This is a genomic window from Diaphorobacter sp. ED-3 (assembly GCF_027625375.1).
Lineage (GTDB): Bacteria > Pseudomonadota > Gammaproteobacteria > Burkholderiales > Burkholderiaceae_C > Diaphorobacter > Diaphorobacter nitroreducens.
Window position 1 is genome coordinate 3771632 of record NZ_CP115182.1, and the last position, 54833, is coordinate 3826464.

Consider the following 54833-nt stretch of genomic DNA (forward strand, 5'->3'; position numbering starts at 1 on the left):
CAGCTCGGCTCCGATGCCCAGCAGCGTGGTCAGCGCTGCGCCGGCGAACACGCGGTCCCAATGCCAGTCCACACTATCCTCCAGGCCGGCATAGCCGGCCGGGTCCGTGCCCACGAGGTTGTCCAACTGGAACGAGGACATGTCCGGCAGGATGACCCGGCTCCACACCACTTGCACGCGACTCTGACCGTAGCTCACCTGACTGTTGTACTTGCCCAGGATGCGCGAGCCCTGCGGGATCAGCAGGTATTTCCCCGTGGCCGTGTCGTAGACCGGCTCGGTCACGGTGGCGATCACGTCACCCGGCAGGTCCGACTTGATGCCCGTCACCAGCGCGCCCGCGATCACCGTGCCTGCCATCACCTGGTACGGTGAGGCCGGCAGTTTGAGGCTGCCGGAATTGCGGGTCTCCGTGGAGCCGGTTTTCAGGAAAGCCTCTTTCTGGTCCTGCCGGTTCTGCACCGCTGTCGGATCTGCCTGCGCGGCCGTCGAAGCCGGACCAGCCTCCAACGGGTCGAAGCCCGCGAGGCGGGAAGCTGGCGCCGCAGCGACCTGCGCCGGTACCGCAGCCGCGCGTTGGTTGCCCGACCGGAAGAACACCGACGAAGCCGCCGCCGCATCGGCCTCCTTGCGCAACGCATCGCGCTCGGCGGCAGCCGGGTCATGACCAGGCGGCGAATAGCTGGCCACCACCGGCGACTGCGACCTCACGATGGCCGGCCCCAGATCGCCCGGCAACGGTGGCCCCAGTTCGGGCACCGAGGGCGGCAGCTTCGAGTAGTCGGACGGAAGCTGGCTCAATCCATCGGAGCGCGAGACGCGATCCACGTTGTAAAGCTCGGTGTTCTCACCGGCGCCACGCTGGCGCGGCTGCAATGACCACATGGTGGCGCCCAGCACGGCCACGGCAACGCCACCGGCCAGGACCGCCAGCATGCGCCGGTTCAGGCGCATCACCGGGCGCGGCTGGGCGCGCAGCGCCACCGCCTCGGGTGCCACCTTGCCCGCCGGCGGCGCGGCAATTCCGGAAGTGTCGTCCTGGCTCATAGTCAGTCCCTTTGCACCGAAGCCGACGCAGCGGACACACCATCGGTGCGTTCAATGCGCACCACGTCGCCCTTGTCGGCACCCAGGCGCAGTTCGGCCGCGCCGAACAGCCGGTCCACGACGTAGTACGGCGAGCGGAAACGGTAGTTCACCAACTGCCCGTCGCCCTGCGCGCCAATCACGAACAGCGGCGGCAACTCGCCCTGGGCAATGCCCGCCGGGAACTGGATGTAGACCTTCTCGCCATCGTCGAAGGCGCGCAGCGGCTTCCACGACGGATTGCTGCCGCTGACCGCGTAGCGGAAACGGATCTTCTCCAGCGACAACCCGGTATCGACCGGCGCGCTCGCCTGCGCTGCGTGCGCCTGTCGCTGCAGGGCCAGCATGCGGTCCTTGGGGTAGTCCCAGGACACCGAGGCCATCCAGACCTTCTCGGTCGAGGTCAGTTCGATCAGGTAGGTGCGCCGGTTGGTCGTGATGACCAGATTGGTCTTCAAACCCGAGCGCACCGGCTTGACCAGCACGTTGACGCGCAACGCATCGCCACTGCCGCTGGACGTGTCGCCCACGATCCAGCGCACCGTGTCGCCGGCGGCCACTGTCACAAGCTCCTCGCCGGCCTGCAGCGAGACCACCGTCACGCGGCCTGGCGCCGCATAGACCTGGTACAGCGCACCGTCGCTGTACGGCCAGACCTGGATCGCATTGACGTAGCCCTCGCGCGTGGGCGCCACGCGCGCTTCCTCGTTCGCGCGCGACACCCGTATCTTCTCGTCGGCCGATTCGGGCACAGGCCTGGTTTCCGCGATCTCCGGCAAGGGCTTCAACTGCGCTGGCAGCGCCAGCGGCTGGGGCACGGCAACCACCTCCATCGGCTTGGGTGGGTCGGGCAGCGGCTGTGCCGTAACGGCCACCGGCTCATCGAGCGAGATCACCGGCGGCGGCTTGCCCTGCGTGGCGCAGCCGACGAGGAACATGAATGCGGCCAGCGGGATCCCCGGCAGTACGGATTTGTGCAAATGTGTCTTCATGGCTTTGCTCCTTGCGAGGCGTCGAGTTCACGGCTCCACGACAGCCCGTTGACGTAGATGCCCAGGGGGTTCTTGCGCAGCCGCTCCTCGGTACGAGGCGTCTGCAGCACGATGGACAGCACAGCGGTCCAGTGCTCCAGCCCGGCGGCCGCGCCGTTGACGTAGCGCCGCTCGGCCCAGCGCACCTGGAACGATGAATCGCTCGCGCGCACGACGCTGTTGACCTGCACCGTGACGGACTCCTGCCCCACGCGCGAGAACGGGTCGGCCGCGCGGGCGTAGTCGTTGAGCGTGGCCGCCCCCCGGTCGGTCGTGTAGTCGTAGGCATCGAGCCAGCTCTGCCGCACGATGATGGGATCGATGGACAGGGAGCGCACCAGCGAGATGAAGCGCGCCAGGTGGTGCGCCGTCTGCGCGTCGCTGGGCTTGTAGGGCGTAGCGGCTTCTCCCACCGCCCGCACCTGCCCGGCTGGGTCCACCTCGATGACGTACGGTGTGACGATGGACTGCGCCGAGCGCCACAGCAGGCCGCCAGCCATCAGCAACGCGAGCGACAAGGAACCGAAGGCCATGAGCCGCCAGTTCCGTGCCTGCACCCGGGCCGAGCCGATGCGCTCGTCCCACACCTGGCCGGCAGCTTGGTACGGCGTGGCAGGCACGGGGCTGTCCGAATACCGCACCAGGGGGCGTTTGAAACGCATGGAGATTCCTTTCAAGTCAAGAACTGGAGTCGTCGCGCAGGCTGGGGCCAGTCCCGCCGCCCGCGTGGTCGCCCGAGCGCAGCACGTGCGCGGTGGTCATGGCCGCATGGGTCGCCTGCTGCTTGCGGCGCATGCGCTGCGCCCAGGCGGGTTCGGAGGCAGAAGCCGGCGAGGCCTCGACCTCGGCACTGGCTGCGGAAGCGGTGGCCGGCGCCGCCGTATCGGCCACGAAGTTGACTGCGCGGTCCTTGACCGCCTTCGCACCGGAAGCGATGCGCTGTCCCACAGCTGCGGCGCCGGCCTTCGCCACATGGGCAACGCCAGCACCGGCTGCGCGAACCGCCCCCCCGCCTGATGCGGCCGCGCCGGCCTGGTAGGCGCCCTTGGCGCCGCTGGCCAACGCGGAAGCCGAACGCGCGGCCGCTGCACCGCCGCCGATGGCCGCGCGCGCAGCTCCTGGCGCCATGCGGGCTCCCGCGGCGACGGCGGAGCCCGCCCCCGCCACGGCGGCTCCGCCGGCCACAGCGAGTCCCGCTGCCGCGATGGCTGTCCCGGCTGCGGCCCCGGCGCCGAGCTGCGGTGCGCCGGACACCAGCCCGGTCGCGATCCCCGGCCCGAAGATCCCCAGGCCCAACATGGCCAGCGCCGCGAGCATGATGACCAGCGCATGATCGATGCTGGGGTCCGCACCTGGCGCCACGGTGAACTCGCTGAAAAGCCCCGTCCCGATGCCCACGATCACCGCGAGCACCAGCACCTTGATACCGGACGAGATCACATTGCCCAGGACCTTCTCGGCCAGGAACGAGGTCTTGTTCCAGAGCGCGAAGGGCACCAGCACGAAGCCCGCGAGCGTGGTCAGCTTGAACTCGATCAGTGTCACGAAAAGCTGCACCGCGAGGACGAAGAAGCACACGATCAGCACCAGCCACGCGAGGAACAGCACGGCGATCACGTCGAGGTTGGCGAACACCTCCGGGAAGCCCGTCAGATCGCTGAGCTGCGCCATGATCGGCCGGCCCGCGTCGATGCCCACCTGCGCCAGACGTCCGGGCTGCAGCAGTTGTCCCTGCGACAGGCCTGAACCCGAGGCCGTGAGGCCCAGGCTCGCGAAGGAGTTGAAGACGATGCCCGCGAGCCGGTTGAAGTTGCCCAGGATGTAGGCGAAGGCACCCACGTAGAGCACCTTCTTGATGAGCCTGGCCATCACGTCGTCACCCTGGCCCGAGGCGTGGCCCATGGCCCAGAACAGGCCCGCCAAGGTCATGTCGATCGCCACCAAGGTGGCGGTGAGAAAGGCGACCTCCCCGCCCAGCAGGCCGAAGCCCGAGTCGATGTAGCGCGAGAAGACGTCCAGGAAGCGGTCGATGACCGAGACGTCGTTCACGGCGGTCCGTCCTTCGCCGCCGGTGGCGACGCGGGCGGCGGCGGTGGCTTCACGGGGTCGTTCGCGTACGGCGAGGGCGTCGGCCGCATGAAGCGCTGGCGCGTCGCCTCGGCCACCGCGTTGCACTGCGCATCACCCGCCTTGGCGTGATCTGCCTTACAGGCGGCGCGCAGTTCCTTCAGGCGCTCGGGATTGGCGACCAGCGATTCGACCGATTCGACGGGGTCGGGCTTGCTGCACGCAGCGAGCGTGAGGGCTACGGTAAGGGCAAGAAGTCTGTTCATGGTGTCCTCACGGGTTGCCGTAGAAATTCACCGGCTGGGGCGTGTACGGCGTGCCGCTGCCCAGGAAGCGGCGCCGCACCTCCCGGGCCCGCTCGTGCACGGCCACCTGCCGTGCCTGCTCCAGCGCGACGGCCCGGTCCTGCGTGAGCTGCAGCTGCTGCGCCTGGATCGCCTGCCGGGACTGCAAGGCGAGCAACTGGTTCGTCGCCTGCATGGCCTGCAGCGCGCCCACGGCGGACTGGCTGCGGTTCACGAGCTCCGCCAGCGCCTGCTCGTCCGCCGCGAAGTTCTGCACCGCCTGGGACTGCACCTGGGTCGCGGTGCGCAGCGCTTCCAGCGAGTTGGTCCAGCGCCTGCGCGCATCGAACACCATCTGGGCACTGGTGACGGAAGCGCTGAAGGACTCGGGATACAGCTCGCTGAACTGCACCTCCATCTGCTGCACGTTGAACGCCAGGCCCTGCGCCTGCCGGATCAGCCGGTTCGTCGCCGACAGCGCCGAGCGCAGTTGCGACAAGGCGCTGAAATCCAGCCCGGTCAGGTTCCGCGCCTGGTTCATCAGCATCTGGGCCTCGTTCTGCAGTTGCTGGATCTGGTTGTTGATCTGCTCCAGCGTGTTGGCGGCGGTGAGGATGTTCTGCGCGAGGTTCGTGGGGTCGATCACAACCCACTGCGCATGCGCGGCCGGAGCCGCCGCGAAGAGCGCGGCAGCGGTGAGGGAAAGCAAAGTCTTCTTCATGGCGTGTTCTCCTGAAGTGGTGAAGGAAACGAAGGGATGAGATCGGCGGCCCAGTCCAGGCCACGATGGCGCAGCCAGGCCGATGCGAAGCCAGGCACACCGGCTGCGGAGACCACCGCATCGATGGCCCGCTGGTCCTCTGGCGTGGATGCCCCGGCGAAGGCCAGCGCCACCGGCCCCAGGCCCAGCTCGAAAACACGATTGCCCAGCCGCGACTGGTAGTAGTAGTCGCGCTTGGGCTGAGCCGTAGCGACGATGTCGATCTGCCGGCTGTTCAGCCCGAACCCTTCGTAGATCACCCGGATCTGTGGCTCGGTCGCCTGCGAGTTGGGCAGAAAAATGCGGCTCGCACAGCTTTCGATGATCGCGGGCGCGATCGCGGAATCCTTGATGTCCGCCAGGCTCTGCGTGGCGAAGATGACCGACACGTTCTTCTTGCGCAGCGTCTTGAGCCACTGGCGGATGCGCGCCGCGAACACCGGGTCATCCAGGAACAGCCAGGCCTCGTCGAGGATCAGCAGGGTGGGCGCGCCGTCGAAGCGCTCGCCGAAGCGTGCGAACAGGTAGCCCAGCACGGCCATGACCGCGGCCTTGCTGGGCATCAGTTCCTCCATCTCGAAGCCCTGCACGTCCGCCGTGCCGAACCGGTCGGCATCGGCATCGAGCAGCCGCCCATGGGCGCCGCCCAGCACGTAGGGCGCCAGCGCCTGGCGCAGCGCGTTGCTCTGCAGCAGCACCGACAGGCCGGTCATCGTGCGCTGCTCCACCGGGGCGCTGGCCAGGCTGTTCAGCGCCGACCAGACAGCATCCTTCTCGGGCGGCCCCACGGCCACGCCCTCCTGCAGCAGCCGCCCTTCGATCCACTCGGCCGCCCAGGCGCGGTAGCCCTCCCGGTCGATGCGCGCGAGCGGCTGGAAGGCGATCGCTCCACCATCCTCCGGATCCGTGCCCAGGTCGTAGTGATCGCCGCCCAGGCCCAGCACGGTGGCGCGAATGGAACGGCCCATGTCGAAGGCCAGGATGCGCGAGCCGGGATAGCGCCGGAACTGCAGCGCCAGGGTCGCCAGCAGCACCGACTTGCCCATGCCGATGGGGCCGACCAGCAGCGTGTTGCCCACGTCCCCGATGTGCGTGACCAGCCGGAACGGCGTCGCGCCGTCGGTGCGCGTCACGATCAGCGGCGGCCCGTCGAGGTGTGCATTGCGCTCCTGCCCGGCCCACACGGCCGACAGCGGCATCAGGTGCGCGAGGTTCAGCGTCGAGATGATGGGCTGGCGCACATTGGCGTAGACGTTGCCCGGAATCGAGGACAGCCAGGCCTCCACGGCGTTCAAGGTCTCGGGGATGGTGACGAAGCCCCTCCCCTGGATCGCGCGTTCGGCCTGTCGCAGCTTCTCATCGGCGGCAGCAGCATCCCGGTCCATCACCGTCACGGTGGCGGTGACGTAGCCGAAGGCCACCTGGTCGCTGCCCAGTTCCTGCAGCGCCGCGTCGGTATCGGACGCCTTGTTGCTCGCGTCAGTATCGACCAGCGGGCTCTCCTGGTTGAAGATCGTCTCGCGCAGCAGCGCGACGATGTTCTTGCGCTTGGCGAACCACTGGCGGCGCAGGCGGCCCAGTTCCTTCTCGGCTTCTGCCTTGTCCAAACAGAGGAAGCGCGTGCTCCAGCGGTAGGCGAAGCCCAGGCGATTGAGGTCGTCGAGGATCCCTGGCCAGGTCGAGGTCGGGAAGCCGCGGATCGTCAGCACGCGCAGATGGGCATCGCCCAGCATGGGCGCGAGCCCTCCCACCAGCGGACGGTCCGCCAGCAGCGCATCGAGGTGCATCGGCACCTCGGGCACGGTCACCGGATGCCGGGCCGTCGAGATGCAGCCATGCAGATAGGTCAGCGTTTGCGCATCGTCCAGCCAGCCGATCTCAGGCATCACGCCTTCCAGCAGCCCCAGGAAGCGCTCGGACTCGGCGACGAAGGCTTCGAGACGCTCCCGCCAGTCCACGCCTTCGGTCTTGCGGTTCTCGTACAGCAGCCGGCCCGCGCGCGCCCTCGATTCCTCCGGCGGCAGGTACAGCAGCGTCAGGTGGTAGTGGCTCTCGAAATGGCTCCCGGCATCCTCGAAGCCGGCGCGCCGCTCCTCGTCCACCAGCCATGACAGCGGCTCCGGGAAGGACGATTCGGGGTAGTCCGCGGCTTCGCACCGCTCGGCTTCCACGAACAGCGCCCAGCCCGAACCCAGGCGGCGCAGCACGTTGTTCAGCCGCGCCGACGTGGCAACGAGTTCACCCCGCGTCGCGCTGTCCAGGTCCGGTCCGCGAAAGCGCGCCGTGCGCTGGAACGAGCCGTCCTTGTTCAACTCGACACCCGGTGCGACCAAGCCGGCCCAGGGCAGCCAGTCGGCCAGCAGCGCCGGGCGCTGGCGGTATTCGGTGAGGTTCAGCATAGCGGCCTCTCCTTCACACGTCCAGCAAGGGACGGTGCTTGATGTGCCGCGCGAACACGGCCATGAACTGCGCATCCATGCGCGCGCCCCAGACCGCCAGCGAATGGCCGGCGATCCAGAGCACCAGGCCCGGAATCCACAGCTGCAGCCCGAGGCCCACGGCGGCGGCCAGCGTGCCGTTGGCGATCGCCACCGTGCGCGGCGCGCCGCCGAGCAGGATGGGCTCTGTCAGCGAACGGTGAAGAGGAACCTCAAAGCCCTGCACCTCGAACCCAGGAGCGATCCCCTGCGCGCTCATGCCAGCACCGCCCCGCCCGAGAACGAGAAGAACGACAGGAAGAACGAGGACGCCGCGAAGGCGATCGACAACCCGAAGACGATCTGGATCAGCTTGCGGAACCCGCCCGAGGTATCGCCGAAGGCCAGCGCCAGCCCCGTGGCGATGATGATGATCACCGCCACGATGCGGGCCACCGGCCCCTGGATGGATTCGAGGATGGACTGCAGCGGCGCCTCCCAGGGCATGCTGGAGCCGGCCGCGTGCGCGGGCAGCGCCACGACCAGAAGCAATGCGGCCAGAGCCGCTGCTGGCAGATACGGCTTTACGGATAGACGCGGAATCGTCATGTCGGTTCTCCTGTGGTGGATGACGGTGGTGTGGAAATAGAGGGGAGCGCAGGCCCCAGAGAGGCATCGAGCTGGTAGCCCTGGCTGCCGTGGCCGATCACGCGCACGATCTCGCGCACGCGGCGCGCATGGCCGCGTCCGGCGATGAAGACGATCACGTGCACGGCTTCGGCGATCAGTGCGCGCGGCACGGTCACGCTGACCTCCTGCACGAGCTGTTCGAGACGCGTGAGCGCGCCATGGGCCGAGCCCGCATGCACGGTGGCGACGCCGCCGGGGTGGCCGGTGCCCCAGGCCTTGAGCAGGTCCAGCGCTTCGGCGCCCCGCACCTCGCCCACCACGATGCGGTCCGGCCGCAGCCGCAGCGTGGCGCGTACCAGGTCGGCCATCGTGCTGACGCCCGGTTCGGTGCGCATGGCAACAAAGTCGTCGCTGCGGCATTGCAGCTCCACCGTGTCTTCGAGGATCAGCACCCTGTCGCCGGTGACCGCGATCTCATCGAGCAGCGCGTTCGCCAGCGTGGTCTTGCCGGTGCTGGTGCCGCCGGCCACGACGATGTTCTGGCGCTCCCGCACGGCCTGTCGCAGGAAGGCCGCCTGTTCACCGGTCATGACGCCATCGGCCACGTAGTCGGCCAGCGTCATGATGCGCAGCGCCCGTTTGCGGATGGCGAAGGACGGCGCACGCACGATGGGCGGCAAGGCACCCATGAAGCGCTCGCCCGTCTCGGGCAGTTCGGCCGACAGCAGCGGCGCGCCAGAATGCACCTCGGCGCGCACGTGAGCGGCAACCAGACGGATGATGCGTTCGGCCACCGGCGGCGGGATCACGTGCCCCGTGGGCGAGCGGCCGGTGCCCAGCCGGTCTACCCAGAGCGAGCCGTCCGGGTTCAGCAGCACCTCGACCACCTCAGGATCTTCGAGCGCTTCCGCGATCTCTTGCCCCATGGCAGTGCGCAGCATGCGAATGCGGCGCTGAGCGGGTTCATCGCCAGGCAAACCGTCGATGCGTTTCATGCGATACCCTCCCCATTGCCTTCGTTTCCAACTGGCGCAGCCTCCTCCGACGGGCCCATCTCCTCATGGATCTCGCGCACCAGGCTGCGCCCACGCTGGATGTGACGCGCGAGCTGTTCGATGAACTGGGCATAGCGCGCTCGCCCCTGCGCGCGCAGGGCGTCTTGCTGGTGCTCGGGCACCGGCAGTGCCAGGGTGAGGTAATGGCGCAGGTACAGCGCCAGGGTCTCGATCAGGATGGACTGGTCGCGCTCCAGTCGGTCGAACTGGCGCGAGAGCCGGTCCAAGCGCTTGGCCATGGCCGCCTCGCGCTGGTCCATGGCATCGGGCGACAGGAACGAGGCCAGCGCTGCCGCGATCACCGACGACTTCGAAACCCCGCGGTGCGCGGCGAAGTCCTCCAGGCGCTTCGCATGCTCGGGCTCAACGAAGATATTCAGGCGAGCGCGGGTCATAGGGCGATCCCGTCGTCAGGGTCCAGGGCGGCCAGACGCGCAGTGCGCACCAAGTCGCGCTCCAACTGGCGGTCGAAATCACGCGGCAGCAGCGGCGCGCCATCGTCATCGCGCTCGTCGTCGAGCAGGATCAGGTCGCCGGCATCGGGCTCATGCATGGGTTTCTCCACCACCTCCAATTCCGGCTTGAGCTGGTGGCCGCCCTCGTCGGCAAGGCCGGCAGCGTCGCCGGCCCCTGCAGCTGACTGAACCACAAGCACGGGCAGCGTGCTCCAGTCGTCCAGGCGCACCACGGGCCGATCCGCATAGACCCCACCCGCGAGGACCGGTGCTGGCGATACTCTGGCCGTGAAGTTGCGGTCCAGGTAGTAGCGCAGCTTCTTCGCACGGATTGGAGGGTGGCCCGACACCATCACCACCGCATCGTCGGGCGGTAGTTGCATCACCTCGCCGGGCGTGAGCAGCGGGCGCGCCGTCTCCTGGCGCGACACCATCAGGTGCCCCAGCCACGGTGCGAGCCGGTGCCCCGCGTAGTTGCGTTGCGCACGCAACTCGGTCGCGGTGCCCAGCGAATCCGAGATCCGTTTGGCCGTGCGCTCGTCGTTGGTGGCAAACGCGATGCGCACGTGGCAGTTGTCGAGGATGGAGTGGTTCGGGCCATAGGCCTTGTCGATCTGGTTGAGCGATTGCGCGATCAGGAAGGCCCGCAGCCCATAGCCCGCCATGAAAGCCAAAGCCGACTCAAAGAAATCCAGGCGGCCCAGCGCAGGAAACTCGTCGAGCATCAAGAGCAGCTTGTGGCGCCGCGCGATGCCGTCCGAGCCGTCCAGCGATTCGGTCAGGCGCCGGCCCACCTGGTTGAGGATCAGCCGGATCAGAGGTTTGGTGCGGCTGATGTCCGAGGGCGGCACCACCAGGTACAGCGACACCGGATGCTCGGCCGAGATCAGGTCTGCGATGCGCCAGTCGCAGCGCGAGGTGACTTCGGCCACCGTCGGATCACGGTACAGGCCCAGGAAGCTCATGGCGGTGGACAGCACGCCCGAGCGCTCGTTATCGCTCTTGTTGAGGACCTCACGCGCGGCCGAGGCCACGACGGGGTGCACCTGATCGCTCAGATGCTGCGTGGTCATCATCCGGTGCAATGTCACCTCGAACGGGCACGCGGGATCGGACAGGAAGTTGGCGACGCCGCGCAAGGTCTTGTCTTCCACGGCGTAGAGCACGTGCAGGATGGCGCCGACCAGCAGCGCGTGCGAAGTCTTCTCCCAGTGGTTGCGCCGCTCCAGCGCGCCTTCGGGATCCACCAGGATGTCCGCAATGTTCTGCACATCACGCACCTCGTGCGCGCCGCGCCGCACTTCGAGCAGGGGGTTGTACGCTGCCGACTTCGCATCGGTCGGGTTGAACAGCAGGCAGTGCGAGAAGCGCGAGCGCCAGCCGGCCGTCACCTGCCAGTTCTCGCCCTTGATGTCATGGATCACGGCCGAGCCATGCCAGGACAGCAGCGTGGGCACAACCAAACCGACGCCCTTGCCCGAGCGCGTGGGCGCGAAGGCCATCACGTGCTCCGGGCCCTCGTGGCGCAAGTAACTGCCCTCCTTCGATGGCGCACGTCCCAGAAAGACACCTGCCGGGCCGGTCAGCCCGGCCTTGGCTATCTCCTCGTGCTCGGCCCAGCGGGCCGAGCCGTAAGTGGTAACGCGCCGGGCCATGCGCGAGCGCCATACCGCCATGCTGATGGCCACGCCCGTGGCCAGCAACCCGCTAGACGCCGCGATGACACCTCCGCGCAAGAACACTTCTGGCGCATAAGCGTCGTACCAGTACCACCATTCGAAGAGCTTCCAGGGTTCGTAGACCGGCACATCCGCCGCGAAGAACCACGGCGGCCCCAAGCGCGCCTGGTAGCCCAGCGCGTGTGCGCTCCACTGCGTGGCGGCCCACACGCCGCCCAGGGCAACAGCCGTGACAGCCGCGATCTGGCCGAACAGGATGCCCGTGTGCCCGCTGGATGCGCCGTGCTCGCCGATATAGGATCGAGATGCCATGCCCGCTGGTTCCTTCGGCGCCTGCGCGCGCCATGTGCGTGCGTGCCCACAGCACGCATCGCAGGAGTTTGGAATTGATGCGTCGCACAGGCCACCCATCTGGGCGTAGCGCAGCGCAGGCTGGCGGATGCGTCAGAGAAAACGCAGGTGGCTGGCTGGAATCCTGGGAGCAGATGACATGGTGGCCCGCGGCTTCGCAGGCTATGAAGCATCTCCGCTGCGAGCCATACAGTCCAAGGCCGATGGAGAGGCGACCATGCCCTGGAGCACCGGGTTGCGTAACGTTTATGACAGAGTGCTGACGTGGGTAAGGAAACGTTGCACCGGCCCCGCGATGCCGAAGCGCTGATGCTTGTGCAGCACGTAGGTGACGATCTGCTCCTCCTCCGCGAGCGGGATCACCACGACGTCGCTGCGATGCAAGGTCTGGGCATGGCCCGCATCCGCAAGTCCCACCCCCACGCCAGCAGCGATGCGGGTGACATAGCCCTGCGCTGTAAATGCCACGTCGGCGACGGTGGTCTGCTCCGTGTGGCGGCGCACGATATCGCGCATCTGCGCAAACATGCCCGGCAGGCGGTCTTCACTGCACGACAGCAGCGGAAACGCCAGCAGTTCCCGCAGCGAGACCACCGAGCGGGAAGCCAGTTCATGGGTACAGGGCAGCATCGCCATGAGCCGGTACCTCCATGCCGGCCGCTGGGCGATCGCGTCATCTTCGGGAACGCCAAACGAGAAGCCGATATCCAGATCTTCGTGCTTCAAGGCGGCCGCCAGTTCGCGCGCCCGCATCTCGATCAACTCCAGCGGCACTTCCGGTGCAACGCTCTGCCAACGAAGGAAGCACTCCGAAAGCAAAGGCTGCGAGATCCCATCGGCCACGCCGATGCGCAGCGGTGCCTGGTAGAGGGAGTGGGTCTGGCGCACAGCGCGTTTGGTCCGCTCGAAGCGGATGAACAGCTTGCGCGCTTCCTCCAGCAGCCGCGCCCCAGCCGGGGTCAGCAGCAGCTGGCGCGGCTTACGCACGAACAGCTGCACGCCCAGTTCATCCTCCAGGTCGCGCACAGCGCGCGACAGCGGCGTCTGGTCGATGTGCACGCGCTCGGCCGCCCGAGTGAAGTTCAGTTCTTCCGCCACAGCGATGAAGTAGCGCAGGTGGCGAAGTTCGATCACGCACTTTTCCCCCTTAGATCAAAAACTCAAAAGTCCACACCCTGAACCTTCACCAATGCTTCGGGGGAACCTATTCTGCGACTACCCAATCTGCATGTTGGTGACCCCATTTCGGTCGCCTCGTGATAAGGCCTTCTCCGGCTTTCTTCTCGCGCCTTCTGTGTCAGCGGTTTACGTCCACCACAACGCGACCACGGACTTGCCCGGCGAGTAATTCGGAGGCAGTGGCAATGGCCTCGCCGAGACCAATCTCACGCGTCATCAACGCCAGCTGTGTCACATCAAGGTCGCGCGCCAATCGCTGCCAAGCCAGCAGGCGCTCTGGCAGAGGGCACATCACACTGTCAATACCCACCAGCGTCACGCCGCGCAGAATGAACGGAGCGACCGTCGCCGGAAAATCCCTGCCTCCGGCCAACCCGCAGGCGGTCACAGTGCCGCGATACTTCATCTGCGCGCAAATATTGGCCAGCGTGTGGCTACCGACAGTATCAACGGCTCCTGCCCAGCGCTCCGCTTCCAGCGGCTTTCCCTGCGCACTGAAGTCAGTCCGCGCCAGAATCTCCTTGGCTCCGAGTTGCTTCAAATAATCGGCCTCCTGTGGCCGCCCGGTTACCGCTGCTACCGCATAGCCAAGCCGGCTGAGCAAAGTCACCGCAACACTGCCGACACCACCTGCGGCGCCTGTGACCACCACAGGCCCATCTATGGGCTTGACGCCATGCCGTTCCAACGCCAGCACACACAGCATCGCGGTGTAGCCGGCAGTCCCGATCGCCATCGCCTGCGCCGGTGTGAACGCATCTGGTAGCGGGACAAGCCAATCGCCGCTCAAACGCGCACGCTGTGCCAAACCGCCCGTATGCGCTTCACCAACGCCCCAGCCATTCAGCACAACGCGGTCACCTGACTGCCAGCGCGGGTGCTGACTTTTGATCACCGTGCCAGATAGATCGATGCCTGGCACCATTGGAAAGCGCTTGACGATGGGTGCCTTGCCAGTGATGGCGAGCCCATCCTTATAGTTCAGCGTAGAGCGCTCAACCTGCACGGTCACGTCGCCTTGCGACAGTATTCCTTCGTCTATGTCACGCAAGGTGGCGCGATAGCCGGATTCGTCTTTTTCGATGAGGATGGCTTTGAACATTGCCTACTGCCCTGACAAAGTGATTGAAGAGTCGCGACGTGCACAAGAAGGATGATCAATGCTGCAAGGCGAGTAGACCGGCGCTTCGCCCCCGGCCACCTCGCGAAACAACGCAACGGTCTTTGTTGGATCCAATCCGTCATCTCTGGTGACAAAGCGAATCTTGGCCCCACGCACACCGCCCTTCGCGTTGACAGCTGAGAAATAGGCCGCCGCGCCCAACTGAGTTTCTCGTGCGTAGAACGACACAGGACCGCTGAAAGGCGCGACTTGGGCAACGACGATTTCTTTCTCTGCCGCGTACACGCTGCACACGAGAACTGCGAAGAGAAGCGCCGCACCCAAGGCTCGGATGCGCTGCCGCACGCCCCTCACGACCGGGAGGGAGGTCAAATGAGAATGGAGTCCGTCCATCTGAATGGAACCAATCAGAAGCGCCAGCTAATGCCGGCATGGACCAGCAGCGGGTTCAGGCGTATCGAGGCTTCCGCGGGTGGGCCACCGAACGCAGGAACCGTGCCCCTGGCCGTCGTCTTCACGTAGATCTTCTTGATATCGAGAAAGAGCCCCCATCCGTTGGACAGTGGCACATCGACCCCCACCTGCAGCACGCTGCCCCATGCACTCTTCACGTCCAGCTCCGCGACCGCACCGTCCTTGGACTCCAGTACGGCCGTGTAGTTGATGCCGGCTCCCACATAGGGTTTGAACGAACCGGCGTCAAAGTGATAGTGCGCGGACAGCACCGCAGGACCGTACTTCACTCGGCCCAGTTGCAAGCCATCGACTGGGCCGCCCTTTCCGATCAAGGTGGTGGTCGGCGGCAAGCCCGCGGTCAGCGACACGATGACGGACGGAGCCACTTCGTAGCCTATCTCGACGCCCAGCGAAACATTGTTCTTGGCATCGGCGTTGGCGCCATTGACAGGGGCGCCCGCGACAACCAGTCGCGTATCGGTATTGAACTGAACCCCGACCGGGCCGACGTGCGCCCAGAACTTCTTGTCGGCCGATTGCGCGTGAGCGGTCAGGGTGAGCATCATCGAGAATGCGGATGCAATGCGCATCCAGAACAGCTTTGACATAAGGTGCCTCCTTTGTGTGATATCGCTTCGAAAGAGCGATGCTGATGAACCTGTTTGAATGACGCGGACCTGCATTCCGTCTGCAAGCCGGCCTTGACTTGAAGCGTTGGCGCAGACTGTCGTAAGGCAGATCAAACGTCGATTGCGTGCACCGCCTTGATCTTTTCGCGCAGCACGGTCTTCTGGACCTTGCCGGTGGACGTCTTGGGCAATTCACCGAACTCGAATCGGCGCGGCAACTTGAATCCGGCTAGGTGAAGGCGGCAGTGATCTCGCAATTCCTCCGCCGACACCGAGGCGCCGGGAAGCAGCTCGACGAAAGCACCGGGCGTCTCGCCCCAGTGCGCGTCAGGACAGGCCACGACCGCAGCCATCAGCACTGCCGGGTGAAGGCTCAGCACATCTTCGACCTCGATGCTCGAGATGTTCTCGCCGCCGGAGATGATGATGTCCTTGCTGCGGTCTTTGACCTTCAGATAGCCGTCTGGATGCTTGACCGCCAAGTCCCCGGTGCGGAACCAGCCCCCGGCGAATGCATCCGCAGTGGCTCCGGGGTTCTTCAGATACCCCTTCATGACGATGTTGCCGCGGAAAACCACCTCGCCAATCGTTTCGCCGTCCGCCGGCACAGGCGCCATGGTCTCTGGATCGACCACATCCACGGCGTCCTGCAAGTGGTAGCGCACCCCTTGCCGGGCGTTCAGGCGCGCCAGTTCGTCCGGATCGAGACCATCCCATTCGAGTTGCGGCTCGCACACGGCGGCGGGACCATAGACCTCCGTCAGGCCGTAGACGTGCCGCAGTTCGAAGCCCATCCTCGACATCTCCGCCAGCAGTGCAGCAGGCGGCGCGGCGCCTGCCACCATGGCATGTACCCGATGACTGATGTGCGCGCGGCAGGATGCGGGAGCGCTGGCCAGCAGCTTGTGCACGATCGGTGCGCCGCAGTAGTGCGTCACGCGATGCTCTGCGATCAGTGCCAGCGCTTTCTCCGCATCCACCCTGCGCATGCAGACATTGACGCCGGCCCGCGCGGCGATGGTCCAGGGAAAGCACCAGCCGTTGCAGTGAAACAGAGGCAGCGTCCACAGGTAGACGGGATGCCTCGGCAGATCCCACTCCAGGATGTTGCTCACCGCGTTGAGGTACGCCCCGCGGTGGTGGTAGACCACGCCCTTTGGCCGGCCCGTCGTGCCCGACGTGTAGTTCAGGCAGATCGCATCCCATTCATCAGCGATGGGCACACCGTCGAAACGCTCGTTGCCGTCTGCCAGCAGCGTTTCATAGTCGACTGTGGCACTCGCGGCCGGCTCGCCGCCAAACGATGCATCAGCCACATCCACCACGAGCAGCGACTGCCCGCAGCCTCGGATGGCTTCGTCGGCCAGCGGCGCGAACTCGCGATCAACCAGCAGTACTCGTGCCTCGGCGTGTTCGAGCATGTAGCGGATGCTGTTTGCGTCCAAACGCGTGTTGAGCGCATTGAGCACCGCGCCAGCCAACGGCACGGCGAAGTGGAGTTCAATCATCTCCGGCGTGTTCGGCAGCAAAGCCGCCACCGTGTCGCCGGGCTCGATGCCACGCCGACGAAGGGCCGATGCAAGGCGCCGCACACGGGCCCAGGTCTCGCGCCAATTGCGCCGCACGTTGCCATAGACGATGGCCGTGCGGTCACCGTGAACTTCGGCCGCACGACGGATGAAGACGAGGGGAGTGAGCGGCGCATGGTTGGCCGCGTTGCGTTCCAGTCCGGTAGTGTCCATGATCGTGCCCTTGACGGCGTCATCCCGCCTCGCTGGAAACCGGCTCTGCATGGATGCGCTCGTGCTTCTGCAGCTTGAGCAGGTCCAGCGCGACATCGACGATCATGTCTTCCTGGCCGCCGACCATGCGGCGCTTTCCGAGTTCCACCAGGATGTCCACGGTCTTCAAGCCGTACTTCTGGGCCGCCACCTCCGAATGGCGCAGGAAGCTGCTGTACACGCCGGCGTAGCCCAGCGCCAGCGTCTCGCGGTCCACCCGCACCGGGCGGTCCTGCAGCGGGCGCACGATGTCGTCGGCCGCATCCATCAGCTTGTACAAGTCACAGCCATGAGCCCAGCCGAGGCGTTCCGCGGCGGCGATGAACACCTCCAGCGGCGCGTTGCCAGCGCCAGCGCCCATACCGGCCAGGCTGGCATCGACGCGGTCGCAACCTTCCTCCACGGCCACGATGCTGTTGGCAACGCCCAGGCTCAGGTTGTGGTGGGCGTGAATGCCGGTTTCGGTCTCGGGCTTGAGCACGTCCTTGAAGGCGCGGAACCGCATCCGCACGTCATCCATGCACAAGGCGCCGCCGGAGTCGACCACGTAGCAACAGGTTGCCCCGTAGCTTTCCATCAACTGTGCCTGCTTGGCCAGGCCCTGCGGGGTGTTCATGTGGCTCATCATCAGGAAGCCAACGGCCTCCATGCCCAGGTGGCGGGCGTACTCGATGTGTTGTTTGGAGATGTCGGCTTCGGTGCAGTGCGTGGCCACGCGCACGATGCGCGCGCCGGCGTCGTAGGCGGCCTTCAGGTCGTGGATGGTGCCGATGCCCGGCAGCAGCAGCGTGGCGATCTTCGCGTGCTTCACCACGCTGGCCACGGCCTCGATCCACTCCAGGTCGGTGTGGGCGCCGAAGCCGTAGTTGAAGCTGCCGCCCTGCAGGCCATCGCCGTGGGCGACCTCGATGGAGTCCACCTTCGCCTCGTCCAGCGCGCGGGCGATGGTCCTGGCGTTCTCAACGCTGTACTGGTGGCGGATGGCGTGGCTGCCGTCGCGCAGCGTCACGTCAGAGATGTATATCTTCTTCTGTGTCATGGAAGTGTCCTCAGGCAACCAGGGTGGCGAGCAAGCGCTCGGCCATCTTCTCGGCGGTGCGCAGCGCGGCGCTGGTCATGATGTCCAGGTTGCCGGCGTAAGCCGGCAGGTAGTGGGCGGCGCCTTCGACCTCCAGGAAGATCGAGGTCTTCAGCCCGGTGAGACGGTCGCCCACGCCGGGGATGCGAATCGGCCGGTCGGATTCGATACGGTCGAACTGCACGCGCTGCTTCAGGCGGTAGCCGGGCACGTAGACCTGCACCGCGGCGGCCATGCGCTGCACCGAATCCTCGATCTTGTCGGTGTCGGCGAAGTCGCTCAGGGTATAGACCGTGTCGCGCATGATCAGCGGCGGCTCGGCCGGATTCAGGACAATGATGGCCTTGCCCTTGGCCGCGCCGCCGACCACCTCGATGGCCTTCGACGTGGTTTCGGTGAACTCATCGATGTTGGCGCGCGTGCCGGGGCCCGCGCTCTTGCTGGAGATGCTGGCGACGATCTCGCCGTAGTGCACGTTGGCCACGCGCGACACCGCCGCCACCATCGGAATGGTGGCCTGGCCGCCGCAGGTGACCATGTTGACGTTGTTGGCGTCAAGGTGGGCCTCGCCGTTGACCACCGGGATGCAATAGGAGCCGATGGCCGCCGGCGTCAGGTCGATCATGCGCAGTCCGGGCTTGTGCTGGCGCAGCAGGGCGTCGTTCTTCACGTGCGCGCCGGCGCTGGTGGCGTCGAACACAACGTCGATGTCGGCGAACACCGGCAGGCGCGTCAAGCCTTCGGCGCCTTCGTGGGTGATGGCCACGCCCATGCGCTGCGCGCGCGCCAAGCCGTCGGAGGCAGGGTCGATGCCGACCATGGCGCCCATTTCGATGTGCTGGCCATGCCTGAGGATCTTGATCATCAGGTCGGTGCCGATATTGCCGCTGCCGATGATGGCAGCCTTGAGTTTTCGGGTCATGGTGATGCTCCTTGGAATCAGTTCGCCATCGCGTCGGGTCGCAAGGCCTGCTGCTGTATGCGCGAGACCGGGATGACCCCGGCAGTGAATGGGATCGTTCGCACAGACTTATTCCTTCGCGAAGGCGGCGGTCACCGATCCAAGTCCGGCTATGCGTACATCGAATACATCGCCCCCCGCCACGGCGACCATCGGCCCCAGCGCACCGGAAAGCACGGTATCGCCAGCACGCAGCGGACGACCGGCCCGGGCCATGACCTTGGCCAGCCAGAGCGTTGCGTTGAGCGGCGAACCCAGGCAGGCCGACCCTGCGCCAGAGGACACCGGCGTGCCTTGCCGTTCCATCACCATGCCTGCCTGGCGCGCATCGAAGTCACTTAGCCGCTTCGGCGTGGAACCCAGCACGTACAGCCCCGATGAGGCGTTGTCGGCAATGGTGTCGGTGATGCGGATATCCCAGTTGGCTATCCGCGAACCCACGATCTCGATCGCCGGAACCGCGAACTCGATGGCGCGAAAGAGATCTGCCACGGTCAGTTGATCGCCTTCGAGGTCACGGCCGAATACAAAGGCAATCTCGGCTTCGACCTTGGGCTGAAGCACGTCCTTGAGGGAGACCTCTTCACCCTCGGTACGTGCCATGTCGGCGAACAGCATGCCGTAGTCCGGCTGTCCCACCCCGAGCTGCTTCTGGACGGCCACGGAGGTCAGTCCGATCTTGCGCCCCACCAGGCGTCGCCCCGCCGCCAGCGCCCGCTGGGTATTGATCTCCTGCACCGCGTAGGCTGCCTCGAGATCCTTCTCGCCGATCAGGTTGCGTACCGGCGCCACGGCCACCCCGGTCCGGGCGGCCTCGTACAACAGGTCGGCGACTTCACTTGCCGCGCTGGTCGGCACCGTATCCGGTTTGCTCATTCGATATTTCTCCTCGGTTCATGTCTTCTGTGATTTCCGTGTGCCCTGCCCTGTCGGTCGGGATCGACTGCATAGGCGGGTGCAGGCGGAGGTCAGCCTGACGCCCCGCCAGGCTCGCGGTTCATGCTGGCGGCTGGAACTTGTGCCCCCAGATGCTGATGCGGTCGTAGCGCACCACCGACCAGCGGGGAGTCACCTCGCGGGCACCCCAGCCATACTCGACCGCGAAGCCCGAAGGCGTGGCCCCGTAGAACGAAACCATGTGGTCGTTCGTATGCCGGCCGAGCGTCATGACGATCGCGCGGTCTGCATCGAACTTGTCGTAGGCCAAGCCAACGTCGTCCATGCTGTTGGTTTGCAGCATGAAGTGATGGAGCTTCTTCGGCCCGGGCAGCTTGCCAAAGGCGAAGGTGTGGTGGCGGCCGTTGCAGTAGAGGAAGTAGACGGTCAGGGTCATCCCCTCGCCAACCGTCCAGTCGATGACGTCGGCAAGCTGGAAACCCAGCCCCTTGGTATAGAAGGCGAGTGCTGCGTCCACGTCCGGGACATTCAGCACATAGTGGCCGATGCCCTGATCGCCGGTCTGGAATCCCGTGACGCCGGTGGGCGAAGCGAACGGCCGCTCGAACAGTTCGGTGCCACCGTAGTAGACCTCGACCCGATTGCCGAACGGATCGGAACAGGAAATCAGCCCGAGCACACCGCGCTTGGCGGCCAGCTCTGCACCTTCGACCTTGACGGCAACGCCGTGGGCCTCCAGGCTCTCCTTGACCTCTTGCAGGCCTGTCTCACTGTCCACTTCGTAGCCGGCAAACAGATAGTCGTCCGCCGTGCCCTTGTTGACCGACAGCCGCCAGGCGCGCGAGTCGATCCGGAACGTTGCCTCCGTCTCGCTGGCGGAGGCTTCCATCGCGCCTAGCTTGCCGGTGACGAAAGAGCGCCACGCAGGCACATCCGCAACTTCGAAGCCCATATAGCCCAGTCTTTGAATGCTCATGTCATTTCTCCTTTATCAAGCGAAGTGTTTATCGAGCTGCGCGCCAAGACTGGCTTCGAACAAGCCGCGCACGCCCATGCCGCCGTCGAAGTTCAGCACGCTGCCGGTGAGCGGAACCGTGTCCGCGCGCGTCGCGAAAAAGACGTAGGCTCCGGCGTATTCCTCGGCCGTGGCCACCCGTCCGGTCGGCAGAACGGGATTGAGCATGTCGGCCAGCGGCATCGTCGCAATGGTTTGGCCTTGCAGACCCAGCGTCTTGAGCCCGCGCAGGTCGCTGCCGAGGATCCCTCCAGGGGCAATGCCGTTGACACGGATGCGAGGCCCCCATTCATGCGCGAGCTGCTTGACCAGTCCGATCACGGCATGCTTGCCCGCGGTGTAGAGAACGCCACCGCCTCCAGGGTAGAAACCGGCATTCGACACGGTGAAGATCGCACTGCCTTTGCTCTTGTACAGCGCGGGCAACGCGGCCTTGGCGGCCAGGATGTAGCCCTTGACGTTGATCGCGAACATCTCGTCGAAGGCCTCCGAGATCCCGTCGTCGGGAATGTCCGCCAGTTGGGTCAGGTAGTCCCAGACGCCGGCATTGCCGACCAGGCAGTCGAGCTTGCCGAAGGTCTCGGCGCAGCGGGCCACGGCTTCGCGGTGGCTGTCAAGCGACCGGACATCGCCCTCCACGCCAACAACGGCATCGCCATGGCGCTTCCTGATCTCCTCCAGGCCTGCCGCCGACTTGTCCAGCACCGCGACGCGGGCGCCTTCCGCGACATAGCGATCCACGATCGCTCGCCCCAGACCGGCACCGCCACCGGTCACCAATGCCACTTCACCTTTGAGTTTCATGCTCAGTCTCCTTAAAGTGCACGCACGAGATCCCGCATGCTGTTTGAAAAATCTGCCAGCCGTGCCGGCTCGATGGCCGCACGCGCTTCCACCAATCGGGCCGCCATCGCGAAGTCACGCGGCGCGTCGACCGCGACGACGGCCTGAACCCTTCCGTCCCGCACCCGGAACAGCAGGGCCGCGCCATCCCCCAGCGTGCCGCGCAAGACGAACTCGCCAGGTCCTTCGATATCGCCTGCCATCTGCATCCGATGCCCGGCGATTTCCGTCCAGGACACGGGCACCTGAGGCGCCGATCCCTGCTTTCCCAGAATGGCCGCTGCCACCGCAGCGGCCTGTCGCTGCGCGTTCATGTAGGTTTCGAGCGAACGCCTTCCGCCATCGCGCAGCGGCCAACTGGCCGCATCGCCGACTGCGAATACCCCTTCGGCAAGCGTCGCGCCGTGGTCATCGACAATGACGCCCCGGTCGCAAGCCAGGCCCGCCTGACGCGCGAGTTGATCCGCGGGCTCGGCGCCGATGCAGATGAGCGCGTTGTCGGCAGCGAAGCGGCGTCCGTCGCTGGCCAGTACCTCTTCGAGCCGCTCGTCGCCGTAAAAGCCAGCCACGCCCGTTCCCAGCTCGACCTGCACGCCGAGTTCCGTCAGCAGGCCGCGCAGCCAGGCACCGATGCGCCGGCCCAGTACACGCACCAGCAGTTCATCGGCAGCTTCCAGAATCGTCACGGCCAGACCGATCTTGCGCGCCGTCGTCGCGACCTCACAGCCGATCAATCCGCCACCTGCGATCACCAGTCGCGTTGAAGGGGTCCAGCCCAGGCGCAACGGCCGCACGTCGTCGTAGGTGCGCAGCGTGACAACGCCGGCCAACTGACTCCCAGGCAGCGCAAGCGTTCGTGCCCGGCTTCCCGTGGCGATGACAATGGCGTCCGCAGCGAGCGTGGTTCCGTCGTCCAGGCTGAGCGTTCGAGCGTCCACGTTCAAGCCGGTGACGCTTCTGCCGGACAGCATCTCGATGCGCGCCTCGCCGTACCAGTCGGCCTCCGCCAATACGGGGGGGTGCTCGAGACTGCCTCCGAGCACGTCTTTCGACAAGGACGGGCGGTCATAGGGCAGATGCGGTTCGCTTCCAATCAGCGAGATCCGCCCATCAAAGCCCTCGGCACGCAGGGCTTGTGCGGTCGTGAAGCCCGCCACACCATTGCCGATGATCGCCACATGCACCGCCATCACTTCACCTCGCCGGCGTCGAGATCGACGTGCACGTCGCCGTGTTCCACTTTGATGGGAAACACCTTGAGCGGCTTGCAGGCCGGCAGCGCCTTCACCTTTCCGGTCCGCACGCAGAACTTGCCGAAATGCAGCGTGCACTCGACGATGCCACCGTCCAGATAACCATCGGACAGCGCCCAGTTTCCATGCGTACACGTGTCCTGTACTGCGAAGAACTCGCCGTCGACGTTACAGACCATCACCGGCTCGGGGCCGCCTTCATGGCGCTGCATCTCGCCTGGCGGCAGGTCAGACTGCCGCATGATGTACGTCCAAGCCATGACCTACCCTAGAAGAAGAAGCTGAGGTTGTTGGCCAGGATGGTGCTCTGGTCGATCAGGATGGTCCGATTGACGATCTCGAACCCAGCCTCTGTTTTGGTGCGACGCAGGGTGTCGCGGCGCTCGCCGGCAAAGATGTCGAGTTGCCGTTCCAAACGATTGCGATACACGATGAAGGCGCTGGAGATCTCGTACTCGCCTTCCACCGCGCCATCCGCGATCATCACGTTGCTCACGAGATGCCGGGTGCGCGATGCCGGGTTCTCCGACCAGCTCACGTCGGAAGTGATCTTGCGCATCCGGCCTTTCATCATCGCGGCGTCGTCGTCGAAGTGCGCGTACTCGCCAGTGCCCGAATACTCCAAGCGCGAATCCCGCATGATCCGCGTGGTGCGGATGGGCATGAAGTAGTGGATGTCGGCAGCCAGCAGCGCAAACCACTCTTCGAAGCGACGATCGTTGAGCAGTTTTGCCTCCCAGTAGTAGAACTGCTCGATTTCGTGCTGCAGTTCGGGCGGCACCGGCGCGGGTTTGCGGAGAAAGACGTCGGATCTCTTGACAGAATCAAGCATGGTCATTCCTTGTTGATTTGAAATTTAAGAAGGGTCGCTGTATCGACCTCGGCTCGAAGTGGAATGTGGCCCTTGGCCAGCGCGGCTTCGCGATGCGAGGTGTCGTCGGATTCAGCGTGTGGCGTTCAGCGCGGCCCAGTCAGGCGAGGTCATCATCCGCAGCCACTGGGCATACATCCCACGAGCCGCTTCTTCGCTGTAGACGTTGCTGATGCGCCCGGGGTACACCGGATCGTTGTCAACGGTCTGACCCATGCTCATTTCCGCATTGAACGGACGACTGCGTGCCTTGTGGCCGCGCAGGATGTGCTGAATCTCGACCCAGTTCTCTCCGTCGTCCTGCTCGAAAACACCGCCGGCGGAGAAAGTGCGCAGCGTCTGGCGACGGAACTCTTCCTTGATGTCGTCAGGCGCATCGGCGTCGACCACCGTGAACGCCCACACCTCCACCTCGTTCGGCCCGCGTGGATGCCATGTCCGAACCGTGTTGATGCCTGGAAGGAAGGAGCACGTGGGAAACACGGTCATGTGCTCGGCCATGAGTTTGGAGCCGCGTTCGACGCTGCCCAGGCGCTGGGCCGCCTTTTCCGACGCGGGGCCTTCGGTCCAATAGCTGGTGATCTTCGGCCCCATGATGGCAAGCAGGAGATTGGGGTCTCCGATATAGAAGCCCGTTCCGTGCCCACCCCACAACGCACGGTATTGCTTGCCGACTGTCGGCGGAGCGAGATCGGCAAGCTCAACGCCGTCCGGCAGACCAGCCAGGATGCCGGAAAGGTGCGAGGTCGTTCCAGCGTGGTACATGTCGCTGCAGAACTGTTCGGCGGCAAATTTCCAGTTGCAGGGGATGACCCACTTCTGCACACCCGGGATGGCTTCGGTACCGGCCTCGGTTCGGTCGAGCATGTGGTCCATGTAGAACTTTGCATCACCCAGATAGGTGTCCAGGTCCGGTGCGTCCGGGTCCCAGTTGGCGAATATCAGACCTTTGTAGGTCGCGACCCTGGCCTTCAAGGGGCTCCACTCCTTCTTGTTCAGACAGGCGAAGGATTCGGCCTCGAAGGGAACATTGACGAGGTTGCCCGCCGTGTCGTAGGCCCAGCCGTGGTAGCTGCAAGTGAACGCCTTCGCGTTGCCGGCATCGGAGCGGCAGATGCGCATGCCGCGGTGGCGGCACTGGTTCAGGAACACGGCGATGCTGCCGTCCTTCTGCCGCACGACCAGGACCGGGTCCTCGCCCATGTAGTTCGTGGTGTAGTCGCCCGGCTTCTTGATCTGGCTTTCATGCCCCAGCAGAAGCCACGATCTGCCGAAGACGCGCTCCAGTTCGAGCTGGTACAGGTCTTCATCGGTATAGATGCGCGGATCGATACGTCCGGCGCGCTCGTCAAAGAGCGCTTGCATTTCGCTGGCGTTCCAGTTCTTGCGCAGCTTGATGGGGGATGTGTCGGTGTGATTCATTGTCTCCTCGCTTTTCATGGGGGTGGATGGGGGTAGTGGGTGATTGCGCGCTTTCGAAGTCGATGGGCACCTTGGTCCTGAAATCAGTCCTCCGTGGCAAGGAAGTCGTCGACCAAACGGATGAAGCCTTGGTTTTGCTCGATCTGCACCCAATGGCCGCATCTTCCAAAGACATGCAACTGCGAGGGCTCGATCAGCTGGTTGAGGCGCAACGACGTTTCAAGGGGAACCACGCGGTCGTCGCGGCCATGCAGGAGCAGCGTTTCATGCCGGATCGCCCGGATGTCCTGATCGGAGCTGGCCAGCGCATCCACCCAACGCTGCCGCGGGGCGGGGAACATGGACGCGAAGGCCTCCTGGAAGCCGGGCCTGATGCTCGCGCCGTAGCGCAGTTCCGCCAACTCATCGGAAACGAGGCTTCGGTCGTAGGCAAAGTAGTCCATGACCTTGCGCATGTTCGGCGCGGACGGCTCATAGCCCCACACGGCTTCCAGTCCGTCGGTGAGCTTGAAGCTCACGCCCGCCGATCCCATCAGCACCAGTCGGCGGACCCGGTGCGGAAACCGGACGGCAAAGGCCAGGGACAAGCCACCGCCGAACGAATTCCCCACGAGATCAACACTGTCGAGTTCCATGGCGTCAAGGATCCCGGCCAGATGCTCGACCCACGTATCGAGGCCATAGCGAATCCCCTGCGGCCGTTCCGTGAAGCCGAAGCCCACCATGTCCGGTGCGATGACGCGCCGGCGCCGGGACAACTCGGGCAAGACCGTCCTCCAGTTCGCCCAGGCGGTTACGCCAGGGCCTGAACCATGAACGAGCACGACCGGCTTGCCGGCGCCGACGTCATGAAGATTGGTGTCGATGCCGCCGGCTCGCACCATGCGACCGACTTCTGCGTTTGCATTCGTCATCTGCGGGACTCCAGGTGCGGTGCGACCCAGCAGTCGGCCGGAGGCAGCGCGCTGCCTCCGATCGCCGCAATGTGGTTGCATGAATGAGCGCCGCAGGGCACTATTGCCTCCATACGTAAGCGTCTTTTTTCAATCAGCATGTCGTCACTTTCAATAAATAACGTTATTCTTTCAATGAGACGATTTTGCATGCATGCTCGAATTTTCAGCTACAGGGATAACCCTATGACGACCCTCCACTTCACGCCTAGAGTCCAACGACGGGCCAACTTGGCATTCAGTGGGGTTCCGCCGAAGTGCAGAGGCGCTGCGGCGCATCAGCCGGGGAAGAACCCTCTCGGCACAGACATTCAGTCGGATGGGAACGAGCAGACCGGCAACCCCGCGTTGTGGCCAACTCAGAGCACATGCCCGCCCGTCTGGCTACCCGAGGCTTCAACGGCATGTGGGCGGCCGTTGCCGCTGCTTCGTGTGGCTGCCGGCACGCTGGTCCTGCGACGCGGCGTGTGGCATGCGGCGGCTTTGGCTTCTACGGCGGACCTCGGGTGGCACGGACCGACCCACGGCGACCATGCGGAGCGGTCTTGCGGCCTGCGTCATCGCGCGTACAGGGGGCCACTCCATCCGTTGATCGCACAACCGGGAAAATGCCGATAGCGGCCAAACAACGAAACGAAAACCATGACACAGCAAGATCAAGCAGTTCTGACTCGATTGGTTGAGTCGGCAAAGCTGGCCGAAGGGCCAGCAGCGGAACCCGACCTCGGCCCGAAAAGGCGAAAAGCCTCAACCGCCATCGAGTCCACCTATGCCACCCTTCGCAACCGGATCATCAAGGGAAGCTACCCCCAGGGATCAAAGCTCCACCTCGAAACGCTCAAGTCGTCGCTGGGTGTCAGCGGAAGCACGCTGCGCGAAGCATTAACGCGCCTGATTGGAGAGCATTTCGTCGTCGCCGAAGGGCAGAAGGGGTTCAAGGTCGCCCCGATGTCGCTTTGCGATCTCGACGACCTGACGAACGCACGCATCACGTTGGAAACCACGGCCCTCGTCGAGAGCATCCAACTCGGTGGCGGCGACTGGGAAGACCAGCTTGTCACCAGTTTCCGTCGACTGGCTCGGGCGCAGGAGTGGCTCGAAGCCGATCCGGTAGAGGCCTTCGACGCTTGGGAAACGAGGAACCAGGAATTCCACAACGCGCTCGTGGCCGCCTCTCCGTCCAAATGGCTCGCGAACTTCAGAGGAATCTTGCTTCACAACTCCGAACGCTATCGCAGGTTGTCCGGTGCGCAAGGCCCACTTCCTGTCGAAGTGCACGAGGAGCACAAGGCAATCTTCGAAGCCGCGATGGCCCGTGATGTGGATCAGGCGGTTTCGGCGCTTTCGCAGCACATTCGCCGAGCCGCCAATGTAATCCGTTCCAACGGATTGCTAAAGGAGCAGGAAGAATCCAGATGACGCTTCTCGCGCTCGGCCTCGTGACCATGTGCATGGTGGCCGCGAAATATCCGGGTTAACGCAACACGGCGAGTTCGAGCCATCACGGATTGACAACGATCCACGAGACGACCGACTCAACGAGAAGCGCCGCGCTGAAGACCAAGGTTCCAGGTTACCGACGATCCCCGTACCACGGCGCTGAGCTGCTGTCCCAGGCGCTGCTCGATCACGGGCTTCCACGGCACCAGCTGGAAGCCCATGCCGTCGTCGAGCATGGCGAAGCGGCCACTGGCGAGCTGGATGGACTGGCGGTAGACGCCGCTGGCGAGTTGACCGTCCTGCACCGGGCGCCAGGCCTTGCCGGTTTGCTGCTGTAGTTCCTGGCCCACCTGGGCCAGTTCGCGGTCGCGCAGGATGGCCAGCAGGCTGCGCGCCAGGATGACGCGCTGGCCCCGACGCTCGGCCATCCCCTGCCGGACCAGGAAGTCCACACGCTGGTCCATGGCCTCGCGTACCTGCGCGCCGAAGCCCTGCCCGGCCGGTCGGCTGTTGGCGTCGTCCGCCACCAAACCGCGGTCCAGCCAGGTCGCGCCCATCGCCTTGACTTGCTGCTCGATAGGCAGGTGCGAGCGCAGTTCGATGGCATGCCCTGCGGCCTTGTGCGCATCGTGCTGCCGGGCCTTCTGCAGCAGATCTGGCGGCACGGCCCAGACGCCATCAGCCACGCGCTCCACGATGCCGCTGCGGCGCAGCGCTTCGAGCCGGCGCACGTGCACTTCGGCCGTGGCCTGCGGATCGCGGTCGCCCATCTGCGCGAGCTGGTCCTGGTGGCTGGCCGTGGTGTAGATGCCGTCCCTGGCCACCGCCAGGATCTTGCGGTCCACGGCCCTCACCTGCGCAGGTGGCCTGGCCTCCACGATGCCGTCGATGGGCAGCTCGGCCAGATCGGTGCCGGCCGGCAGCTTCAGGTAGTGCGCCCGGCCGTCGATGCCATCGACCACCAGATAGGGCCGGTCGTGCAGTTCATCGTCCAGGCCCTTGGCCGCGATGCGCCCGATGACGGGTGCATCCGCCGGCGGGTCCGTCACCAGCTCCCGCTGCTCACCCTTCATGGCGCGGTGCATGGTGCGCAGGATGTCGTCGCGCTCGCCCATGGCGGCCAGGGTCTGTTCCATGCTGGGCGAGAGCTGCCAGCGGTTGGCATCGATGCGCTCGGCCAAAGCCATCGCTTCGAGCCGCTGCAGTCGCGCGCGCAGCAGGGTCTGGCGCTGCGCTCCCTGGGCAGTGCCCGGCGCCTCAGTCAGGTCCACGACGTTCACTGTGGCCTGCCGCTGCAGTTGCCGGTCCAGGCTGGTCAGGCGATGCTGGTCCACCTCGCGCTGCAGGCTCCGACGCATCTCGGCCTCGGTGCGCGGGCCCAGCCATTCGGTGGTGATCTCGCTGGCTCGCAGCCGCATGCCGTGGGCCATGTAGTCGGGCGCGATCACCAGGTCGCGGCCCTGGCGCCCGCTGCCGATCCAGCCCCGCAGCACGATGTGGGTATGCGGGTTGTCGGTATCCCAGTGGTCTACCCCCACCCAGTCCAGCGGCGTCTCCAGGTCGGTCTCCATGCGTTGCATGAGCTGGCGGGTAAAGCCCTTGAGGTCTTCCAGGTCCACGGCGTCCTCGGGCGAGACGATGAAGCGGAACTGGTGGCGGTCGCCCCGGCCGCGCTCCTCGAAGCCCCTGAGGTCCGCCGCGTCGGTGTCGGCACCGTAGGCCTGGCCCTTCTGGCCGTCCCGGGTGACGCCCTCGCGCTCGATGTAGCGCAGGTGCGCCGAGACGGCGGTTGCGCCGGCGCGCCTGAGCACCACGAAGCGGGACTTGATGACCACTCGCCGGGCGTTCGCGCCCAGGCCGCGGCCCGCCATGCCAGCGGCCACGCGGCCCCGGCCGAAGGTCGATGCCGGGCGCGCGCCGCGTGCGCCCGAGGCCTTGGCGCCGGACTTGGAGACGGCCTTGAGCACTTGCGACACGAAGCCCTTCGGCTTCGCTCCGGAGCGCGCCTTGGGCGGGCTCGGGCGGACGCGGAAGTGGTCTTCGTCAGCGGATGCCATGGTGGAACCTCCAGCGCATCAGGGCGCAGTGCATCGGGAACGGCACGCGCAGGCAGCCCGCAGCGATGGCGAAACGGCTCCCGCACGGCACACGCGGCCGCAGGCGCGGTGCCGTGCCCAACCCACGTGCAGACTGGGCAGGCGGGCGAAGACGTGCCGGTCCTTTTCTCTTGCCCTCCGCCTGCGCCCCCGCATCCGCTCCCGGCTCCGGCGAGCCGCCAGCCGCGCACGGGGCACGCAGCGCAGCCCGTAAGGCCGCGCGGGTGCAGCGTCCGCTGCACGCTGGCGCCGGGATCCCTGCACGTTGGAGTGCAGGCGAAGCGCGGCTTCGCCTGCAGTTCGGCGGCAAGGCTGACGCACGGATGGATGCAGCATCGGCGCACGGCCGGTGCATGGCTGGCGACAGGCTCATGGTGCACCCCATGTCCACAGTGGCCGCGCAACGCCGAGTACGGCGGACGCATCGACAGGCCCGAAGTAGCGGCTGTCGAACGAGGCCGGATGCGTGTCGCTGAGCAGGAACAGTTCGCCCTCGGCCAGTGCGCGGCATGGCGCCCACGGCTGCAGAGGCCGATGCGCGCCGTCGTGCGCGAGCACGGTTGCGACGACAGCGCCATCGACGTGCACGATGCGCCCCCGAACACACACCGGCTGCGGCGCTACGGCGCCGACGCGCTTGAGGATGGGCACGCCCGCAGGCAGGTAGCCGCGCTGCGCCGCGAACGTGGCCACACTGGCGGGAAGCCGGACCAGCACGATGCTGCCAACCGGCAGCGAGCCGGGATGGGCAAGCGATGCGATGCGGTACCAGCCGCGCGCCACGCTGGCGCTGGGGTTGTAGACGATGCGCGCGGAAGGTTGCATCAGGGCCGGCGCGCACAGCGCCGCCAGGCCGATACCTGCCACGGCCAGCAGCGCCGCCCGAGACATGCGCGGCGTCATCGCAGCGCCTCGCGCGCGAGATGCGCCGCATGGCGCTCTGCCGTATACGCCGGTAGCGGCCGGCGTGCCGCCAGCCGGTTTCCCACCATGCGCCAGTAGATGGTGGCCACCACGCACGGATCAATGCCGTCCGTCTCGATGGCATCGATGGCGGCGAGCACCGCCTTGACGGCCGGTTCACCATCGGCGCGCAGCAGAATGCGCGCGCCGGGCGACACGCCGGCCACGCGCTGGGCGTCATCAAACGACATGGGCGCCTGCAGCACCATGAGCTGCCACAGTGCCGTGCCGTAGTCGTTGCCCAACCACTTGATGCGACAGCAGACCGCGCCCGGCGCGAACAGCGCGGCGCGCCGCCAGCGGTCCAGCACGGTTTCGCGCACGGGCCGGCCGAAGCGCAAGTAGACGTTCACGCGGTGCTCGACGAAAGCGAGCGACACGCGCATAGGAGTGAAGCGCGGCGGCAGCGCCGCCCGCGCCGAGGCCTGCATGCCAGGTGCCCGCGCCGGCATCATGGCCGTGCCTCCGGGTATTCACGCTCCAGCAGTTCGCGCAGCATGTCGGCGGCCGTGACGCCGCGCTGGAACGCGATCACCTTGATGCGTCCGCGCAGCGCTGGCGTCACGTCGATGGTCAGCCGGGCGGTGAAGACCGCCGCCTTGGCCTGCGCAGCGGCGGCATCTTCACGATGCACCCAGGCCGTGGCCGGATCGGCCGCAGGCCGGCGGCCGATCGGCGCGCGGCGCCGCTTCGGGGAATCGGCGGTGCCTGTCATCGCAGCACCTCCCTGCTCTCTTCCAGTGCATCGCCGAGCACGTTCTGCACGTTCTGCACGGCCTGTGCGAGCGCCGCGATCTCGCGCGCGGCCGCGCCCTTCGGCGACACCTCCCACACCAGCTTGCCCGCCGCCACGCAGTCGGCGAACGCGATGCGCTGCGCAATGTCGGCGTGCAGCGTTGGAAACGGCTGATCCGCGAGCGCGGCACGCGCCTCGCGTCCGATCACGGTGCCGACCACGCGCCGGTTGATGACGAAGGCCGCGCGCAGCGCAGGCCGGAACACCCGTGCCTCGGTGATGAGACCCACCATCTCCTGCGTCGCCCATACGTCGTAGGCGCTGGGCTGCACGGGGATCAGCACCAGGTCGGCGGCCAGCAGCGCGGAGCGCGCAAGCGCCGCGACCCGGGGCGGGCCGTCGATCACCACGTAGTCGGCCTGCAGGGCGATCTCGGGCACTTCCCGGTGCAGGGTGTCGCGCGCCAGCCCGAAAACCCCGTAGAGCCGCCCCTGGGCGCTCTGCAGGCGCCGCTGTGCCCAGTCCAAGGCCGAGCCCTGGGGATCGGCGTCGATCAGCGTCACGCGCCTTCCCTGCCTGGCGAACTCGCCGGCCAGGTGCGTGGACAGCGTGGTCTTGCCTGCGCCGCCCTTCTGGTTCAGCAGCGCGATGACCTTGCCAACCCCATTGGCCGGAGTTTCTGGGAAGCTGTTTTCAGATACACCGGATGCGAGACTGCCTGTTTTTTGCGCAGCGGTGTTGGCGCCCCATCTTTTATTCATAGAGTTAGTCCTTGTTATGGATAAAAGTTAAGGAAGGCCCAAACCGTTGCAGGGCGCGGCTTGCGGAAGGTTTTGCGCCGGTGATTTCCCGATGGCGGCGTCGGCGATTTCCCGACTCCCGCGCCGGTGATCTCCCGAGTCCGTCCCCGCGCTATCCACAGCTTCTTCAACAGGTGCTGTGAATAAGTCGCCCCGGTCGGGTGTGCCGGGATCGGGCCGGAAGGTCAGCCACTCGGTGCGGCCGGCCCATTCGATGGCGAGCCGGTAGCCCGGCAAGGCCTGGCGCAGCACCAGGCCGCGCAGGTGCAGCGCGAAGTCGCGGTAGCGCTGCAGGCTGCCGGACTTCTGGTGCAGGTGGCGCATGTCGAAGCGCCACCCGTTGCGCTGGCGCCCGCCGTGCTTGCGCACGAGGCGGTACAGCCAGCGCTCGATGCCGCCAGTGAGCCGGAAGTACGCGGGATCGAGCGTGAGCACCAGCGCGTCGTCCATCACGCCGCAATAGAACCAGTCCGGCAGGATCAGCTCGATGCCGTCGGAGCGGCCATCGGGCCGCACGTGCTCCTGCCATTCGTTGATCCACGAGAAGCGGTGCATGCGCTTGCCGGCCTGTCGGATCGAGGTGAGCACCGTGGTGGACTGCAGCCGGTCCAGCGATGCGCGCAGCCCGAGGTATTCGGTCCGGCCCGTGGCGCGCTGGGCGAAGCGCAGGATCTCGTAGGGCGTGGCGGCCATCAGGCGCGAGGTGGGCCGGCCCTCATCGCGCGCCTGCACGATCTGGCTGGCGGCCCAGATCAGCACGTCGGCGTCCCAGATGGTGGCGATGCCGTGCTCGGGCACGCCTTCGACGGTAAGCGAGACGCCACCGGCATCGAAGCGGATGGGCACGGTGCGCCGGGACTTGGCCAGGCTGAAGAAGGGATAGGCCATCAGGTCCTGCGCGTCGCGCAGGGCCATGTCGTCGCCCGGCAGCGCGCGGAACAGCGCGAGCTGTTCGCGTTCGCTGGAGCGCCGGGACATGGCAGACACCTTCGATTTCCGCTCAGCGCACCGAATCCCGCATCACGTAGCCGGGGTCCGAGGTCATACCGTAGGTGTGGCTGTCGGCCCAGGTGCGCAGGTCCGCCATGGCGTAGACCACGCGCGCGCCGAATTTCCGAAAGCGCGGTCCGCCGCCCAGCACGCGGTGCTTCTCCAGCGTGCGCGGCGACAGCCGCAGCAGCGCGGCTGCCTCGTCGGTGGTCAGGAATTCAGGTTTTGCGGCTGCAGCCGGCACCGCAGGGGCGGGCTGCGGCGCAGCCGCTGCCGCGCCGCGCGAAGGGATCGAATGTCCTGCTGCCATGAAGGCCTCCATCTCGGTGGATGGGCCGCAAACGATTCGCGGCCCGATGGAGGCAGTCTGGGCAAAGGGGGGTGGGCTGCGAAGGGAGATTCGGTGGCCAGTCTCGTCTCCGTGGGCAGGCGCTAACCGGGGCGCACGCCAGCGAGCCGGAGGTAGCCGCCCGCCATCAAGGCCTTCGCACGGGAGAGGATGTGGCGCATCTGGGCGCGCAGGTCGCTGTCGGCGTGCCAGCGGCCGGCAGCGGCATCGGCGCCGAAGACCGCTTCCGCGATCTCCCGGTGGCCGCAGCCGGCCTGCAAGGCATCGAGTGCCTGCAGGCCGCGCATGTGCAGCAGGTCCATGCGCGAAACATGGCGAAAGGCCGGTGCGTGGTGTTCGCCGCGCAAGACCTGCAGCGCGGCGGAGGCCGCCGCGGCTTCGCCGCCAGGCGGCAGGGAGAGTCGGCAAGCCGAGCCCTCGGCCAAGGCGGGAGACACGCTGGTCTGCAACCTTTGCCGGCCGTCCAGTGCGCAAAGAATCAGATCGGCTCCCGCATGCAGCAGGTGCTTGCGGCCACGGATGCGCCACAGGCCGAAGACCGGACCATCGCCCACGCTGCCGCGCACCTGCGCGAGGCGCAGGTGCGGCAACCGGTCTTCGGCGCCGATCCAGACCGGATGCGCCTCGCGCGCATCCAGGCGCGGATCAAGATCGACATCGCAAGCCCCAGCGTGGTGCGATGGCGGCGCGCCGCTTGCGGGGCGCGCCGAGCCAGGCCACGCGGTAGCCGGGATGCCGGCGCAGATACTCCCATGCCAGCGTCGGCCCATCCAGGTCCAGCGCATAGAGGTAGGCGGCCGAGGCAGCCCAGGGCGCGGGGGTGAGATCGCTGTGCATCGTCATGGCGGCAAGCTCCTTCGGTTGAAGATGGCAAGCTGCCATGGATCAGGCCGGTGTGGGCCGCTTTCCCGTCGGGGCAGCGCAGCGCGGTGCGCCTGCGCGGTAACTTCGGCATCCGAGCGTATCCGCCGGAAACCAGTGGCCCTTAGTCTGTGATCATGCCGTCGCGCTGCGCGTCCGCCACGTAGGCGGACAAGGTCTTGCGTGGGCGGTACTGCGGCTCCACCGCCACGGGCAGGCCCTTCGGACCCTTGATGCCGGCCAGCATGGCCAGGCTCACCTCGCCCAACTCAGGGAACCCGGTACCCGCGTCGATGAGCCCGTAGGCCAGGTCGCCATCGGCGGCCAGGGCCGTGAGCACCCAGGCAGCGCCGGCATCCGGCGTGTAGAGCTTGACCACCGGATACGGATCGCTGTCTTCGCCGCGCGCCCTGGCAACACCGTTGGCCAGCATCCGGCGGCGCTGCTCATCGGTCAGAAAGGCCATGGAAGCTCCAGGAGTCAAAGAGGGCCGGCCTCTAGGCCGGGCATACCGTGGGGCATGGGTGAGCGCTGTGCCTGCCTTTGCATAAGCGGGAATTCTAGGTCCGTCCCGCGTGCATTGGTGAAAAATAGTTATCTTTAACGTGGTTTTAATAGGCATCCATCGCGACGCTTGCTGCGATGCAAGCAAAGCGAGGAATCCAGCGTGGAAGACCCGTCGGCGCAACGACCTTCGAGGCCGCGCCGGCCCTGGCCTTTGGCGCAGCCGTGCGCGCGATCCGCACGGAGGAAGGCATCGCCCAGGAAACCCTCGCGCATCTGGCCGGCATCGAACGCTCGCACATGGGCAAGATCGAGCGCGGCGAGCACATGCCCACGCTGGCGGTGATCCTGAAAATCGCACGGGCACTGGGGCGTAGTGCGGGGGAACTCATTCTTGAAACCGAGGCCCGGCTACCCGGCAATTGACTGCGATACAGATGCACAGCAATCGCAAGAGCAGCCTGCGTATCCCGCAGAAGAAACTGCGAAAGCCCAGTTCCCTTCGCGCGACGCCCAAGAACAAGAAATGGTGGCGCTTCGGTCTGTCAGAAGGCGCTTTGACCAAAACAAAGCTCTTCGTCGGCGTGCTGGTCACCTTGGTTGCGTTGGTCACCGGCCTCCTGACACTGCTGAAGGTTCATGCCAGCGACGAGGAGACGTTCAAGCGCTATGCGGATCGTATCGTCGCGTGGCACTACAAGACGGAGCTTTGGCACGGCTACTTCAGCAACTTCTTCGAAGGCATCGTGAACCTAGAGGAGATGAATCTTTCCAACGACTCATCGATGACACTGGCATTGCAGGCATCAGGCAACACCATTGACGGTGGTATGTCGGAAAAGAGGCTGTGCGGAATCTTCCCTCCAAAGGACTTCAAACTTGTACGGGGCACCATTTCTCATTTCGGAAACAGCGCAGAGATTCAAATTTACGAGTTTGTGCAGGGGCACACGAAGGTCTACGCGGAGTTCAAGCTACATCATGATGGCCTGGTCCTTGAAATCACACCGAAATGGAACTCGCGTTGGTTCGGGCGCGACACCATTCGATTGATTCAACACCCTGAATCCACCATCGATACCGGCTTCAAGGAAATGGAGGGCACCTGCAAGGAAGAGCATGCCCGGTTCCGTGAAATGCTGCGGGAAAGCTATGAGCGACTCGTCGAGGAAGGAGCACTGAAGCAGCGCACTCCTCCCGATGAGACGTCAAGCGGTGCGAGCGCACCGCATCAATGATCAGCCCTTGAGCCGACGCATCTCCTCGGCCAGCATCCACAGCGCCCGGTTGAGCTTCAGGTTCTGGTCGATGCCCTGCACCGCCCGCGTGCGCATCCGGCGCCCGGTCGCGCTGCGTCCCGGAATGCCTCCCTGCAGCAGGTTCTCCTGGGTCCGGTTGAACGTGGACCACAGGTCGGAACGCGCATCGGCGCTGCGCCGGGCTTCCAGCACCTGCGTCTCGGTGATCGGTGCCGGCCGCACCGGATCGGGCTCGTACTTCAGCGCCAGCGCCGCCCGCGCAAAGATCGCCTGCTCCTGGGCATCCAGCGTGATCGCACGCATTGCGTCACGGCGTTCGCGCACCAGGTCGAACCCGTCGAGCACCTCGTAGGCGCCCTCGATCACGCGGTCCACGATCTGCCCCTTGTGGTGCACGCGCACGTCCGAGAACGTGTCGCCGAACACCAGTCCGTTGCTGCACGCATAGCGCAGCAAGCCCGCGATCAGCTGGTAGCTGCTGGTGCCGTCGTGCGAGTTGAGCAGCACGATCTCGTTGGCCTCGGCATCGCCGATGTGCCGCGCATGGCGCAGCCGCACCATGTGCTTGGTGAAATCGCGCCGGTCGTCCTGCCGCACGCGCGTCTGGCAGACCATGAACGGCTCGAAGCCTTCCCTGCGCAGCGCGGTCAGCACCTCGCCGGTCGGGATGTACGTGTAGCGGTCGGACCGGCTCGCGTGCTTGTCCAAGGCGAAGATGGACGGCGCCACCGCGCGGATCTGGTCGTCGGTCAGCGGCGAGCTACTGCGCAGCGACGGGGAATGATGAGCGAAACGGGATGCGAGTTGCATGATGGATCTCCGAAAGGAAGCCGGGCGGGATTGCCCGAGCCCTCCGGGTCACGGCGCAGCGCAGCAGTCAGGGTTCGCAGACGGCCATCCTGCAAGGTGGCCGCCAGCGTGCAAGGCACGCGCAGACCTTGACGGCGAGACCGCCGTGGCACGATGGGCTCACCAGCTAGCCAGCCCCACACACACCCTCAGCCTGCCACGGTTTTCCGCAAGCGAAGCGCGCAGCGCCGCAGGCGCGAAGGCGTCAGCGATCGGCGCCCGAATGGGTCGAGACGCCTGGCGGCTCGATGCGCAGCACAAGAGCGCGGTCCGGCATCGCCGGAGACGCACGGAATCGTTGAACCGCAGAACCTCTTTCTCCGAAACCCGACGAAGAGTGAAATCGGCTGTACGCCTTTACGACGACCCGTCAAAGCACAAGGCAGCAAAATCATCTTTACGACGGCCACGGGAAACTCCAGCCACTTCATCCAGCACACCCCACACAACGCCCGCCACCGCCGAGCGAGACGCCAGGTCGATGCCGAACGCAACAAGGCGCCCCGCCGAAGCGGGGCGCCGGGGCGGCAATCAGTCGCCCTTGCTGCGCGTCCAGATCAGGTTGTGCGTGCCGTCCTCGCCCTCGACCAAGCGGGCGTAGATCGTCGCCGGGAACGACGGGTCATCCAGCGTCACCGACAGGTAGGGCCGGTCGGCCTTGCTGACCTTCTTCCAGGCCGCGCCGATCTCCAGCCCCGCCGACGCGACGATGCGGTAGTCCGGGGCGTGCTCGCTGCCCTTGTCGCTGGGCACGATGCGGACCTTGACGTTCAAGGTCAGGGTGCGAACCGTGCCAGTGAAGCCGTTGCCCGAAACGGTGAAGTTGCCGATGGTGCTCATGATGATTTCCTTTCGAGGTGGTGCCAGGTCCGCGCCCATCGCGGCCTTGTGCGGTGATCCGGTCAGGCAAGGTGCCGGGCGCGCCGCACCCGCAGCGCAGCGAAGGGCCGAAACAACGTGGAGGACCGGCAGGCCCGGGAAATTTGCCTCGCGAGGAATGCGCGCAGCGCAGGGGAAATTTGTTGGGCAGGCCGGTTGCGGCGAACAAGCCCGAGGCGCACCGCAACGCAGCGGCAGCGAAGAGAAGGGGTGCCGTGCCCGCGCCAGGATTCACGCTCAAAGACAAGGCCGTGGGAGCGGACCAACGCCTCGCAAAGGACCACGAGCACAGGCAACATCCACACGGCAACCGCCTTCCGGCATGGGTTCGGCCCCGCCGAACGCCAAGCCGGCTGACCAGAGAGTCCAGGGACAGGGCAGAACGCCCCGCCGCATCGGCCCGACAGCAGAGAGGAAGAAAGCAGCGGCAGAGAAGTCAGCATGGCATCCGGCCTGTCGGCGAGCCACCGTCGATCACGGCGATTGCGCCCTGCCAGCATCGAGGACAGCGCCCTCACGCACAACCGGGTGCAGCAAGGCCGATCGCAAGCCCGCGCACCACACGGCGAGGCGCCTTGCCAGGAGGCACGGGCAAAGCCCGCTGGAATCCAGAAGTTCAAACGCGCGCGGCACACCCGCCGCGCGCGCCGCGCCGAGACCGCAGGCCGAGGCGCGGGACAAGACCGGAAAGCCCCGGCCGAAGCCGGGGCACCGATTCACGCCGTGGCATGCGCTCCTTCGTCTGCGTCAAGCTCCACGCTGTCCGCATCCGCGTCAACCCCGGCCTGCTCTACGGCGGCAACCGCCTCCGGTTGCCTGAACATGACCGGCAGCCACCCCGACCCCGCCGCCAGCCGCTCGGCCTCGCTGGCGATCTGCGCCTTCTTGAGCTTGGCCAGCCGGTGAACCTCGCCCGGCGCGAACACCTGCACCGCCTCCAGTGCCTTGGCTTTCGACACGTGATCGAAGTAACCCGCAGCGGTCGGCGTCCACCAGCCGTGCATGTCCAGGCCCACGGCCTGCGCCAGCGCGGCAGCGGGAACCTCGCTTTCGTGCGAGGCGATGGCCGAGACGGTGTAACCCACGCACACGGCCAGCAGCGACAGCAGTTCGCTTTGCGGCATCGCCAGCAGTTCGGTGAACAGCGCTTGCGGGTTGCCGGGCAGGCGTGCCGCCCAGGCCTCCCGCACCTCGCGCAGGCCCACCGCCGCTGGGGCCTCGTCCACGTCCGGCGCGTATTGCACCAGCCTGTCCTGCGCGGATGCCGTGATGTTGATGGGCGTGCCGCCATAGCCGCCGAGGATGACGCGGTGCGCCAGTTGATGCACCACGGCCACCAGCGCGATGTGCGGATGCCGGGCCACCTCAGCCTGCAAGGCGGCGGTGCGGTGCGCACTCAGCCGCTTCGCCAGCCTCTCCGAAATGCCCGGCTTGGCCGGTTCGGCATCCTCCGCATCTGCGCCGCCGCTGGCGCCTTCGCTGGCCGTCCCCCCGGCCTCCTGCCGCTCCCGCGCCCGCAACGCCTTGGCCTGTTCCTCGCGCAGCAGCCCACGATGCACCACGACCGCGCCCATGTGATCGACCGACACCACGGCCCCGGCCACCGGCACCACACCCCGCGCGTACACCATCAAGGTCTGCTCGATGGCGTCCAGTTCATCGCCTAGCCGGTCCAGCTCCTCGTGCAGCGCCTGCACACCATCGTCGGACAGGTCGGCGTCCTCGTCGTCGAGCTTGTCCTGAATGCGGCTCTGCTCGGCCTCCAGCTTGGCAATGCGCTTGGCCTCGGCCTTGCCCGGCTCCCGGCGCGTGGGCCGCACCCGCTGGAAGCCATGCAGTTCCGCTGCCGTGGCACGCGGGGCGGCCTCCACCCAGCCCCAGCCTTCGGCCCGCACGGATTCGGCCACGGCGCTGAGCTTGTCCCGCGCAAGAGAGTCCAGCAACCCGGCATCGGTGAGAAACACCCCGTTCTGCTCGTCCGAGAACAGATCGCGCCGGATGCCGCCGCCCGCCGCTTCGTAGGCTTCCACCCCCACGAAGCGCGCCACCGCATCGCGGCTGGCGTCGATCTCTTCGCAGGTCAGGTGATCGCGCAGCGATTCCGCGCTGCGCTGCCACTGCGGGGCTTCATAGAACGCAGCCTCTTGGGCCTTATGGTCGTCTGTGATGGCGAGTGCCATCAACTGCTCCAGCGAGACGGACCCCTGCTGGTAGTCCGCCAGCAGACGCGGCGAGACGTTGGCGAGTTTCAGCCGCCGTCGGACCACCAGCGGCGTGACGCCGAAGTCCGCCGCGATGTCTTCCAGCGCCCGCCCTTCCGACGCCAGCGCCTTCCATGCGAACAGTTCATCCACCGGCGACATGGATTCGCGGTGCACGTTTTCCGTGAGGCTGACGGTGCGCGCCGACGCATCGGGCACCAGCAGGCAGGGCACCGGATGGTCCCTCCCGAGCTTGTGCCGCTTGGCAAGCAGTTTCAATGCCGCCAGCCGCCGCTTGCCCGCGACCACCTCGAAGTGCTCGCCATCGGGCGCTGCGATCACGGTGAGGTTCTGCAGCAGCCCGACCCGGACGATGGAAGCCGCGAGTTCGGGAATCGCGGTGCCGCCGCTCTTGCGCACGTTGCGCGCCGAGGGCCGCAGTTTGGACAGTGCGATCAGGTGCAGTTCATAGGGCGCGGCCACCGGGAAGGTGATGGCTTCGCCTGCCGCTGCTGCAGCGGCAGCAGCGGCCACGGCATGCAGGGCCTGGGATTCGGAATGGGAAACGGTATTCATGATGATGACTCCTTGTCCCTCTCGGGGACGTTCAACAGGAATGGAAAGAAAAGAAACAGGGGTGGGTGGATCACTCGGTGCTCTGCATAGGCGCTCTCCTTGGAAGTTCGGGCTCCGCAGGGGCCGCGAAGCGCTTTCGCGGCCTTGAGGGCCGGCTGGGGCCGGCGCGGGTGCGCCGTCAAGGGAGGAAGCGAAGGCGCTGGCGCGGCCCGCAGGCGAAGCCGAGGACACGGGCGCCGTAGCGGCCCTTGACGGAAGGAGCACCCGCAGAGGCCAGGCAAGCCGCCAAGGGCGGCGCGCAGGTGGCGGGTCCCGCCACCGGAGAGAACACGTTCGAGCGGGAGGACAGAAGTCACCCAGGCCGGGCATAGACCGGCCTCCACTGCACGCCCCTGTGTGCGGGGTGCGCTTCGGCTGTTCAGTGGGGTGGCCGATCCGGCGCAGCCGGTTCGGCGGGCTTGCAGGGGCGCCAAGCGCAGCGCGGCGGGGATGGGCCACTGGCCGATCCCCTGGAGGGCAAGCGCAGCGCGCAGCGCCGAAGGCGCGGAGTCATCGACACCAGGCGCAGCAAAAAAAGTGCGCCGTCCCGCGAGACGACGCACCGATGGTGTCAGCGGTCGATCAATCCGCCGCCGACGCCACCATCGACTGCAACTGCTCAATCACGCCTGGCTCGACGAAGACGCAAGCCTGCTTGTCCTTAATCGGCACGTTGAACAGCCTGGAGAACACCTCGCGCTTGAGATGGGCCAGCCGTCCCGTCCGATACGCCTGCTCGGGCTTCAGGTTGCCGTTGCTCGCCGGCGAGCCGCTGCGCTGCGGATCGCATTCGACCAGCGCGACGAAGCCATCATCGGCCAGTTTCTGGTGTTCGGCGCACAGGCCCCAGCCGGTCGCCGTGTGGCGCTCCAGGCTCGCGCGCAGGCGCTTGTCCAGCAGGATGGCGCCGGTGTCGAAAGCCACGCCGCAGACCAGGCAGACGTGTTGTTCCAGCGAAACGTGTGATTTGTCGTTCATGACGATCTCCGGTTGCTCGGGCGGAATTGCCCGGAACCGGCACCCGGCACGCCGCAGCGCAGCGGTCACAGGTTCGAAGACGGCCGACAGGACGCCAGCGTGCAAGGCACGCGTAGACCTTGAGCGCGAGAACGGTGTGCAAGGATGAAGGGGACCAGCAAGCCAGCCCACCACACACCACACCTGCATTGGCAAGCGCAGCGCGCAGGCCTCAAGGGCCGGAGGTGTCAGGGATCAAAGCCGGATGGCCGCGATTCGGCACGAAGCGCGGGGCGCAGCCCGCGAGCCCGACGGCGGAACGCCGGGACACCATAATGTTTCTACTTGAAACATCGAACGTCGCTCTACGCCATTCCGCAATCAGGTGGGTGCCTTCTGGACGGTAAGACAGCGACGACTGGAGGAGACCCATGTCGATACTGCAGGAAATACTGGACTGGACGAAGGGATTGCCTGCCTGGCAGAGCGATGCCGTGGCACGCCTGCTGGCCAAGCAAGCGCTCACGATAGAAGACCAGGACGACCTGTTCGCGTTGCTCAAGGCCGCGCATGGCATTCCGGACCCCAAGGACCGCAAGCCCCAGCCACTCACAGCCGAGCAGATTCCAGCTCCGGTAAAAGTGACAACCCACGTTGAACTGCATGCCATGAAGAACATGCGGCATGTCAATGCGATTGCGGAGAATCAGCATCTGCCTTTCGGCGCTTCCGGGATGACAGTCATCTATGGCGATAACGGTTCAGGCAAATCGGGATACTCGCGCGTGCTCAAACGCGCATGTCGTGCGCGCGACCGGACGGAACCGATTCATCCGAACGCCAATCTGCCTGCAGGCAAGGCCGGGAACCCCGAAGCCATCTTCCAGATTGCCATCGACGGAGTTGCGCAGGATGCACACTGGGTGCATGGAAAGCCGGCTCCGGCTGCGCTGTCATCGTTTGCGATTTTCGACTCGCGCTGCGCTCGTGCGTACCTCGATAGCGAGGACGATTTTTCCTATGTGCCCTACGGGCTTGATGTGTTCGAGGGACTGGCGAAGATCTGCAAGCAGCTCAAGGCGGCGGTAGAGACTGAGTATGCACATTCCGCCGCCGATCTCACGGCGTTCGCGCCCCTGCAGGGCGACACGCTCGTCGGCAAGCTGATCGCGTCTCTTTCTGCCAAAACGACCCAAGCCCAGATCGATGCACTCGCTACGTTGACCCCGGAGGAACTTGCCCAGCATGTGTCCCTGGACAAAAGTCTGAAGGAGAACAACCCGAAGGAGAAAGCCACTCAACTGCGCTTGCGTGCCCGTCGTGTGGCGGCCATCGCGACGAATGCGTCCAACAAAGGCGCGCTGGTAGATCAAGCCGTTGTCGCCAAACTGAAAGGCCTGGCGGACAGCTATCGCACGGCGCAGGCTGCGGCCGCGCTCGCGGCGAAGCAATTCAAGGAAGGTGAGAATTTGCTGCCGGGCACCGGCGGCGAGGCATGGCGCGAACTTTTCGATGCAGCTCGCAAGTTCGCGGTCGAATCCCATCCGGACAAGGCGTTTCCCGAGCTGGGCGCGGAAGCTCCTTGCCCCCTTTGCCAGCAACCTCTCGCCGAAGGTGCTGACCGCTTGCTGCGCTTCGAAGCCTTCATTCAACAAGAAGCGGAGAAAACATCCCAGGCACGCCGTGTCGCTTTGTACGCCGAATACAAGCCGTTCATTGCACAGATCCTGACGCTGAACCTCGATGATGTGACGCATGGAGAGATCGAAGCCCTGGACGCGCAACTTGCCACCGATGCCAAGGCTTTCGAGCCTCTTCTGACGGCTCGCCAGGAGGCCATCAAAGCGGCCGTGCTCTCGCACCAGTGGGACAGCCTCGATCAGGCCCTGGTCAATCCGGCAGAGCGGCTTCAGGCGTTGGCGAACAAGCTGAATGCCGAAGCCGAGACCCTGGAGAAGGCCTCGGATGAGAAGGCCCGAGCAGCCTTGCAAAAGCAGTTCGTGGAACTGGATGCACGGGTGCGGCTTAGCCAGGTCAAGGATGCCGTCGTCACGGCCGTCGCTCGGCTCGCCCATCAAGCCAAACTCACGAAATGTCTATCGGCCGTGAAGACCAACGCCATCTCGTTGAAGGCATCGGAACTGGCGGAAAAGGTGGTATCCAAGGAATTGGCCGAGGCGCTGAACCGCGAGTTCAAGGCGCTGGGCGTTGGGACACTGCGCGTGACGTTGCAGAGCCGTTCGGACCGGGGCAAAGCCCTGCACAAACTCAAGCTGGAGTTGCCGCAAAGCCGCAGTCCGGGCGACATCCTGAGCGAGGGGGAGCAACGCGCAATCGCGATCGGCTCCTTTCTGGCCGAAGTGGGACTGAGCGGGGGCAAGGGCGGCATCGTGTTTGATGATCCAGTGTCATCCCTCGACCACCGCCGGCGCGAGCGTGTCGCGAGGCGCCTGGCCGTCGAGGCAGCACAACGCCAAGTCATCGTATTCACCCATGACATCTACTTCCTGTGCCTGCTCGCCGAGGAGGCGAAACTGGCTGGCGTCTCGATTGCCACCCAAAGCCTGATCCGGCGCGCCGAAGGTTTTGGGATTGCCGATCCGGATCTGCCGTTCGAGGGAAAAACCGCGAGCAAGCGGATCGGTGCCCTGAAGGCCCAGCATCAAACCGTCGCCAAGCTCCACAAGGACGGCGAAGAACAGGAATGCCGGAGACTGACCGTTGAAGCCTATTTCCGTTTGCGCATGGCGTGGGAGCGCGCCGTCGAAGAGGTGCTGCTGCGTGAGGTCATCCTTCGCTTCCGCAAAGGTGTCGGTAAGCGTCCGGCAAACACAGGTCCACAGAGGCTGATGATCAGGCGTCGGCGGGTTTCCAGCGGTGCGGCAATAGCTGGTCAATGCGGCTGGCCTTGTGCGTGGGCAGTCGCGTGAGGATGTCCTTGAGGTAGGCGTATGGGTCATGCCCGTTCATGCGGGCCGACTGAATCAGGCTCATGACGGCGGCCGCTCGCTGGCCCGCACGCAGGCTGCCGGCAAACAGCCAGTTGTTGCGACCGATGGCAATGGGCCGGATCTGGTTCTCGATCCAGTTGTTGTCCACCGGCAGTTGTCCGTCATCCACGAATCGGGTCAGCGCATCCCAGCGCCGCAGGCTGTAGTCCAGCGCCTTGGCGGTTGCTGATCCGTCGGGCACCTGGCGCCGTTGCAGCGTCATCCATTCATGCAGGGCGTCCAGGATCGGCCGGGTCTGCTGCTGCCGAACGGCTTGCCGCTGCTCGGTGTCCAACTCTTTGACCCCGCGCTCGATCTCATAGACCCGGGCGAACTGCTGCAGCGCGAATCCGGCGATCTGGCTCTGGTTGGCCGCGTGCAGGTCGAAGAACTTGCGTCTTGCGTGGGCCAGGCAACCCACCTCGGTCACGCCGCTGGCGATCAGCGCCTTGTAGCCACTGAAGTCGTCGCAGATCAGGCTGCCCTTCCAGGCCTTGTCGGTGCCGTGGCCCAGGAAGCGCCGGGCGTGTTCGCCCGAGCGCGACTCGCAGAAGTCGTAGACCACAGCCTTGATGCCTTCGAAGGCCCCCGGCGCATAGGCCCAGAGGTAAGCGCGGTGCGTCTTGCCCTCGCCGGGCTTGAGCATGGCCACCGGTGTCTCATCGGCGTGCAGCACCCGGTGGCCCAGGCTCTCGGTCTTCAGTGCATCGACCAGCGGCTGCAGCCGCACCCCGCAGGTGCCCACCCACTGCGCCAGGGTCGAGCGCGGGATGGCCAGGCCGGCGCGGCCGAAGATCGCCTCCTGCCGGTACAGCGGCAGGTGATCGGCGTACTTGCCCACCAGCACCTGGGCCAGCAGGCCGGTGGTGGGGATACCTTTGTCGATGACGTGCGCGTCGACCGGTGTCTGTTGAATGGTCTCGCACCGGGCGCAGGCCCACTTGCCGCGGATGTGGCGCTCGACGCTGAAGACGCCGGGCACATAGTCCAGCTTCTCGGCCACGTCCTCGCCCACGCGCTTCATCTGACACCCACACGCGCATTTGGTGGACGTGGGTTCGTGGCGGATCTCGCGGCGTGGCAGGTGCGCTGGCAAGGGCAGCCGCTTGGCTTGTTTCTTCTCGGAGGTGGCCGGTGCTTGCGTCTGCGCCAGGGCGTCGATCTCGCTGGCCACGGCCGCCAGGTCCGCTTCAATCTCGTCTTCGAGCAGGCTCTTCTGCTCGGGGTTGAATCGCTCGGACTGGGCGGCGAACTTCATGCGCTTGAGCAGCGCGTTCTCGTGGGTGAGCTTGTCCAGCAGCGCGCTCTGGTGGCGAACCTGAACCATCAGCCGAGCGGTCAGCTCGCGCAGTTGTTCTGCACTCAGACTCTCCAGCGATTGCGGATCGACCACCATGGGCAGGACTGTGCCAGCGCCGGTGCAGCCGCACCATCGGCGCATGCCCCAATTGGCAAGTGCTTGCGCACAGGCCAGTCAGATCACGGTGATGACGCCACCATCGCCCAGACGCTGCCAGGGCAGGCCCAGCACCAGCGCATCGAACTGCGAGCGACTGAGCGTGGCGGTCAACGCACCCTCACGAGGCCAGACGAACTTGCCGCTGTTCAGGCGCCGTGCTGCCAGCCACACCCCGATGCCGTCGTGCACCAGCACCTTCATGCGGTTGGCTCGCCGGTTGGCAAACAGGTAGGCGTGATGCGGGCGCGCAGCACCGAAGACGGCCACCACTCGGGCCACAGCGGTGTCTGTGCCGGCACGCATGTCCAGTGGATCGGTGGCCAGCCACAGGGCATCGATGCGGATCACTTGAGCAGCTCCCGCATCCAGGCTGCGCAGTGCTCGGCAGCACCGACCGGCCACGTCAGCGAGACGCTTGTGGCGCCACGGCGCAACTCGATGCGGATGTCCGGGGCCGGCGCGCAACTGGGCGCAGGCAGCGCCACCGGCACGAAGGTGGGGACTTGCACATCTGTGCTGGGGGCATGGGCCAGTCGGCGCCACTTGTGCACGACGTTGGCGTTGATGCCGTGCGAGAGCGCAACCCTGGCCACCGATGCACCGGGCTGGGCGCACTCGGCCAGGATCTGTTGCTTGAGCTCGGCGCTGTGGCGCCGACGGGTCTTGTTCTTGGCTTCGTTCATGGTGTCCACCTATCTCGTGATCTGACCCCCGAAACCTGGACGAATTCGAGGAATCGAAGTGACCAGGTACACAGAGAAACAGAAGTTTGCTGCCGTCACGGCCTACCGGAAGGGCGCTGGCGGCTTGCGCGCCACCGCCAGCGCGCACGACGTCGGCGTTGATTCGCTGAGGGCGTGGATCGCCGCGTACGAGGCCAATGGGAAAGCTGGTCTGGTGGCGAAAAGGCGCGTCATCTACGATCTGAACTTCAAGCTCGAGGTCCTGCGCCGGATGCAGGATAAGGGTCTGTCGTGTAGGCAGGTTGCGGCCCTCTTCAACATCCGGCGCCTCGACCTGGTAGCGGAGTGGAGCCGGTTGTACGCCGCTCATGGGGCAGCAGCTTTGCAGCCTGGCTGGAAATGGGAACAGACGAGGATGAGCAAGCCGCCGAGCAGGCACGATGACCGCGAGGCGGTGACGAACGACCAACGCAGCCGCGAAGAGTTGCTACGCGATCTCCAGCAACTGCGCGCGGAGAATGCTTACCTAAAAAAAGTGCAGGCCTTGACTCGAACCAAGTCGCGCTCGGCGCCCGTGAAAGGACGTTGATCGTGCTCGAGTTGAGGCCGCACTTCCCTCTCGCCGATCTGCTGCGCGCGGCTGAGCTGGCGCGCAGCAGCTTCTACTACCAGCTGAAGGCTATCCGCACGGGTGACAAACGCTGCGACCTGAAAGCGAAGATCCGCGAGATCTTCAACCGTCACAAAGGCCGATATGGCTATCGACGGGTCACCGCTGAGCTGCGCCAGCAAGGTCTCGTCGTCAACCACAAGACGGTCCAAAAGCTGATGGTCGAGATGCAGTTGAAGTCGCTGGTCCGCCCAAAACGCTACAAGGCCTATGACGGCGCAGCTTCCGAGACGGCCCCGGACCGCTTGGAGCGCGACTTCACGGCTGATGAGCCCAATCAGAAGTGGGTGACCGATGTGACCGAGTTCAAGGTGAACAACCAGAAGCTGTACCTGTCGCCGGTGATGGATCTCTACAACCGCGAGATCGTGTCGTACGAGATTGCAGAGCGTCCACTGCCGGTCATGATCAAGAACATGCTCACCAAGGCGTTCAACCGGCTCGACTCAGGCCAGCGACCGATCCTGCATTCGGACCAAGGATGGCAGTACCGCATGCCCGCGTACCGCCAACGCCTGCATCAAAGCGGGGTCGTTCAGAGCATGTCGCGGAAGGGCAACTGCTATGACAACGCAGCCATGGAGAGCTTCTTCGGAACGCTGAAGTGCGAGTTGTTCCATCTCAACAAGTTCGACACGACCGAGACGTTGAAGGCCGCCCTTCACGACTACATTCGCTACTACAACGTGGATCGCATCAAGATCGGGCTCGGAGGCCTGAGCCCAGTGGCGTACAGGACGCAGGCCGCCGCGGCGCCCGCATGAAACCATAACTGTCCAAGGTTTGGGGGTCGGTTCACTCGTTTGGTGGACACCATCGTTGCCGCTTACGTCGTGAACCTCAAGGGTGGGATGACCGTGCGCTTACAGGTGTCGAGACCCAGCGGCTGGTAGGTGTGGTGGTCGAGGATGACGACTACGCCCAGGTGAATGCGGGCATGGCGAAGTGCTCCAACTATGCGCACGACAAAGCGCTCATGGGTGGCGTCGCCATTCCGGAACCTGATGAACTCCTCGCCGACATCATGGCGCTGGAAACATGGCGTGGGCAGATCGAGAAGCGAAGCGCAGACACGATCAAGAAGCGTAAGGCCCGGCCCGCGGCCATACAGACCACAGCAGCACCGTAGGCCTTTTTCTCGCAGACGGCTCAGGTTGCTGTCATTGGCGCTTGGGCGTTGGGTCAACGGCTCCGCGCAAGTGGTCGTAAACGTGGCTGCGGATGCCCTACTTTCGTACCGCGTACGCTTAGCCTCTCTCCCCTGGGTTGGTCTGGGCCTTGATGAGACGCATCCTTTCGGCATTGCCCGATAAGGAATCGCCATGCTCTTCCACCAGACCCTCCCCAAGCCGAACACCTCCAAGGCTCCGCCCGCCTACTACCGCTTGCGCGACGTGATGCGGATCTCTGCTCTCAGCCGCTCGACGATCTACCGACGTGTTGCGGAAGGGCGCTTTCCTGCCCCGGTTCACCTGGGAGGTCGGGCTTCCGCGTGGTCCAGCTTCGAGCTTCAGGCATGGATCGACGATCCAGCAGGCTATCGGACGGCTACGCCTCAGCCAGAAAGCCCTCCCCGTTTTCAGCACTTGCAAACGAGGCAAAGCATTCCTTGAGTTCCTGCGGCACCGGGTCGGTCTGACGCAGGTCGCGCACCGGCCCCACCGGCTTGCCCGCAGCAAGGTGATCCAGCAGGTCCGCCCAGACCTGGATCATCCGGCGGCGTTGCTCGAAGTGCGTCGTCCTGTCGTAGCTGCCGCCCAGCTCCTCGTCCGACACGTGCGCCAGATGCCGCTCGATCACCTCGCGGTCCCAGCCCAGCAGTTCGCGGATCAGGGTGCGCGCCGTGGCACGGAAGCCATGCCCCGTGATCTGTTCCTTCGTGTCGTAGCCGAGCGTTCGCAAGGCGCTGTTGACGGTGTTGTCGCTCATGTAGCGCGTCTTCTCCGAGCGCTTGGCCATGCTCTTGAAGATCGGTCCGGTGGGGCCGGTCAGCGGGAGAAGATCCCGCAGGATAGCGACGGCCTGGGTAGGCAATGGCACGAGGTGGGTCGGCGTGCGGCTGTCGCGCTTCTTCCATTCCCGCAGCTTCATCTTCTCCGGTGGGCAACGCCACACGGCTTGGTCGAGGTTCACGTCCTCCCAATGCGCGAGGCGCAACTGGCCGGGGCGCTGGAATAGCAACGGCGAAAGCTGCAGGGCCGCACGGGTGATGACGTTGCCGCTGTAGGCCTGGATGTCTCGCAGCAACTGCCCCAGCTTCTGTGGATCGGTAATGGCCGCGTAGTGGCGGGCACGCGGCGCCGGCAAACCGCCGGTGCGCTTGTTCACGAAGTTTTGCCCCGCCCCCAGCGTCCCCACATCCACCGCATACTGGAACACGTGCTGCACCGCTTCGCGCACCCGCTGCGCCGTCTCCAAATGGCCGCGCTCCTTGATGCGGTGCAGGCACCGGACCACTTCCGTGGGGGCAATGGCTTCCATCGCCAGTGCGCCGATCCACGGAAAGATGTGCAGTTCCAGATGGCGCATCACCTTGACGGCATAGCCGTCCGACCATTCCTGATCCTTCTTCGCCTGAGCGTGCCAAGCGCGGGCCGTGAGTTCGAAGGTGTTCAGACGAGAAACGCGCTCGCGCTCCTCTTCCACACGCCGCGCCTCTCGGGGATCGATACCGTCAGCGCGCTTCTCGGCCTCGGCGCGCGCCTTCTTGCGCGCCGCCGCGAGCGAGACCACCGGGTAGTGGCCGAGGGTCAGCTTGGCTTCTTTGCCGAACTGCTTGTAGCGGTAGACCCACACCTTGCCGGTCGGCCGCACGCGAAGGTAAAGACCATCGCCGTCCGCCAGCAAATATTCCTTGTCACGCGGCGCTGCCGCCTTGATCTGAAGCTCGTTGAGTTGACCCATGGTGTACCCAAAAATGACTGCGGTTGAAAAGCAGTCTGGGGTACACCGTTGGGTACACGCAAGAACAGGATTTTGTGAGATTAAACGATACCGCTTGAGCCGCCTTTTCGGGCTAAGCCCTTGATTTACAAGGACTTCTGAGCTGACTTGGGATCGTCTGAGAAAGAAAGATGGTGGCCTGGGACGGAATCGAACCGCCGACACAAGGATTTTCAATCCTCTGCTCTACCAACTGAGCTACCGGGCCTGAGCCTTGAATTATAGCCCGAGAAATCGGGGCATGACGCCAAGCTGCAAAATTTTTGCCAATTCACGTGTTGCGTTTGTTGCGCCCGAGATCCACCCCCAATTGGCGCAGCTTGCGGTAAAGATGTGTGCGCTCCAATCCTGTTTTTTCGGCGACGCGTGTCATCGAGCCGCCTTCGCGGGCGAGATGGAATTCAAAGTAGGCTTTCTCAAAACCGTCGCGCGCCTCTCGCAAGGGTCGGTCGAGATTGAAGCCCTGGTGGGACATGGGCGCCTGCTCCATCACCGCAACAACAGGCGCAGGAGCCGGCGCGCCATTGGCAATGGCGCCGGTTGTTGCGGGTGCAGGTGCGGTGTTGGTCTGGGCCGGCGCGGCAGCGCTTGCTGGTGGCTGCGCCGTACTGCGTGCCAGGCCCTGCTCCACTGCCTTGAGCAGCTTCTGCATGGTGATGGGCTTCTCGAGAAAGGAGAAGGCACCGATGCGCGTGGCTTCCACGGCCGTGTCGATGGTGGCGTGGCCGCTCATCATGATCACTGGCATGGTCAGCGTGCCGGCCATGGCCCATTCCTTGAGCAGCGATACCCCGTCGGTATCGGGCATCCAGATATCCAGCAGCACCAGGTCATAGCTGCCATTCAAGCGCGCGTTGCGGGCCTGCGTGGCGTTCTCGGCAAGGTCGACGCTATGCCCCTCGTCGTTCAGAATTTCTGACAACAGGTCCCGGATCCCCAGTTCGTCGTCGACCACCAGAATATTTGCCATGTGTGTAAATGCACCCTTGCTGCACGTGCGGTGTTGTTAGAGCGCCACCGCCGATTCAGGGGCGAATGATAGCGACACTTGTGCGCCCTTCACCACGCCGTCTTCCACGCGGTTGACCAGATCGATCCGCGCGCGATGTTCATCCGCGATTTTTTTGACGACGGCCAGTCCCAGCCCGGTGCCCCGAGGCTTGGTCGTGACGTAGGGCTCGAAGGCGCGCTGCAGGATGTGTGGAGGAAAGCCCGGCCCGCAGTCCGACACCGTCAGCCGCACACGTTGCGCGGATTCACCCCAGCGTGTGCTGATGCGCACGGGCGACGGTGGAACGCCCCCCTGCTCGGCCGCCTGCTGTGTCGCGTCCTGGGCGTTCTGCAGCAGGTTGTGCACCACTTGGCGCAATTGCTGGGCATCGCCCGAGATCGCGGGGCAGCGCGGGTCCAACTCGGCCTCGACCGGCACCTGCGCGGTCTCGGCGCCATACAAATGCAGCACATCGGCAACCAGTGCGTTCAGGTCCAGCGTGTGCAGTTCCGCAGACGGCAGGCGCGCGTAGTCGCGGAATTCATTGACCAGCCGTTTCATCGCATCCACCTGGTCCACGATGGTCTTCACCGACTTGGTCAGCACGGCCTGCTCTGCCGCAGGCAGCTTGCCTGAGAGCTTGATCTCCAGACGCTCGGCCGAGAGCTGGATCGGCGTCAGCGGGTTCTTGATCTCGTGCGCCAGACGCCGAGCGACCTCGCCCCACGCCTGGGCGCGCTGCGCGGAGACGATTTCGGAGATGTCGTCGAACACCAGCAGCCGCGCCTCGTTGGGCAGTTGCGCGCCGCGCGCCACCAGGCTGGTGCCTTGCGTGGTGACGCCACCGCCCGCCGCGTGCAGCTCAAAGGTCTGCTGCCAGTGGTCCAGACCGTGGTGGTCACGGTCCTGCAAAAAGGTATCGAAGTGCCGCTGCACGGCCGCCGCGAAATCCGCCAGCCCCGGCACCTCAGCCAGCGGCCGTCCTTCGTAGGCCGCCAGTGGCGCGCGCAGGACACGGGTCGCACCAGGGTTGGACGACTGGACAATGCCTTTTTCATCCAGCACGATGACTCCCGACGTGAGGTTGTCCAGGATGGTCTGCAGGTGCCCGCGCGCCGCGTCCAGCGCGCTCAGGCTTTGCTCGACCGTGCCGCGGGCGTCCGCAAGCTGCTGCGTCATCAGGGCAAAAGAGCGCGTCAGCCCGCCCAGCTCGTCCTTGGTCTGCAGCGCGGCCTTGGGGGACAGGTTGCCTGCCGCCACCTCGCGCACGCCGTCGGCCAGCACCAGCAGGGGCCGCGCAAGCTGGTTGCCCAGCACCACGGCGAGCAGCACCGCGCCAAAGACGGCAAGGAACAGGCTCAGCGTCAGCGTGCCGATGTACATGCGCCGCAGCCCGCCGCGCGCCAGCGCGCGTTCCTGGTATTCGCGGTTCGCTTCCTGCACCGCAATGGCGTTGGCGACCAGCGCCTGGGGCAAGGGCACGGTGGCCTGCACGAAGCGCGGCTCGGCCAACAGACCCACGCCGGGGTTGGCCACCAGCACCAGCGCGCGCACGCGCGCGTTCTCCGCGGCCAGCGGGTCGGTGATGTCGTCCAGGCCCTCGATCTGGAAGGTGACGCGGTCTTGCCGCGCCATGCGGAACTGCTGCGCGCTCGGGCGCTCGGGGTTGAGCATGTAGCGCGATTGCCCGGTGGCGGCGACGGGCTGGCCCGCGGCGTTCCACAGCACGAGGTCGGTGGCCCCCAACTGGTCCCGCATGCGCTCCAGCACCAGGCCCGCGGCCGCATCGGGCACCTGGGCCAACTGGCTGCTGGCGGTGCGCGTCTTGGAGGCCAGGTCGCTGGCAATGGTGTCGAGCGCGACGCGCGCCAGGCTCACACCGGCGGTCAACGCGCCCTCGACCTTGACGTCGAACCAGCTCTCGATGGAGCGCGAGACGAACTGGTAGGACACCACGTAAATCAGCAGCCCGGGGATCACGCCCACCAGCCCGAAGATGCCCGCGAGCTTGAGCAGCAGCCGGCTGCCGAAGCGCCCCCGCCTCAGGCGCACCACCAGGCGCAGGGCGCCCCAGACCAACACGGCCAGCAGCACCAGCGCCACCAGTACGTTCACGCCCAGCAGCCAGGCGAAGTTGCGTTCGTACAGGTCACGGTTGTTGGTGGCCAGCGTCAGCAGGAACAGCAGCACCAATGCGATGGCGCACATCAGCCCCGTGCCGAGGCCCAGCGCCCATCGCACGGCGCGTGCGCGTGTCTCTGCGCGGCGGGCCGAACCCGCGGGACGCGGATCGCCCGCTTTCACCGCGCAGCCTCCACCACGCTCAGCGGCACGCTGCGCGCAAGCACCATGTTCCAGCCCGAGCGGCCCACCGCACCGATCTGCAAGGGCCGGGGCAACTGCGAGGTATCCAGCCGGAACTGGAAGTTCATGACGTAGGTCACGCCTTCATCGACCTGCCCCTCGTCGGCGATCTTCCAGCGCGCGATGCGCTGCATCGATGCCAGCGCATCCTGCAGCGTGTCGAAATTCTGGCCCAGCGACACGCCCAGGCCCGACGGTGCAAAGGGCGTGGACGACTGCACCACACGCCAGCGCCGCGTAAGGGGCTGGTAGCTCAACCGCAGAAAACGGCTGGCCTGCGCCACCACTTTGTCGGACCAGTACCAGCGCTGGCGCACCACCTCGGCCTCGGTGATGAAGAACACGGAAATGCCCTTGTAGAGCGCATCCTTGACGAGTTCGGGGAGTTCCAGCTGCAGCGTGGCCGACAGATACAGTCCCTCGGGCAGCGGGTCGAGTTGCAGTTCAACAATCTCGCCGTGCTGTTGGGCGTGGGCGGCGGGAATGGCCGCGATCCACAGCGCCAGCAGACAAACCAGCGCGGCCCACAGCCAGCCCGGCCTGCGCAGACCGGCACGTTCAGGCGGAGGCCTTGTGCAACAGGGCGTAAAAGAAACCGTCGTGTTCACCCGGCCCATTGTCACGGAGCCCGTCGCGCTTGTCTGGGCTGCCGGGGAATAAATGGCCCGGCGACGGCAGCAGGCGTGCGTCAGTGTTGTGCGCAAGAAACGCTGCGATCTGCCCGTCGCCCTCGGCCCGGAACACCGAACAGGTGCAATACAGCAGCCGCCCGCCAGGGCGCAGCAGCGGCCACAGCGCCGCCAGCAGACGCGACTGCTGCGCGGCCAGCTGGGCCACGTCGCTCTCGCGCCGCAGCCAGCGCACGTCGGGATGGCGGCGCACGATGCCCGAGGCGGTACAGGGCGCGTCGAGCAAGATCGCGTCGAACGGCTCACCACCGCTGGCCTGCTGCCACCAG

56 protein-coding genes, 1 tRNA gene and 1 pseudogene (2 of these 58 running past the window's edge) are annotated in these 54833 nt (G+C 65.7%); 8 read left to right on the forward strand and 50 right to left on the reverse strand.

Annotated elements, in window-relative coordinates:
• From PCQ86_RS18205 to PCQ86_RS18335, 27 genes are all read right to left on the reverse strand, one after another.
• Positions 1-1047, reverse strand: the 5' portion of a protein-coding gene (locus PCQ86_RS18205) for a TrbI/VirB10 family protein (RefSeq protein WP_270174397.1). The gene continues 225 nt to the left of window position 1, outside the view; the window shows 1047 of its 1272 coding nt (coding positions 1-1047); the start codon lies at positions 1045-1047; its stop codon lies off the left edge, out of view.
• A gap of 2 nt (positions 1048-1049) precedes the next feature.
• The gene (gene trbG, locus PCQ86_RS18210) at positions 1050-2078 is read right to left on the reverse strand and encodes a P-type conjugative transfer protein TrbG (protein WP_407655051.1); all 1029 of its coding nucleotides are present in this window, start codon (positions 2076-2078) and stop codon (positions 1050-1052) included.
• The gene (gene trbF, locus PCQ86_RS18215; protein WP_270174398.1) at positions 2075-2779 is read right to left on the reverse strand and encodes a conjugal transfer protein TrbF; all 705 of its coding nucleotides are present in this window, start codon (positions 2777-2779) and stop codon (positions 2075-2077) included. Before trbF ends, trbG begins: the two co-directional genes overlap by 4 nt.
• A 16-nt stretch (positions 2780-2795) precedes the next feature.
• Positions 2796-4166 carry a P-type conjugative transfer protein TrbL gene (gene trbL / locus PCQ86_RS18220; RefSeq protein ID WP_270174399.1) on the reverse strand — a complete coding sequence of 457 codons (1371 nt, stop codon included), beginning with the start codon at positions 4164-4166 and terminating at the stop codon, positions 2796-2798.
• Positions 4163-4450: an EexN family lipoprotein gene (locus PCQ86_RS18225; protein ID WP_270174400.1), complete on the reverse strand. Its 288-nt coding sequence runs from the start codon at positions 4448-4450 to the stop codon at positions 4163-4165. Before PCQ86_RS18225 ends, trbL begins: the two co-directional genes overlap by 4 nt.
• Before the next feature lie 7 nt (positions 4451-4457).
• Positions 4458-5189: a P-type conjugative transfer protein TrbJ gene (trbJ, locus tag PCQ86_RS18230; RefSeq protein WP_270174401.1), complete on the reverse strand. Its 732-nt coding sequence runs from the start codon at positions 5187-5189 to the stop codon at positions 4458-4460.
• Positions 5186-7627, reverse strand: coding sequence for a conjugal transfer protein TrbE (trbE, locus tag PCQ86_RS18235; protein ID WP_270174402.1), 2442 nt, complete (start codon positions 7625-7627; stop codon positions 5186-5188). Before trbE ends, trbJ begins: the two co-directional genes overlap by 4 nt.
• A 13-nt stretch (positions 7628-7640) precedes the next feature.
• Positions 7641-7925 carry a VirB3 family type IV secretion system protein gene (locus PCQ86_RS18240; protein WP_270174403.1) on the reverse strand — a complete coding sequence of 95 codons (285 nt, stop codon included), beginning with the start codon at positions 7923-7925 and terminating at the stop codon, positions 7641-7643.
• Entirely contained in the window at positions 7922-8254 is a 333-nt protein-coding gene (locus PCQ86_RS18245) for a TrbC/VirB2 family protein (RefSeq protein WP_270174404.1), read from the reverse strand. The genes PCQ86_RS18240 and PCQ86_RS18245 overlap by 4 nt, the downstream gene beginning before the upstream one ends.
• Positions 8251-9270, reverse strand: coding sequence for a P-type conjugative transfer ATPase TrbB (trbB, locus tag PCQ86_RS18250; RefSeq protein ID WP_270174405.1), 1020 nt, complete (start codon positions 9268-9270; stop codon positions 8251-8253). Before trbB ends, PCQ86_RS18245 begins: the two co-directional genes overlap by 4 nt.
• Positions 9267-9725 (reverse strand): CopG family transcriptional regulator, encoded by a 459-nt coding sequence (locus PCQ86_RS18255; RefSeq protein WP_270174406.1) that lies wholly within the window; start codon positions 9723-9725, stop codon positions 9267-9269. The genes trbB and PCQ86_RS18255 overlap by 4 nt, the downstream gene beginning before the upstream one ends.
• Positions 9722-11776 carry a conjugal transfer protein TraG gene (locus PCQ86_RS18260; protein ID WP_270174407.1) on the reverse strand — a complete coding sequence of 685 codons (2055 nt, stop codon included), beginning with the start codon at positions 11774-11776 and terminating at the stop codon, positions 9722-9724. Before PCQ86_RS18260 ends, PCQ86_RS18255 begins: the two co-directional genes overlap by 4 nt.
• Positions 11777-12061: 285 nt before the next feature.
• Positions 12062-12949 (reverse strand): LysR family transcriptional regulator, encoded by an 888-nt coding sequence (locus PCQ86_RS18265; protein WP_270174408.1) that lies wholly within the window; start codon positions 12947-12949, stop codon positions 12062-12064.
• A gap of 163 nt (positions 12950-13112) precedes the next feature.
• Positions 13113-14096 (reverse strand): acrylyl-CoA reductase (NADPH), encoded by a 984-nt coding sequence (acuI, locus tag PCQ86_RS18270; RefSeq protein ID WP_270174409.1) that lies wholly within the window; start codon positions 14094-14096, stop codon positions 13113-13115.
• A gap of 3 nt (positions 14097-14099) precedes the next feature.
• Positions 14100-14510 carry an ABC transporter substrate-binding protein gene (locus tag PCQ86_RS18275; RefSeq protein ID WP_270174410.1) on the reverse strand — a complete coding sequence of 137 codons (411 nt, stop codon included), beginning with the start codon at positions 14508-14510 and terminating at the stop codon, positions 14100-14102.
• A 14-nt stretch (positions 14511-14524) separates the two neighbouring features.
• A complete protein-coding gene (locus tag PCQ86_RS18280; protein ID WP_270174411.1) occupies positions 14525-15181 on the reverse strand; it encodes an OmpW/AlkL family protein in 657 nt (218 codons plus the stop codon).
• A 131-nt stretch (positions 15182-15312) separates the two neighbouring features.
• Complete coding sequence (locus PCQ86_RS18285; protein ID WP_270174412.1) at positions 15313-16944, reverse strand: acyl-CoA synthetase; 1632 nt, start codon at positions 16942-16944, stop codon at positions 15313-15315.
• Between the two features lie 19 nt (positions 16945-16963).
• Positions 16964-18022: a 4-hydroxy-2-oxovalerate aldolase gene (gene dmpG, locus PCQ86_RS18290; RefSeq protein ID WP_270174413.1), complete on the reverse strand. Its 1059-nt coding sequence runs from the start codon at positions 18020-18022 to the stop codon at positions 16964-16966.
• Between the two features lie 10 nt (positions 18023-18032).
• The gene (locus PCQ86_RS18295; protein WP_270174414.1) at positions 18033-18983 is read right to left on the reverse strand and encodes an acetaldehyde dehydrogenase (acetylating); all 951 of its coding nucleotides are present in this window, start codon (positions 18981-18983) and stop codon (positions 18033-18035) included.
• A gap of 108 nt (positions 18984-19091) precedes the next feature.
• Positions 19092-19898, reverse strand: a complete 807-nt coding sequence (todJ, locus tag PCQ86_RS18300; protein ID WP_270174415.1) for a toluene degradation hydratase TodJ — start codon at positions 19896-19898, stop codon at positions 19092-19094.
• 121 nt (positions 19899-20019) lie between these two features.
• Positions 20020-20895 carry a biphenyl-2,3-diol 1,2-dioxygenase gene (bphC, locus tag PCQ86_RS18305; protein ID WP_270174416.1) on the reverse strand — a complete coding sequence of 292 codons (876 nt, stop codon included), beginning with the start codon at positions 20893-20895 and terminating at the stop codon, positions 20020-20022.
• A 15-nt stretch (positions 20896-20910) separates the two neighbouring features.
• The gene (bphB, locus tag PCQ86_RS18310) at positions 20911-21738 is read right to left on the reverse strand and encodes a cis-2,3-dihydrobiphenyl-2,3-diol dehydrogenase (RefSeq protein ID WP_270174417.1); all 828 of its coding nucleotides are present in this window, start codon (positions 21736-21738) and stop codon (positions 20911-20913) included.
• An 11-nt stretch (positions 21739-21749) separates the two neighbouring features.
• A complete protein-coding gene (locus PCQ86_RS18315; protein WP_270174418.1) occupies positions 21750-22967 on the reverse strand; it encodes an NAD(P)/FAD-dependent oxidoreductase in 1218 nt (405 codons plus the stop codon).
• Positions 22967-23272 (reverse strand): non-heme iron oxygenase ferredoxin subunit, encoded by a 306-nt coding sequence (locus PCQ86_RS18320; RefSeq protein WP_270174419.1) that lies wholly within the window; start codon positions 23270-23272, stop codon positions 22967-22969. Before PCQ86_RS18320 ends, PCQ86_RS18315 begins: the two co-directional genes overlap by 1 nt.
• 26 nt (positions 23273-23298) lie before the next feature.
• Positions 23299-23862: an aromatic-ring-hydroxylating dioxygenase subunit beta gene (locus tag PCQ86_RS18325; protein WP_270174420.1), complete on the reverse strand. Its 564-nt coding sequence runs from the start codon at positions 23860-23862 to the stop codon at positions 23299-23301.
• 111 nt (positions 23863-23973) lie between these two features.
• Entirely contained in the window at positions 23974-25323 is a 1350-nt protein-coding gene (locus PCQ86_RS18330; RefSeq protein ID WP_270174421.1) for an aromatic ring-hydroxylating dioxygenase subunit alpha, read from the reverse strand.
• Positions 25324-25406: 83 nt separating this feature from the next.
• On the reverse strand, positions 25407-26207 hold the full coding sequence (locus PCQ86_RS18335) for an alpha/beta fold hydrolase (RefSeq protein ID WP_270175465.1): 801 nt from the start codon (positions 26205-26207) through the stop codon (positions 25407-25409).
• On the opposite strand from PCQ86_RS18335, the gene PCQ86_RS18340 reads away from it, so the two are divergent.
• Together PCQ86_RS18340 and PCQ86_RS18345 are read left to right on the forward strand one after the other, a co-directional pair.
• Positions 26136-26324, forward strand: coding sequence for a hypothetical protein (locus PCQ86_RS18340; RefSeq protein ID WP_270175473.1), 189 nt, complete (start codon positions 26136-26138; stop codon positions 26322-26324). The genes PCQ86_RS18335 and PCQ86_RS18340 overlap by 72 nt on opposite strands.
• Before the next feature lie 594 nt (positions 26325-26918).
• The gene (locus tag PCQ86_RS18345) at positions 26919-27695 is read left to right on the forward strand and encodes a GntR family transcriptional regulator (protein ID WP_270174422.1); all 777 of its coding nucleotides are present in this window, start codon (positions 26919-26921) and stop codon (positions 27693-27695) included.
• Between the two features lie 116 nt (positions 27696-27811).
• On the opposite strand, the gene PCQ86_RS18350 is transcribed toward PCQ86_RS18345, so the two are convergent.
• From PCQ86_RS18350 to PCQ86_RS18395, 10 genes and pseudogenes are all read right to left on the reverse strand, one after another.
• Entirely contained in the window at positions 27812-29773 is a 1962-nt protein-coding gene (locus PCQ86_RS18350; protein WP_270174423.1) for a DUF3363 domain-containing protein, read from the reverse strand.
• Positions 29774-30181: 408 nt separating this feature from the next.
• Entirely contained in the window at positions 30182-30715 is a 534-nt protein-coding gene (locus PCQ86_RS18355) for a S26 family signal peptidase (protein ID WP_270174424.1), read from the reverse strand.
• Positions 30712-31206, reverse strand: a complete 495-nt coding sequence (locus tag PCQ86_RS18360; RefSeq protein WP_270175466.1) for a DUF2840 domain-containing protein — start codon at positions 31204-31206, stop codon at positions 30712-30714. The genes PCQ86_RS18355 and PCQ86_RS18360 overlap by 4 nt, the downstream gene beginning before the upstream one ends.
• A 20-nt stretch (positions 31207-31226) precedes the next feature.
• Positions 31227-31490: a ribbon-helix-helix protein gene (locus PCQ86_RS18365; RefSeq protein ID WP_270174425.1), complete on the reverse strand. Its 264-nt coding sequence runs from the start codon at positions 31488-31490 to the stop codon at positions 31227-31229.
• Entirely contained in the window at positions 31487-32272 is a 786-nt protein-coding gene (parA, locus tag PCQ86_RS18370; RefSeq protein WP_270174426.1) for a ParA family partition ATPase, read from the reverse strand. Before parA ends, PCQ86_RS18365 begins: the two co-directional genes overlap by 4 nt.
• A gap of 201 nt (positions 32273-32473) precedes the next feature.
• Positions 32474-33289, reverse strand: a pseudogene (locus tag PCQ86_RS18375) (replication initiator protein A); the annotation flags it as partial.
• Positions 33290-33311: 22 nt separating this feature from the next.
• Positions 33312-33611 carry a helix-turn-helix transcriptional regulator gene (locus PCQ86_RS18380; RefSeq protein WP_270174428.1) on the reverse strand — a complete coding sequence of 100 codons (300 nt, stop codon included), beginning with the start codon at positions 33609-33611 and terminating at the stop codon, positions 33312-33314.
• A 122-nt stretch (positions 33612-33733) separates the two neighbouring features.
• Positions 33734-34240, reverse strand: a complete 507-nt coding sequence (locus PCQ86_RS18385) for a DNA -binding domain-containing protein (protein WP_270174429.1) — start codon at positions 34238-34240, stop codon at positions 33734-33736.
• A 55-nt stretch (positions 34241-34295) separates the two neighbouring features.
• Positions 34296-34493 (reverse strand): transcriptional regulator domain-containing protein, encoded by a 198-nt coding sequence (locus PCQ86_RS18390; RefSeq protein ID WP_270174430.1) that lies wholly within the window; start codon positions 34491-34493, stop codon positions 34296-34298.
• A 142-nt stretch (positions 34494-34635) separates the two neighbouring features.
• Positions 34636-34977: a DUF2958 domain-containing protein gene (locus PCQ86_RS18395; protein ID WP_270174431.1), complete on the reverse strand. Its 342-nt coding sequence runs from the start codon at positions 34975-34977 to the stop codon at positions 34636-34638.
• A 176-nt stretch (positions 34978-35153) separates the two neighbouring features.
• Here PCQ86_RS18395 and PCQ86_RS18400 point away from each other — a divergent pair, with 176 nt between their 5' ends.
• Positions 35154-35441: a helix-turn-helix domain-containing protein gene (locus tag PCQ86_RS18400; RefSeq protein WP_270174432.1), complete on the forward strand. Its 288-nt coding sequence runs from the start codon at positions 35154-35156 to the stop codon at positions 35439-35441.
• A gap of 11 nt (positions 35442-35452) precedes the next feature.
• Entirely contained in the window at positions 35453-36253 is an 801-nt protein-coding gene (locus tag PCQ86_RS18405; RefSeq protein ID WP_270174433.1) for a hypothetical protein, read from the forward strand.
• Here PCQ86_RS18405 and PCQ86_RS18410 read toward each other — a convergent pair whose 3' ends face one another.
• The 4 genes from PCQ86_RS18410 to PCQ86_RS18425 form a co-directional block, all read right to left on the reverse strand.
• On the reverse strand, positions 36254-37084 hold the full coding sequence (locus PCQ86_RS18410) for a DUF932 domain-containing protein (RefSeq protein ID WP_270174434.1): 831 nt from the start codon (positions 37082-37084) through the stop codon (positions 36254-36256).
• Between the two features lie 570 nt (positions 37085-37654).
• Positions 37655-37963 carry a DUF736 domain-containing protein gene (locus PCQ86_RS18415; RefSeq protein ID WP_270174435.1) on the reverse strand — a complete coding sequence of 103 codons (309 nt, stop codon included), beginning with the start codon at positions 37961-37963 and terminating at the stop codon, positions 37655-37657.
• 755 nt (positions 37964-38718) lie between these two features.
• On the reverse strand, positions 38719-40779 hold the full coding sequence (locus PCQ86_RS18420; RefSeq protein ID WP_270174436.1) for a ParB/RepB/Spo0J family partition protein: 2061 nt from the start codon (positions 40777-40779) through the stop codon (positions 38719-38721).
• Between the two features lie 621 nt (positions 40780-41400).
• Entirely contained in the window at positions 41401-41796 is a 396-nt protein-coding gene (locus PCQ86_RS18425) for an ATPase (RefSeq protein WP_270174437.1), read from the reverse strand.
• A 410-nt stretch (positions 41797-42206) separates the two neighbouring features.
• Here PCQ86_RS18425 and PCQ86_RS18430 point away from each other — a divergent pair, with 410 nt between their 5' ends.
• Positions 42207-44705 carry an AAA family ATPase gene (locus PCQ86_RS18430; RefSeq protein WP_270174438.1) on the forward strand — a complete coding sequence of 833 codons (2499 nt, stop codon included), beginning with the start codon at positions 42207-42209 and terminating at the stop codon, positions 44703-44705.
• On the opposite strand, the gene tnpC is transcribed toward PCQ86_RS18430, so the two are convergent.
• The 3 genes from tnpC to tnpA form a co-directional block, all read right to left on the reverse strand.
• A complete protein-coding gene (gene tnpC / locus PCQ86_RS18435; protein WP_270174439.1) occupies positions 44629-46161 on the reverse strand; it encodes an IS66 family transposase in 1533 nt (510 codons plus the stop codon). The two genes, PCQ86_RS18430 and tnpC, sit on opposite strands and share 77 nt — an antisense overlap.
• 78 nt (positions 46162-46239) lie before the next feature.
• Entirely contained in the window at positions 46240-46572 is a 333-nt protein-coding gene (tnpB, locus tag PCQ86_RS18440) for an IS66 family insertion sequence element accessory protein TnpB (RefSeq protein WP_270174440.1), read from the reverse strand.
• Positions 46569-46907 carry an IS66-like element accessory protein TnpA gene (gene tnpA / locus PCQ86_RS18445; protein WP_270174441.1) on the reverse strand — a complete coding sequence of 113 codons (339 nt, stop codon included), beginning with the start codon at positions 46905-46907 and terminating at the stop codon, positions 46569-46571. Before tnpA ends, tnpB begins: the two co-directional genes overlap by 4 nt.
• Positions 46908-46965: 58 nt before the next feature.
• Between tnpA and PCQ86_RS18450 the strand changes: the two genes are divergently transcribed.
• From PCQ86_RS18450 to PCQ86_RS18460, 3 genes are all read left to right on the forward strand, one after another.
• A protein-coding gene (locus PCQ86_RS18450) for an IS3 family transposase (protein ID WP_407655144.1) occupies positions 46966-48341 on the forward strand; the annotation gives its coding sequence in 2 pieces (ribosomal slippage) (positions 46966-47475 and positions 47478-48341; 1374 coding nt in all).
• A 131-nt stretch (positions 48342-48472) separates the two neighbouring features.
• On the forward strand, positions 48473-48706 hold the full coding sequence (locus PCQ86_RS18455; RefSeq protein WP_270174443.1) for a hypothetical protein: 234 nt from the start codon (positions 48473-48475) through the stop codon (positions 48704-48706).
• Positions 48707-48899: 193 nt separating this feature from the next.
• Complete coding sequence (locus tag PCQ86_RS18460) at positions 48900-49190, forward strand: helix-turn-helix transcriptional regulator (protein ID WP_270174444.1); 291 nt, start codon at positions 48900-48902, stop codon at positions 49188-49190.
• Here PCQ86_RS18460 and PCQ86_RS18465 read toward each other — a convergent pair.
• From PCQ86_RS18465 to rsmB, 6 genes are all read right to left on the reverse strand, one after another.
• Positions 49126-50481 (reverse strand): tyrosine-type recombinase/integrase, encoded by a 1356-nt coding sequence (locus PCQ86_RS18465; RefSeq protein ID WP_270174445.1) that lies wholly within the window; start codon positions 50479-50481, stop codon positions 49126-49128. The two genes, PCQ86_RS18460 and PCQ86_RS18465, sit on opposite strands and share 65 nt — an antisense overlap.
• 171 nt (positions 50482-50652) lie before the next feature.
• Positions 50653-50728: transfer RNA gene (locus tag PCQ86_RS18470), tRNA-Phe, on the reverse strand.
• A gap of 63 nt (positions 50729-50791) precedes the next feature.
• Positions 50792-51490 (reverse strand): response regulator, encoded by a 699-nt coding sequence (locus PCQ86_RS18475; RefSeq protein ID WP_270174446.1) that lies wholly within the window; start codon positions 51488-51490, stop codon positions 50792-50794.
• Between the two features lie 36 nt (positions 51491-51526).
• Positions 51527-53719, reverse strand: a complete 2193-nt coding sequence (locus PCQ86_RS18480) for an ATP-binding protein (protein ID WP_442874561.1) — start codon at positions 53717-53719, stop codon at positions 51527-51529.
• 92 nt (positions 53720-53811) lie between these two features.
• On the reverse strand, positions 53812-54483 hold the full coding sequence (locus PCQ86_RS18485; protein ID WP_011806980.1) for a DUF4390 domain-containing protein: 672 nt from the start codon (positions 54481-54483) through the stop codon (positions 53812-53814).
• Positions 54434-54833, reverse strand: the 3' end of a protein-coding gene (gene rsmB, locus PCQ86_RS18490; RefSeq protein WP_270174448.1) for a 16S rRNA (cytosine(967)-C(5))-methyltransferase RsmB. 974 nt of this gene lie beyond the right edge of the window; only the last 400 of its 1374 coding nucleotides appear in the window; its start codon lies off the right edge, out of view — the gene reads right to left on this strand; the stop codon is at positions 54434-54436. The genes PCQ86_RS18485 and rsmB overlap by 50 nt, the downstream gene beginning before the upstream one ends.

What these genes read in the sequence shown, in the direction of transcription:
- trbF (WP_270174398.1), bottom strand. Translation starts at nt 2,779, where the DNA reads ATGCGTTTCAAACGCCCCCTGGTGCGGTATTCGGACAGCCCCGTGCCT.
- PCQ86_RS18415 (WP_270174435.1), bottom strand. Translation starts at nt 37,963, where the DNA reads ATGAGCACCATCGGCAACTTCACCGTTTCGGGCAACGGCTTCACTGGC.
- PCQ86_RS18465 (WP_270174445.1), bottom strand. Translation starts at nt 50,481, where the DNA reads ATGGGTCAACTCAACGAGCTTCAGATCAAGGCGGCAGCGCCGCGTGAC.
- dmpG (WP_270174413.1), bottom strand. Translation starts at nt 18,022, where the DNA reads ATGACACAGAAGAAGATATACATCTCTGACGTGACGCTGCGCGACGGC.
- PCQ86_RS18335 (WP_270175465.1), bottom strand. Translation starts at nt 26,207, where the DNA reads ATGGTGCGAGCCGGCGGCATCGACACCAATCTTCATGACGTCGGCGCC.
- PCQ86_RS18345 (WP_270174422.1), top strand. Translation starts at nt 26,919, where the DNA reads ATGACACAGCAAGATCAAGCAGTTCTGACTCGATTGGTTGAGTCGGCA.
- PCQ86_RS18330 (WP_270174421.1), bottom strand. Translation starts at nt 25,323, where the DNA reads ATGAATCACACCGACACATCCCCCATCAAGCTGCGCAAGAACTGGAAC.
- trbB (WP_270174405.1), bottom strand. Translation starts at nt 9,270, where the DNA reads ATGAAACGCATCGACGGTTTGCCTGGCGATGAACCCGCTCAGCGCCGC.
- PCQ86_RS18295 (WP_270174414.1), bottom strand. Translation starts at nt 18,983, where the DNA reads ATGACCCGAAAACTCAAGGCTGCCATCATCGGCAGCGGCAATATCGGC.
- PCQ86_RS18380 (WP_270174428.1), bottom strand. Translation starts at nt 33,611, where the DNA reads ATGGCAGCAGGACATTCGATCCCTTCGCGCGGCGCGGCAGCGGCTGCG.
- trbG (WP_407655051.1), bottom strand. Translation starts at nt 2,078, where the DNA reads ATGAAGACACATTTGCACAAATCCGTACTGCCGGGGATCCCGCTGGCC.
- PCQ86_RS18355 (WP_270174424.1), bottom strand. Translation starts at nt 30,715, where the DNA reads ATGACGCCGCGCATGTCTCGGGCGGCGCTGCTGGCCGTGGCAGGTATC.
- PCQ86_RS18240 (WP_270174403.1), bottom strand. Translation starts at nt 7,925, where the DNA reads ATGAGCGCGCAGGGGATCGCTCCTGGGTTCGAGGTGCAGGGCTTTGAG.
- PCQ86_RS18390 (WP_270174430.1), bottom strand. Translation starts at nt 34,493, where the DNA reads ATGACGATGCACAGCGATCTCACCCCCGCGCCCTGGGCTGCCTCGGCC.
- PCQ86_RS18460 (WP_270174444.1), top strand. Translation starts at nt 48,900, where the DNA reads ATGCTCTTCCACCAGACCCTCCCCAAGCCGAACACCTCCAAGGCTCCG.
- PCQ86_RS18360 (WP_270175466.1), bottom strand. Translation starts at nt 31,206, where the DNA reads ATGCAGGCCTCGGCGCGGGCGGCGCTGCCGCCGCGCTTCACTCCTATG.
- PCQ86_RS18410 (WP_270174434.1), bottom strand. Translation starts at nt 37,084, where the DNA reads ATGCAACTCGCATCCCGTTTCGCTCATCATTCCCCGTCGCTGCGCAGT.
- PCQ86_RS18350 (WP_270174423.1), bottom strand. Translation starts at nt 29,773, where the DNA reads ATGGCATCCGCTGACGAAGACCACTTCCGCGTCCGCCCGAGCCCGCCC.
- PCQ86_RS18275 (WP_270174410.1), bottom strand. Translation starts at nt 14,510, where the DNA reads ATGGACGGACTCCATTCTCATTTGACCTCCCTCCCGGTCGTGAGGGGC.
- PCQ86_RS18425 (WP_270174437.1), bottom strand. Translation starts at nt 41,796, where the DNA reads ATGAACGACAAATCACACGTTTCGCTGGAACAACACGTCTGCCTGGTC.
- acuI (WP_270174409.1), bottom strand. Translation starts at nt 14,096, where the DNA reads ATGTTCAAAGCCATCCTCATCGAAAAAGACGAATCCGGCTATCGCGCC.
- PCQ86_RS18320 (WP_270174419.1), bottom strand. Translation starts at nt 23,272, where the DNA reads ATGCGGCAGTCTGACCTGCCGCCAGGCGAGATGCAGCGCCATGAAGGC.
- PCQ86_RS18405 (WP_270174433.1), top strand. Translation starts at nt 35,453, where the DNA reads ATGCACAGCAATCGCAAGAGCAGCCTGCGTATCCCGCAGAAGAAACTG.
- PCQ86_RS18315 (WP_270174418.1), bottom strand. Translation starts at nt 22,967, where the DNA reads ATGGCGGTGCATGTGGCGATCATCGGCAATGGTGTGGCGGGCTTCACG.
- PCQ86_RS18280 (WP_270174411.1), bottom strand. Translation starts at nt 15,181, where the DNA reads ATGTCAAAGCTGTTCTGGATGCGCATTGCATCCGCATTCTCGATGATG.
- PCQ86_RS18475 (WP_270174446.1), bottom strand. Translation starts at nt 51,490, where the DNA reads ATGGCAAATATTCTGGTGGTCGACGACGAACTGGGGATCCGGGACCTG.
- PCQ86_RS18340 (WP_270175473.1), top strand. Translation starts at nt 26,136, where the DNA reads ATGAACGAGCACGACCGGCTTGCCGGCGCCGACGTCATGAAGATTGGT.
- PCQ86_RS18245 (WP_270174404.1), bottom strand. Translation starts at nt 8,254, where the DNA reads ATGACGATTCCGCGTCTATCCGTAAAGCCGTATCTGCCAGCAGCGGCT.
- bphB (WP_270174417.1), bottom strand. Translation starts at nt 21,738, where the DNA reads ATGAAACTCAAAGGTGAAGTGGCATTGGTGACCGGTGGCGGTGCCGGT.
- trbE (WP_270174402.1), bottom strand. Translation starts at nt 7,627, where the DNA reads ATGCTGAACCTCACCGAATACCGCCAGCGCCCGGCGCTGCTGGCCGAC.
- PCQ86_RS18430 (WP_270174438.1), top strand. Translation starts at nt 42,207, where the DNA reads ATGTCGATACTGCAGGAAATACTGGACTGGACGAAGGGATTGCCTGCC.
- tnpA (WP_270174441.1), bottom strand. Translation starts at nt 46,907, where the DNA reads ATGAACGAAGCCAAGAACAAGACCCGTCGGCGCCACAGCGCCGAGCTC.
- PCQ86_RS18325 (WP_270174420.1), bottom strand. Translation starts at nt 23,862, where the DNA reads ATGCTTGATTCTGTCAAGAGATCCGACGTCTTTCTCCGCAAACCCGCG.
- tnpC (WP_270174439.1), bottom strand. Translation starts at nt 46,161, where the DNA reads ATGGTGGTCGATCCGCAATCGCTGGAGAGTCTGAGTGCAGAACAACTG.
- trbJ (WP_270174401.1), bottom strand. Translation starts at nt 5,189, where the DNA reads ATGAAGAAGACTTTGCTTTCCCTCACCGCTGCCGCGCTCTTCGCGGCG.
- PCQ86_RS18255 (WP_270174406.1), bottom strand. Translation starts at nt 9,725, where the DNA reads ATGACCCGCGCTCGCCTGAATATCTTCGTTGAGCCCGAGCATGCGAAG.
- PCQ86_RS18225 (WP_270174400.1), bottom strand. Translation starts at nt 4,450, where the DNA reads ATGAACAGACTTCTTGCCCTTACCGTAGCCCTCACGCTCGCTGCGTGC.
- PCQ86_RS18400 (WP_270174432.1), top strand. Translation starts at nt 35,154, where the DNA reads ATGCAAGCAAAGCGAGGAATCCAGCGTGGAAGACCCGTCGGCGCAACG.
- parA (WP_270174426.1), bottom strand. Translation starts at nt 32,272, where the DNA reads ATGAATAAAAGATGGGGCGCCAACACCGCTGCGCAAAAAACAGGCAGT.
- PCQ86_RS18420 (WP_270174436.1), bottom strand. Translation starts at nt 40,779, where the DNA reads ATGAATACCGTTTCCCATTCCGAATCCCAGGCCCTGCATGCCGTGGCC.
- PCQ86_RS18285 (WP_270174412.1), bottom strand. Translation starts at nt 16,944, where the DNA reads ATGGACACTACCGGACTGGAACGCAACGCGGCCAACCATGCGCCGCTC.
- PCQ86_RS18365 (WP_270174425.1), bottom strand. Translation starts at nt 31,490, where the DNA reads ATGACAGGCACCGCCGATTCCCCGAAGCGGCGCCGCGCGCCGATCGGC.
- PCQ86_RS18260 (WP_270174407.1), bottom strand. Translation starts at nt 11,776, where the DNA reads ATGGCATCTCGATCCTATATCGGCGAGCACGGCGCATCCAGCGGGCAC.
- bphC (WP_270174416.1), bottom strand. Translation starts at nt 20,895, where the DNA reads ATGAGCATTCAAAGACTGGGCTATATGGGCTTCGAAGTTGCGGATGTG.
- todJ (WP_270174415.1), bottom strand. Translation starts at nt 19,898, where the DNA reads ATGAGCAAACCGGATACGGTGCCGACCAGCGCGGCAAGTGAAGTCGCC.
- PCQ86_RS18395 (WP_270174431.1), bottom strand. Translation starts at nt 34,977, where the DNA reads ATGGCCTTTCTGACCGATGAGCAGCGCCGCCGGATGCTGGCCAACGGT.
- PCQ86_RS18480 (WP_442874561.1), bottom strand. Translation starts at nt 53,719, where the DNA reads ATGTGCGCCATCGCATTGGTGCTGCTGTTCCTGCTGACGCTGGCCACC.